The 56,885-nt window shown below is 62.0% G+C and carries 54 protein-coding genes (2 of these 54 cut by a window edge); 19 read left to right on the top strand and 35 right to left on the bottom strand.

Annotated elements, in window-relative coordinates:
* From ACIQUB_RS00745 to ACIQUB_RS00725, 5 genes are all read left to right on the top strand, one after another.
* Positions 1-335, top strand: the end of a protein-coding gene (locus tag ACIQUB_RS00745; RefSeq protein WP_113235299.1) for an ABC transporter permease. Its footprint begins 787 nt before the window's first position; the window shows 335 of its 1,122 coding nt (coding positions 788-1,122); its start codon lies off the left edge, out of view; it ends in the stop codon at positions 333-335.
* A gap of 58 nt (positions 336-393) precedes the next feature.
* Entirely contained in the window at positions 394-1,365 is a 972-nt protein-coding gene (locus tag ACIQUB_RS00740; protein WP_113235298.1) for an ABC transporter substrate-binding protein, read from the top strand.
* Between the two features lie 416 nt (positions 1,366-1,781).
* Positions 1,782-2,975, top strand: a complete 1,194-nt coding sequence (locus tag ACIQUB_RS00735) for an efflux RND transporter periplasmic adaptor subunit (protein ID WP_113235297.1) — start codon at positions 1,782-1,784, stop codon at positions 2,973-2,975.
* A 13-nt stretch (positions 2,976-2,988) separates the two neighbouring features.
* The gene (locus ACIQUB_RS00730) at positions 2,989-6,285 is read left to right on the top strand and encodes an efflux RND transporter permease subunit (RefSeq protein WP_113235296.1); all 3,297 of its coding nucleotides are present in this window, start codon (positions 2,989-2,991) and stop codon (positions 6,283-6,285) included.
* A gap of 142 nt (positions 6,286-6,427) precedes the next feature.
* A complete protein-coding gene (locus ACIQUB_RS00725; RefSeq protein WP_113235295.1) occupies positions 6,428-7,138 on the top strand; it encodes a Crp/Fnr family transcriptional regulator in 711 nt (236 codons plus the stop codon).
* On the opposite strand, the gene ureG is transcribed toward ACIQUB_RS00725, so the two are convergent.
* From ureG to urtA, 16 genes are all read right to left on the bottom strand, one after another.
* A complete protein-coding gene (gene ureG / locus ACIQUB_RS00720) occupies positions 7,116-7,727 on the bottom strand; it encodes an urease accessory protein UreG (protein ID WP_018897109.1) in 612 nt (203 codons plus the stop codon). The two genes, ACIQUB_RS00725 and ureG, sit on opposite strands and share 23 nt — an antisense overlap.
* Positions 7,728-7,818: 91 nt before the next feature.
* On the bottom strand, positions 7,819-8,490 hold the full coding sequence (locus ACIQUB_RS00715; RefSeq protein ID WP_402928289.1) for an urease accessory protein UreF: 672 nt from the start codon (positions 8,488-8,490) through the stop codon (positions 7,819-7,821).
* 3 nt (positions 8,491-8,493) lie between these two features.
* Positions 8,494-9,012: an urease accessory protein UreE gene (gene ureE / locus ACIQUB_RS00710; protein WP_113235293.1), complete on the bottom strand. Its 519-nt coding sequence runs from the start codon at positions 9,010-9,012 to the stop codon at positions 8,494-8,496.
* A 103-nt stretch (positions 9,013-9,115) separates the two neighbouring features.
* Positions 9,116-9,946 (bottom strand): GGDEF domain-containing protein, encoded by an 831-nt coding sequence (locus tag ACIQUB_RS00705; protein ID WP_113235292.1) that lies wholly within the window; start codon positions 9,944-9,946, stop codon positions 9,116-9,118.
* 341 nt (positions 9,947-10,287) lie between these two features.
* Complete coding sequence (ureC, locus tag ACIQUB_RS00700) at positions 10,288-11,997, bottom strand: urease subunit alpha (protein ID WP_018897105.1); 1,710 nt, start codon at positions 11,995-11,997, stop codon at positions 10,288-10,290.
* 3 nt (positions 11,998-12,000) lie between these two features.
* The gene (locus ACIQUB_RS00695; RefSeq protein WP_113235312.1) at positions 12,001-12,624 is read right to left on the bottom strand and encodes a Urease operon accessory protein; all 624 of its coding nucleotides are present in this window, start codon (positions 12,622-12,624) and stop codon (positions 12,001-12,003) included.
* Positions 12,625-12,640: 16 nt separating this feature from the next.
* Positions 12,641-13,051: a lysozyme inhibitor LprI family protein gene (locus ACIQUB_RS00690; protein WP_402928284.1), complete on the bottom strand. Its 411-nt coding sequence runs from the start codon at positions 13,049-13,051 to the stop codon at positions 12,641-12,643.
* A gap of 20 nt (positions 13,052-13,071) precedes the next feature.
* On the bottom strand, positions 13,072-13,377 hold the full coding sequence (locus ACIQUB_RS00685) for an urease subunit beta (RefSeq protein WP_047514525.1): 306 nt from the start codon (positions 13,375-13,377) through the stop codon (positions 13,072-13,074).
* 10 nt (positions 13,378-13,387) lie between these two features.
* On the bottom strand, positions 13,388-13,642 hold the full coding sequence (locus ACIQUB_RS00680; protein ID WP_402928279.1) for a DUF1272 domain-containing protein: 255 nt from the start codon (positions 13,640-13,642) through the stop codon (positions 13,388-13,390).
* Between the two features lie 7 nt (positions 13,643-13,649).
* On the bottom strand, positions 13,650-13,952 hold the full coding sequence (locus ACIQUB_RS00675) for an urease subunit gamma (RefSeq protein WP_018897100.1): 303 nt from the start codon (positions 13,950-13,952) through the stop codon (positions 13,650-13,652).
* A gap of 20 nt (positions 13,953-13,972) precedes the next feature.
* Positions 13,973-14,794, bottom strand: coding sequence for an urease accessory protein UreD (locus tag ACIQUB_RS00670; protein ID WP_113235289.1), 822 nt, complete (start codon positions 14,792-14,794; stop codon positions 13,973-13,975).
* A gap of 161 nt (positions 14,795-14,955) precedes the next feature.
* Entirely contained in the window at positions 14,956-15,651 is a 696-nt protein-coding gene (gene urtE / locus ACIQUB_RS00665) for an urea ABC transporter ATP-binding subunit UrtE (RefSeq protein WP_113235288.1), read from the bottom strand.
* A gap of 202 nt (positions 15,652-15,853) precedes the next feature.
* Positions 15,854-16,609, bottom strand: coding sequence for an urea ABC transporter ATP-binding protein UrtD (gene urtD / locus ACIQUB_RS00660; protein WP_113235286.1), 756 nt, complete (start codon positions 16,607-16,609; stop codon positions 15,854-15,856).
* A gap of 5 nt (positions 16,610-16,614) precedes the next feature.
* Entirely contained in the window at positions 16,615-17,778 is a 1,164-nt protein-coding gene (gene urtC, locus ACIQUB_RS00655) for an urea ABC transporter permease subunit UrtC (protein ID WP_113235285.1), read from the bottom strand.
* On the bottom strand, positions 17,775-19,394 hold the full coding sequence (urtB, locus tag ACIQUB_RS00650; RefSeq protein ID WP_112536737.1) for an urea ABC transporter permease subunit UrtB: 1,620 nt from the start codon (positions 19,392-19,394) through the stop codon (positions 17,775-17,777). The genes urtC and urtB overlap by 4 nt, the downstream gene beginning before the upstream one ends.
* A 195-nt stretch (positions 19,395-19,589) precedes the next feature.
* On the bottom strand, positions 19,590-20,882 hold the full coding sequence (gene urtA, locus ACIQUB_RS00645) for an urea ABC transporter substrate-binding protein (RefSeq protein ID WP_037186085.1): 1,293 nt from the start codon (positions 20,880-20,882) through the stop codon (positions 19,590-19,592).
* A gap of 217 nt (positions 20,883-21,099) precedes the next feature.
* Between urtA and ACIQUB_RS00640 the strand changes: the two genes are divergently transcribed.
* The 3 genes from ACIQUB_RS00640 to ACIQUB_RS00630 all read left to right on the top strand — a co-directional run bounded on the left by ACIQUB_RS00640 (position 21,100) and on the right by ACIQUB_RS00630 (position 26,655).
* Entirely contained in the window at positions 21,100-24,486 is a 3,387-nt protein-coding gene (locus tag ACIQUB_RS00640; RefSeq protein WP_113235284.1) for an ATP-binding protein, read from the top strand.
* Entirely contained in the window at positions 24,479-25,375 is an 897-nt protein-coding gene (locus ACIQUB_RS00635) for a response regulator transcription factor (RefSeq protein WP_113235283.1), read from the top strand. Before ACIQUB_RS00640 ends, ACIQUB_RS00635 begins: the two co-directional genes overlap by 8 nt.
* Before the next feature lie 95 nt (positions 25,376-25,470).
* On the top strand, positions 25,471-26,655 hold the full coding sequence (locus ACIQUB_RS00630; RefSeq protein ID WP_113235282.1) for an acyltransferase: 1,185 nt from the start codon (positions 25,471-25,473) through the stop codon (positions 26,653-26,655).
* Positions 26,656-26,662: 7 nt separating this feature from the next.
* Here ACIQUB_RS00630 and ACIQUB_RS00625 read toward each other — a convergent pair whose 3' ends face one another.
* From ACIQUB_RS00625 to ACIQUB_RS00595, 7 genes are all read right to left on the bottom strand, one after another.
* A complete protein-coding gene (locus ACIQUB_RS00625; RefSeq protein WP_113235281.1) occupies positions 26,663-27,631 on the bottom strand; it encodes a D-glycerate dehydrogenase in 969 nt (322 codons plus the stop codon).
* Between the two features lie 179 nt (positions 27,632-27,810).
* On the bottom strand, positions 27,811-28,935 hold the full coding sequence (locus tag ACIQUB_RS00620; RefSeq protein ID WP_112536731.1) for a branched-chain amino acid ABC transporter substrate-binding protein: 1,125 nt from the start codon (positions 28,933-28,935) through the stop codon (positions 27,811-27,813).
* A gap of 119 nt (positions 28,936-29,054) precedes the next feature.
* A complete protein-coding gene (locus tag ACIQUB_RS00615; RefSeq protein WP_018897088.1) occupies positions 29,055-29,408 on the bottom strand; it encodes a DUF6867 family protein in 354 nt (117 codons plus the stop codon).
* A gap of 24 nt (positions 29,409-29,432) precedes the next feature.
* On the bottom strand, positions 29,433-30,161 hold the full coding sequence (locus ACIQUB_RS00610) for an ABC transporter ATP-binding protein (RefSeq protein WP_018897087.1): 729 nt from the start codon (positions 30,159-30,161) through the stop codon (positions 29,433-29,435).
* The gene (locus tag ACIQUB_RS00605) at positions 30,161-31,033 is read right to left on the bottom strand and encodes an ABC transporter ATP-binding protein (protein WP_026282746.1); all 873 of its coding nucleotides are present in this window, start codon (positions 31,031-31,033) and stop codon (positions 30,161-30,163) included. The genes ACIQUB_RS00610 and ACIQUB_RS00605 overlap by 1 nt, the downstream gene beginning before the upstream one ends.
* Positions 31,033-32,424: a high-affinity branched-chain amino acid ABC transporter permease LivM gene (gene livM, locus ACIQUB_RS00600; protein ID WP_113235280.1), complete on the bottom strand. Its 1,392-nt coding sequence runs from the start codon at positions 32,422-32,424 to the stop codon at positions 31,033-31,035. Before livM ends, ACIQUB_RS00605 begins: the two co-directional genes overlap by 1 nt.
* 4 nt (positions 32,425-32,428) lie before the next feature.
* Positions 32,429-33,331, bottom strand: a complete 903-nt coding sequence (locus tag ACIQUB_RS00595; protein ID WP_018897084.1) for a branched-chain amino acid ABC transporter permease — start codon at positions 33,329-33,331, stop codon at positions 32,429-32,431.
* 379 nt (positions 33,332-33,710) lie between these two features.
* Here ACIQUB_RS00595 and cysQ point away from each other — a divergent pair, with 379 nt between their 5' ends.
* Positions 33,711-34,493 carry a 3'(2'),5'-bisphosphate nucleotidase CysQ gene (gene cysQ / locus ACIQUB_RS00590; RefSeq protein ID WP_402928723.1) on the top strand — a complete coding sequence of 261 codons (783 nt, stop codon included), beginning with the start codon at positions 33,711-33,713 and terminating at the stop codon, positions 34,491-34,493.
* A 126-nt stretch (positions 34,494-34,619) separates the two neighbouring features.
* Positions 34,620-35,657 (top strand): DUF2793 domain-containing protein, encoded by a 1,038-nt coding sequence (locus ACIQUB_RS00585; protein ID WP_113235279.1) that lies wholly within the window; start codon positions 34,620-34,622, stop codon positions 35,655-35,657.
* Positions 35,658-35,662: 5 nt separating this feature from the next.
* Here the strand turns inward: ACIQUB_RS00585 and ACIQUB_RS00580 are convergent, their stop codons facing one another.
* Positions 35,663-36,400: a LuxR C-terminal-related transcriptional regulator gene (locus tag ACIQUB_RS00580; RefSeq protein ID WP_113235278.1), complete on the bottom strand. Its 738-nt coding sequence runs from the start codon at positions 36,398-36,400 to the stop codon at positions 35,663-35,665.
* Between the two features lie 397 nt (positions 36,401-36,797).
* Between ACIQUB_RS00580 and ACIQUB_RS00575 the strand changes: the two genes are divergently transcribed.
* Together ACIQUB_RS00575 and ACIQUB_RS00570 are read left to right on the top strand one after the other, a co-directional pair.
* The gene (locus ACIQUB_RS00575) at positions 36,798-37,073 is read left to right on the top strand and encodes a DUF1153 domain-containing protein (protein ID WP_007533628.1); all 276 of its coding nucleotides are present in this window, start codon (positions 36,798-36,800) and stop codon (positions 37,071-37,073) included.
* A gap of 313 nt (positions 37,074-37,386) precedes the next feature.
* The gene (locus ACIQUB_RS00570) at positions 37,387-37,665 is read left to right on the top strand and encodes a GNAT family N-acetyltransferase (RefSeq protein ID WP_113008332.1); all 279 of its coding nucleotides are present in this window, start codon (positions 37,387-37,389) and stop codon (positions 37,663-37,665) included.
* A gap of 111 nt (positions 37,666-37,776) precedes the next feature.
* Here the strand turns inward: ACIQUB_RS00570 and ACIQUB_RS00565 are convergent, their stop codons facing one another.
* Positions 37,777-38,127, bottom strand: a complete 351-nt coding sequence (locus ACIQUB_RS00565; RefSeq protein ID WP_018897078.1) for a hypothetical protein — start codon at positions 38,125-38,127, stop codon at positions 37,777-37,779.
* Positions 38,128-38,567: 440 nt separating this feature from the next.
* Between ACIQUB_RS00565 and ctrA the strand changes: the two genes are divergently transcribed.
* Entirely contained in the window at positions 38,568-39,269 is a 702-nt protein-coding gene (ctrA, locus tag ACIQUB_RS00560; RefSeq protein ID WP_003542362.1) for a response regulator transcription factor CtrA, read from the top strand.
* A 135-nt stretch (positions 39,270-39,404) separates the two neighbouring features.
* Here ctrA and ACIQUB_RS00555 read toward each other — a convergent pair whose 3' ends face one another.
* Both ACIQUB_RS00555 and chpT read right to left on the bottom strand, forming a co-directional pair.
* Positions 39,405-39,767 carry a PleD family two-component system response regulator gene (locus ACIQUB_RS00555; protein ID WP_018897077.1) on the bottom strand — a complete coding sequence of 121 codons (363 nt, stop codon included), beginning with the start codon at positions 39,765-39,767 and terminating at the stop codon, positions 39,405-39,407.
* 127 nt (positions 39,768-39,894) lie between these two features.
* On the bottom strand, positions 39,895-40,545 hold the full coding sequence (gene chpT, locus ACIQUB_RS00550; RefSeq protein WP_026282744.1) for a histidine phosphotransferase ChpT: 651 nt from the start codon (positions 40,543-40,545) through the stop codon (positions 39,895-39,897).
* A 185-nt stretch (positions 40,546-40,730) separates the two neighbouring features.
* Here chpT and ACIQUB_RS00545 point away from each other — a divergent pair, with 185 nt between their 5' ends.
* Positions 40,731-41,327 carry an EipA family protein gene (locus ACIQUB_RS00545; protein ID WP_113235277.1) on the top strand — a complete coding sequence of 199 codons (597 nt, stop codon included), beginning with the start codon at positions 40,731-40,733 and terminating at the stop codon, positions 41,325-41,327.
* A 116-nt stretch (positions 41,328-41,443) separates the two neighbouring features.
* Entirely contained in the window at positions 41,444-42,604 is a 1,161-nt protein-coding gene (locus tag ACIQUB_RS00540) for a hypothetical protein (protein WP_112945351.1), read from the top strand.
* A 20-nt stretch (positions 42,605-42,624) separates the two neighbouring features.
* Here the strand turns inward: ACIQUB_RS00540 and ACIQUB_RS00535 are convergent, their stop codons facing one another.
* Both ACIQUB_RS00535 and ACIQUB_RS00530 read right to left on the bottom strand, forming a co-directional pair.
* Positions 42,625-43,446 carry an RNA methyltransferase gene (locus ACIQUB_RS00535; RefSeq protein ID WP_113235276.1) on the bottom strand — a complete coding sequence of 274 codons (822 nt, stop codon included), beginning with the start codon at positions 43,444-43,446 and terminating at the stop codon, positions 42,625-42,627.
* A gap of 5 nt (positions 43,447-43,451) precedes the next feature.
* The gene (locus tag ACIQUB_RS00530; RefSeq protein WP_018897072.1) at positions 43,452-43,838 is read right to left on the bottom strand and encodes a hypothetical protein; all 387 of its coding nucleotides are present in this window, start codon (positions 43,836-43,838) and stop codon (positions 43,452-43,454) included.
* Positions 43,839-43,881: 43 nt separating this feature from the next.
* Between ACIQUB_RS00530 and ACIQUB_RS00525 the strand changes: the two genes are divergently transcribed.
* Entirely contained in the window at positions 43,882-44,916 is a 1,035-nt protein-coding gene (locus tag ACIQUB_RS00525; RefSeq protein WP_113235274.1) for an RluA family pseudouridine synthase, read from the top strand.
* A 162-nt stretch (positions 44,917-45,078) separates the two neighbouring features.
* Entirely contained in the window at positions 45,079-45,987 is a 909-nt protein-coding gene (gene rpoH / locus ACIQUB_RS00520) for an RNA polymerase sigma factor RpoH (RefSeq protein ID WP_018897070.1), read from the top strand.
* 53 nt (positions 45,988-46,040) lie between these two features.
* Here the strand turns inward: rpoH and ubiA are convergent, their stop codons facing one another.
* The 3 genes from ubiA to ACIQUB_RS00505 form a co-directional block, all read right to left on the bottom strand.
* A complete protein-coding gene (gene ubiA / locus ACIQUB_RS00515) occupies positions 46,041-46,955 on the bottom strand; it encodes a 4-hydroxybenzoate octaprenyltransferase (protein WP_113235273.1) in 915 nt (304 codons plus the stop codon).
* 108 nt (positions 46,956-47,063) lie between these two features.
* Positions 47,064-49,544 (bottom strand): hypothetical protein, encoded by a 2,481-nt coding sequence (locus tag ACIQUB_RS00510; RefSeq protein ID WP_113235271.1) that lies wholly within the window; start codon positions 49,542-49,544, stop codon positions 47,064-47,066.
* A gap of 60 nt (positions 49,545-49,604) precedes the next feature.
* A complete protein-coding gene (locus ACIQUB_RS00505) occupies positions 49,605-50,900 on the bottom strand; it encodes an adenylosuccinate synthase (protein WP_113235269.1) in 1,296 nt (431 codons plus the stop codon).
* 199 nt (positions 50,901-51,099) lie between these two features.
* On the opposite strand from ACIQUB_RS00505, the gene ACIQUB_RS00500 reads away from it, so the two are divergent.
* Positions 51,100-52,011 carry a DMT family transporter gene (locus ACIQUB_RS00500; protein ID WP_113235267.1) on the top strand — a complete coding sequence of 304 codons (912 nt, stop codon included), beginning with the start codon at positions 51,100-51,102 and terminating at the stop codon, positions 52,009-52,011.
* Here the strand turns inward: ACIQUB_RS00500 and ACIQUB_RS00495 are convergent, their stop codons facing one another.
* Entirely contained in the window at positions 52,012-52,857 is an 846-nt protein-coding gene (locus tag ACIQUB_RS00495) for a GNAT family N-acetyltransferase (protein ID WP_113235265.1), read from the bottom strand.
* 333 nt (positions 52,858-53,190) lie between these two features.
* Here ACIQUB_RS00495 and ACIQUB_RS00490 point away from each other — a divergent pair, with 333 nt between their 5' ends.
* Positions 53,191-55,035: an SGNH/GDSL hydrolase family protein gene (locus ACIQUB_RS00490; protein ID WP_113235263.1), complete on the top strand. Its 1,845-nt coding sequence runs from the start codon at positions 53,191-53,193 to the stop codon at positions 55,033-55,035.
* Positions 55,036-55,046: 11 nt separating this feature from the next.
* Here the strand turns inward: ACIQUB_RS00490 and ACIQUB_RS00485 are convergent, their stop codons facing one another.
* Positions 55,047-55,637 carry a putative colanic acid biosynthesis acetyltransferase gene (locus ACIQUB_RS00485; protein WP_402928246.1) on the bottom strand — a complete coding sequence of 197 codons (591 nt, stop codon included), beginning with the start codon at positions 55,635-55,637 and terminating at the stop codon, positions 55,047-55,049.
* On the bottom strand, positions 55,634-56,885 hold the 3' portion of the coding sequence (locus ACIQUB_RS00480; protein WP_113235261.1) for a hypothetical protein. 74 nt of this gene lie beyond the right edge of the window; the window shows 1,252 of its 1,326 coding nt (coding positions 75-1,326); its start codon lies beyond the right edge, outside the window; the stop codon is at positions 55,634-55,636. The genes ACIQUB_RS00485 and ACIQUB_RS00480 overlap by 4 nt, the downstream gene beginning before the upstream one ends.

Below are 56,885 nucleotides of genomic sequence, written 5' to 3'. Positions count from 1 at the left end.
CCGGTCCGATGGAGCGCGACCTGATGCAGACCTACGCCTCCAGCTACTGGCAGACGCTGCTCAAGCTCCGTCTTCCGGCGGCCATGCCTTTCATTTTCAATGCATTGAAGATCAACTCGACGCTGGCGCTGATCGGTGCCATCGTCGCGGAGTTCTTCGGTACGCCGATCGTCGGCATGGGCTTCCGCATCTCCACCGAGATCGGCCGCATGAATGTCGACATGGTCTGGGCCGAAATCGCCGTCGCGGCGCTGGCAGGCTCGATCTTTTATGGCGTCGTCGCCCTCGCTGAGCGGGCGGTGACGTTCTGGCATCCGTCTATCCGTGGTGGCTAGGCGTCGCTTATTCCCGACACTGGGGTCGGGCGTAAAGAAAGAAAAAGGGAACAAGAAAATGAAAAAACTGGTTCTTGCAATGATGGCGAGCGCGATGGCGATGGCGGCAAGTCACGCGATCGCCGCCGACAAGGTGACGCTTCAGCTGAAGTGGGTCACCCAGTCGCAGTTCGCCGGCTACTACGTCGCCAAGGAGAAGGGCTACTACGAGGAAGAAGGCCTCGACGTCGACATCAAGCCCGGCGGTCCTGATATCGCGCCCGAGCAGGTGATCGCCGGCGGCGGCGCCGACGTGATCGTCGACTGGATGGGCGGCGCGCTGGTTGCCCGCGAAAAGGGCGTTCCGCTCGTCAACATCGCCCAACCTTTCCAGAAGTCGGGCATGGAACTCATCTGCCGCAAGGACGGCCCGATCAAGACCGAAGCCGACTTCAAGGGCCACACGCTCGGCGTCTGGTTCTTCGGTAACGAGTATCCGTTCTTCGCCTGGATGAACAAGATCGGCCTGAAGACCGATGGCGGCAAGGACGGTGTGACCGTTCTCAAGCAGAGCTTCGACGTTCAGCCGCTCCTGCAGAAGCAGGCCGATTGCATCTCCGTCATGACCTATAACGAATACTGGCAGGCGATCGATGCCGGCTTCAAGCCTGAGGAACTGACGGTCTTCAACTACACCGCCATGGGCAACGACCTGCTCGAGGACGGCCTCTACGCCAACGAGGAAAAGCTGAAAGACCCGGCCTTCAAGGAAAAGATGGCCAAGTTCGTCAAGGCTTCGATGAAGGGCTGGAAATACGCCGTCGAGAACCCCGATGATGCGGCAGGCATCGTCGTCGATGCCGGCGGTCAGGACGAAAACCACCAGAAGCGGATGATGAGCGAAGTGGCCAAGCTGATCGGCGACGGCACCGGCAAACTCGACACCACGCTCTACGACCGCACCGCCAAGGCTCTGCTGGACCAGAAGATCATCAGCAAGGAACCGACGGGCGCCTGGACGCACGACATCACCGACGCGGCCGCCAAGTAACGGGCGGCGACCAAGTCGTATCGAATAAACAAGAAACGCGCGGGCTGGCACCGCGCGTTTCTCATTTAAGTCATAAAAAATTCTTGGCGTTGTCGGATCAGCGTCGGCTGGCGCGTCATAGGAATGACGGAATTGCGGATCAACAAACCGAATGCCGGCATCACGGAATGGTGATTGATCTCGGCCGTCGAGATTACTAATGTGCGCCGCGAGGAATTATTTTCTGCCGGGCTTGTGCGTGGGGCAAAACGATACCACGTACATGTCGGATTTGCCGGACGAGGGTCATCTTACGAAGTAAGATACGGCAATGATGCGGGAATATTTCTGAGCTTGCACTTACGGGAGAAGGCCTTCGCGAGCTGAGGATAAGGCGCGAGTTTGGCCAACCTTTTTCAAAGACTGGACAAAGACGCATGGTACGCATGACGCCTAAAACTCTACGCGCCTCCACCCTGATCGCGGCTGCCTTTGCCGCATCGGTCGCGTTCGCTGAGGAAAACCAGCCGCCAAAGGCACAGCAGAACCTGCCCGTGATCGTGGTCACGACCGCCGCCAAGCGCGCGCTGGTCGATCGCGTCATCGGCACCGGCACGATCCGCCCGATCGAGGAAGTCTATATCCAGCCACAGGTCGAGGGTCTCTCCATCCGCGCGCTCAACGTCGATGTCGGCGACAAGGTTACGGCCGACAGCACGATTGCGACGCTGAACGATGATGCGCTGGTGCTGCAGAAGGCGCAGATGCTGGCGACCAAGGCCAAGGGCGAGGCAAGTCTCGCCCAGCTCCGCGCCCAGCTGGTCGAGGCCAAGGCCAATGCCGAGCAGGCCCGCCTGCAGCAGTCGCGCGCCGACGAGATGGGCAAGAAGGGCACCGTGTCCACCGCCCAGGTCGAGCAGGCCGACGCGACCGCGGCGACCGCCAATGCGCGCGTCTCCTCGGCGGAACAGGCAATCGAGGTTGCAATCGCCGACCTGAAGGTGATCGACAGCCAGATCGCCGATGCCGACCTGAAGCTGGCGCGCACGGACGTGAAGACGCCTGTCTCAGGCGTGATTTCGGCCAAGAACGCCCGCATCGGCGCGATTGCCGCCGGCACCGGCGAGCCGATGTTCACTGTCATCAAGGATAGCGCCATCGAGCTCGTCGCCGAGCTGTCGGAAACCGATATCCAGAAGATCAAGGTCGGCCAGCGCGCCATCGTGACGCTGTCGGGCAACCGCACGAAGATCGAAGGCAAGGTCCGGATCGTCTCGCCTACCGTCGACCAGTCCACCCGCCTCGGCCTCGTGCACATCTATATCGACGACGAGAGTGCTGCCCGCTCCGGCATGTATGCCAGCGCCGACATCATCGTCGCCGAAAAGAACGACATCGCCCTTCCCCTGTCGGCCGTCACGTCAGGTCGTAACGGCTCCACCGCCCGCAAGGTCGAGGGCGGCGTCGTCAAGCAGGTGAAGGTGACGACAGGTATCCAGGATGGTGGCTTCGTCGAGATCTCGGAAGGCCTGAAGGAAGGCGACACCGTCGTCGCCAAGGCCGGCGCCTTCGTTCGCGATGGCGACAAGATCACCCCTGTCACCGAAGCCGTATCGGCACAATCGAACTGACCGAGGCCAATCCATGAATTTCTCCGCATGGTCGATCCGAAATCCGATTGCGCCGCTGCTCGCCTTCGCGCTGCTGGTGTTCGTGGGCATCCAGGCCTTCTACAAGCTGCCGATCACCCGCTTCCCGAATATCGACGTTCCCGTCGTCTCCATCAGCGTCACGCAGAGCGGCGCCTCGCCGGCCGAGCTCGAAATGCAGGTGACAAAGGAGGTCGAGGACGCGGTCGCCTCCATCAGCGGCATCGATGAAATCCAGTCGACGGTCACCGACGGCCTGTCGCAGACGGTCGTCGTCTTCCGCATCGAGAAGCCGACCGCCGAAGCCGTCCAGGACACCAAGGACGCCGTCGACAAGATCCGCAGCGACCTGCCTGCTGGCATCGAGGAACCGATCGTCAGCAAGGTCGATGTCGAAGGACAGGCGATCCAGACCTTTGCCGTCTCCTCCCCCAACATGACGCTTGAGGAGCTGTCCTGGTTCGTCGACGACACCGTCAAGCGCGCCCTTCAGGGCCAGCCCGGCATCGGCCGTATCGACCGCTACGGCGGCGCCGACCGCGAAGTGCGTGTCTCGCTCGATCCCGGCAAGCTCGACGCCTACGGCATCACCGCCGCCGACGTGAACCAGCAACTGCGCGGCACCAACGTCAACCTCGGCTCCGGCCGTGGCCAGGTTGCCGGCAACGAACAGACCATCCGCACGCTCGGCGATACGCGCGACGTCTCGCAGCTCAACACGACCACGATCAGCCTGCCGAACGGTCGCTTCGTGAAGCTCTCCGAGCTCGGCACGATCGACGACACCTATGAGGAGCAGAAGTCCTTCTCGCGCTTCAACGGCACGCCGTCGGTCACCTTCGCCGTGTTCCGCGCCAAGGGCGCCAGCGAAGTCTCGGTGGCCGAGACTGTGTCGGAAAGCCTGACGGAAATCCGCAAGGCCAATCCGAACGTCAAGATCGAGATGGTGGATGACAGCGTCTACTTCACCTACGGCAACTACGAGGCAGCCCTTCACACGCTGATCGAAGGCTCGATCCTCGCCGTCATCGTCGTCTTCCTGTTCCTGCGCAACTGGCGCGCGACGCTGATCGCAGCCGTGGCGCTGCCCTTGTCTGCCATCCCGACCTTCTGGATCATGGATATCATGGGGTTCTCGCTGAACCTCGTGAGCTTCCTGGCGCTGACGCTCGCAACCGGTATTCTCGTCGACGACGCGATCGTCGAGATCGAGAACATCGCCCGCCATATCAAGATGGGCAAGACGCCCTACAGGGCAGCGCTGGAAGCGGCAGACGAAATTGGCCTCGCCGTTATCGCCACCAGCTTCACCATCATCGCCGTCTTCGTGCCGGTGTCGTTCATGCCAGGCATCGCTGGCCAGTACTTCATCCAGTTCGGCCTGACGGTCGCCTTCTCCGTCTTCTTCTCGCTCGTCGTGGCGCGCCTCATCACACCCTTGATGGCCGCCTATCTGATGCGTGCCGAAGACGGCATGGAAGACCATCACGACAATGACGGCACGATCATGCGCGGCTATACGCGCCTGGTGACCGGCACCACGCGCAAATGGTACTGGCGCTATACGACACTGCTCTGCGCCATCGCCTTCCTGATCGGCTCGATGATGTTGCTCAGCCGCGTGCCCGGCAGTTTCATGCCGCCGGACGATTCCTCGCGCGTCGTGCTCTCCGTCGAACTCCCGCCGAACGCAACGCTTGAGGATACGGCTGCCGCATCGACCAAGGTCTACGACGCCGTGCGTGGGATCGACGGCGTGGAAAGCGTCTTCGTTCTCGGCGGCGCATCGCCGAAGGGCGATCTCGAGCTGCGCCGCGCAACCGTCCGCGTCATCCTCGGCAATATCGACCATTCGCTGCTGAAGACCCTCGTCAACAAGGGTCTCGGCGGGCTGCCTGTTATCGGCAACCTGATCCCGAAGATGGAAGAACACGGGCGCACGCGTCCGCAGTGGGATGTCGAGAAGGATATCTTCGCCGCTGTCCGCGGTATTCCTGACGTGCGCATCTCCAAGGTCAACGACCGCGCCGAGCGCGACCTCACCTTCAACTTCCTCTCCTCCAACGAGGACGATCTTAACGAGGCCGTCAGTCTGCTGGAATCGAAGCTGCGCGCGTCGCCGATCCTGGCCAACGTCTCCTCCGAGGGCGCCCTGCCCCGGCCGGAACTGCAGATCCGCCCGCGCATGGCCGAAGCCTCCCGCCTCGGCATCACGCCGCAGCAGATCTCCGAGACGATCCGCGTCGCCACCATCGGCGATATCGACGCCAACCTCGCCAAGATCTCGCTCGACGACCGGCAGATCCCGATCCGCGTGCAGGCATCGCTCGATGTCCGCCGCGATCTGGCCGCCATCCGCGCCATCAAGATCAAGACCGCGAGCGGCGCCAGCGTACCGCTCTACAGCGTCGCCGATGTCGACTATTCGGAAGGCCCGAGCTCGATCAAGCGCAACAACCGTAACCGCGTCGTCGCCATCGGCTCCGACGTGCCCTTCGGCACGGCGCTCGATACCTCGACCGCCGAGTTCAAGCGCATCGTCTCTGAGACGCAGCTGCCGAAGAGCGTGCATCTGGCCGAAAGCGGTGACGCCAAGGTTCAGGGCGAAATGGTCCAGAGCTTCGGCAATGCCATGCTGATGGGCCTGATGCTGGTTCTGGTCGTGCTGATCCTGCTCTTCAAGGACGTGATCCAACCCTTCACCATCCTGTTCTCGCTGCCGCTTGCGATCGGCGGCGTGGCACTGGCGCTGATCGTCACCCAAAACGCGCTCTCCATGCCTGTTCTGATCGGCATCCTGATGCTGATGGGTATCGTCACCAAGAACGCCATCCTGCTCGTCGATTTCGCGATCGAGATGAAGCGGCACGGGATGGAGCGTGTCGAAGCCATGGTGGAAGCCGGCCGCAAGCGCGCGCGCCCGATCATCATGACCTCGATCGCCATGTCGGCGGGCATGCTTCCCTCGGCGCTCGGTGTCGGCGAAGGCGGCTCGTTCCGCTCGCCGATGGCAATCGCCGTGATCGGCGGTATCATAGTATCGACGGTGCTCTCGCTCGTAGTCGTCCCCTCCTTCTTCCTGATCATGGACGACCTTTCCCGCCTGCTCGGTTGGCTGTTCGGCCGCCTTGTCGGCAAGAAGGACGAAGAGCAGCTGCCGCTCTCGCCCGAGGAACTCACGACCGCCGTCACTAACCTCGACGGCCGCGTCACCGCGATCGAGAAACCCGACGACAAGAAGGGCAAAACCGGCGGCAACGTCGTCCGCCTGCCGCCCTTCGCGGCGGAATAATCGGATCATAGGGAAAGCCGGGGTCGCCCCGGCTTTCTTGTTTCTTGCGCCCACTTGATGCAGATCAACTTTCCCCATGGCCATTCGGCTATTTTAGCCGAATGGCAGGCGCGGCCTGCGACCGACGAATGTGGAGAAAGAGATGACGACGGGCTTGAAACTGAGCAATGTCCACAAGGCCATGCTTGGCGAAACCATTCTTCTTTCCGGCCTCAACCGGGATGAGCGCAACGCGCTTCTCGCCTGCGCGACCATCGTGCGCTACCAGATGCATGACATCCTGTTCCATCAGGGCGAGCGCGGTGAGTATTTCTACTGCGTGCTGACGGGCTTTGCCCGGCTCTACCGGCTTGGCGGCGACAATCAGGAAGGCGACATCCGCATTTGCGAGCCCGGCGACAGCTTCGCCGAATGCCTGGTCACGGATGGCGGCGATTATCGCTATGGCGCCCAGGCCATGGAGCACTCGATCTTGGCGCGCTTCAACCTCGAACAGGTCCGGGCTCTGGTCGAACACCGGCCGCATATCGGCATCGCCATCATGCGCAGCCTCTCGCAGCACCTGCTATCGACGATCGATTGCCTGGCAAGCGACCGCATGCAGACCGCACCCCAGCGCGTCGCGACCTATCTGCTCACCCATTGCAAACAGGAAGGTCTCGAGGCGAAGATGCGGCTCCCCTTCCAGAAGAGCCTCCTGGCGCGCAAGCTCGGACTGGCGCCCGAGGCGCTCTCCCGCGCCTTCTCGTCGCTGCGCGCCGCCGGCGTTACCGTCAGCGGCCGCTCGATCGAGATCAGCAATCTCAACGTCTTGAAGACGATCCCGGCGATTACAAGCCGCCATGCACCTTGAGGAAATCGACGATGGCGCCGATGCCGTCGCCGCGCTTCATGTCTGAGAACACGAAGGGGCGTGTGGCGCGCATGCGCGTCGCGTCGCGATCCATCACGTCGAGATCGGCGCCGACATAGGGCGCGAGATCCTTCTTGTTGATGACGAGAAGGTCCGACTTGGTGATCCCGGGCCCGCCCTTGCGCGGGATTTCCTCGCCCTGGCAGACCGAGATCACATAGATGGTGATGTCGGCAAGATCGGGCGAGAAAGTCGCCGCCAGATTGTCGCCGCCCGATTCGATGAAGACCACGTCGAGATCGGGAATGCGCTCGTTGAGGCCGGCAATGGCCTGCAGGTTGATCGTGGCGTCTTCACGAATGGCGGTGTGCGGGCAGCCGCCCGTTTCCACGCCGACAATGCGCTCCGACGGCAGCGCCTGCATGCGCATCAGTGCCTCGGCATCCTCGGTCGTGTAGATGTCATTGGTGACGACGGCGACCGAATATTGGTCGCGCATCGCCTTGCAGAGCTTTTCCGTCAGCGCCGTCTTGCCCGAGCCGACCGGTCCACCGATGCCGACCCGCAGAGGTCCGTTTCCTGATTTCATATCGTGCACTCCAATCGAGAATAATCATAGCGCGTCAACCGCAAGGCGGCCACCGGCAAATGGCGCAGATCGTTAGCGACAAGCGCCGTTGTCACGATCGAAAAAGCCGCGTCGATTGCGTCTCGTGCCGTAGCGAGACGATATCGGCCTGCACCGTTGCCGAGCCCAGTTCATCGAGCGTCGAGCCCGCCGCCCGCCGCCCAAGCAGAGCGATATCCCCTTCCCGCGCCGCCATGATCGCAACGCCATCCTTCTGGCCGGCAACGCCGAGCCGGATACCGGCGGAGACGGCCTGCGAGACATAAGCATGCAGAAAGGCGGCGACCGCCTTTTCAGCGCCGATCCCATGCGCACCGGACACGGCGCCGACGGCAACAGGATAAGCCACATGTTTCGGCAGCCGTGTGAACACCTCATCAGGCCATGCGCCGGCCGCCGACAGGAACGCGTCGCCGAGCAGCATCGTCTCCTGGTGCCGTTCGCGCGATCCCGCCAATGCCTCGGCAAGCTCGGCCACCTCAGACAGCGCCGAGGCGTCGCCATGCACCCTGTTGCTCTCGGCGAGCAGCACGACGTCGTTCCAGACGGCGCCATGATCCATCATGGCGCCCAGCCAATCACTGAGCGAGGCGGCATCGTGCACGAGCCCATCATGCACCGCCCGCTCCAGCCCGCCCGAATAGGCAAACGAGCCCACCGGAAAGGCCGGCGAAAGCCATGCCATCAACCGCAGCAGCGCCTGAAGATCACCGTTCTCGGTCATGGCTCAGTCGTGCGAATGGTTGTGCCCATGATCATGTCCATGGTCGTGTCCGTGGCCATGATCGTGTCCATGGCCATGCGAATGGCTGCCATGGGAATGATAGGCACCACGAGCCGGCTGGAACGGCTCGGTGACATCTGACACCGTCGCGCCCAGCCCCTCAAGCATGGCGCGAATGACATGGTCGCGCAGGATCAGGATACGCTCTTCCTCGATCTGCGCACCCAGATGCCGGTTGCCCAGATGCCAGGCGAGCTCGATCAGATGCAGGCGATCGCGGGCCTTGATCTCGAAAAGCTTCTCGTCGGCCGCAACGATCTCCACCAGCTCGCCATCGCCGAGAACCAGCATGTCGCCATTGGCGAACAGCACCGGCTCCTTGAGGTCGAGCATGACCATCTCGCCATTGTCGAGATGCAGCAGCTTGCGCCTGAGGTGCCTCAGATCATGCGGCAGCACGACCTTGTGGGTGGGGTGGGAAGACGGCGTGCCGGCCGGCAGATAGGAGGTGATGTACTGCATGATGTGTCCATTCCGGTTCAGGCGAGGAGCATGCAAAATCGGCTGGAACCGCGCAAGGGTCAAAACGCCGTATTGCGCACTATACGCGTGTCGTTGCAACGCTTTAGTGAATAGCGGACGACCTGCCGTCGACATTGGTTTCATCCTGGCTGAGCCGCATGCGGCGTTGCAGGCCCTCATCCTCGTGGACGACCCGATTGCGGCCGAGCGTCTTCGCCAGATAGAGCGCCTTGTCGGCGGCGGTGTAGGCGGCCTGCCTGCTTCGCCCATCGAAGAGCTCCGCGATGCCGGCCGACATCGTGACATTGAAGCTGCAGCCATCGAGCGCGATCGTCCGTTCGGCAAGCCGGTTGCAGGCCGCCCGGATCTGCGCCACCCGCTCCTCCTTGAGCGGCGCGATAACGACAACCCCGAACTCCTCGCCACCAAGCCGCGCGACGGTCGATTCTTCGCTGAAGGCCGCAGACAGCTCCGCCGCGACGGCAACGATGACAGCATCGCCGCAGGCATGCCCATAGCGATCGTTGACAGCCTTGAACCGGTCCACATCGAAGATCGCGAGACAGGCAGGCTCATCGACATCATCGAGCGCCTCGGTGAACGCCCGCCGGTTCAACAGGCCGGACAGCATGTCGGTGCGGCTCAGCTGTTCGAACTCGGCGCGCGAGACGCTGAGCTGATGCATCGCATAGCCTGCGACCAAGGCCAGCGCTCCCGATACAATCCCGCCGATCACCCAGGATAACGCCACGCCATAGATCACCGCATGCTCCAGCGAAACCGGCAGCATGCCAGCCCAATCGAGCGGCAACAGCAGCACCGCGATGACAAGCGAGGAGAGCATCACCGCGGCGAAACTCATCTTCAGCGCATAGGTATAAATCGTCAGGCGATTCCTGAAATCGCCGAGCTCCGCCTCGAGTAAAATGTGCATCCGAATCGACCTTCTAGCCCCGCGCCAAGTCTATTGATGAGACACGAACCGCTGCCGGGGTCTTAAGGGAATCACTAGGATTTTAGCGAGTTTTGTAAATTGTTCGTGCGCTGCACAATGGATCGAAACGCGACGAAAATGGCTCTGGAAATGTCCGTGCGGCTGCGCATCTAATGAATTGATAAATCACACTTTTCAGGATTTCGTCGGCCGTCGCGTCCCATTTCGGACGCAACGCCCCATGGTGGAACAACACGCAATCACGACACAACTTTAAGAATGCATTGCTAAACGTGTAGTCAGAAGTTGGCCGGCACTGAAGCGCCGGCCATTAAAGCTGATCAGTACATGAAGTAACGCTGCGCCATCGGCAGCGAGGTCGCCGGTTCGCAGGTGAGCAGCTCGCCGTCGGCGCGCACCTCGTAGGTCTCTGGATCGACCTCGATATGCGGCGTCAGGCTGTTGTGGATCATCGACGCCTTGGAGATGCCGCCGCGCGTGTTCTTGATGGCGACGAGGTCCTTGGCGACGCCGAGGCGGCCCTTCAGGCCGGCATCGAGCGACGCCTGGCTGACGAAGGTGACCGACGAGTTGGTGCGCAGCTTGCCATAGGCGGCGAACATTGGGCGATAGTGCATCGGCTGCGGCGTCGGGATCGAGGCGTTCGGATCGCCCATGGGGGCTGCCGCGATCGAGCCGGCGAGCAGCACCATCTCCGGCTTCACGCCGAAGAAGGCCGGGTTCCAGAGCACGAGGTCGGCGCGCTTGCCGACTTCGATCGAGCCGATCTCGTGGCTAACCCCTTGAGCAATCGCCGGGTTGATCGTGTACTTGGCGATATAGCGGCGGACGCGGAAGTTGTCATTATCCCCCGTCTCCTCCTTCAGCGGACCGCGCTGGCGCTTCATCTTGTCGGCCGTCTGCCAGGTGCGGATCGCGACTTCGCCGACGCGGCCCATGGCCTGGCTGTCGGACGAGATGATCGAGAAGGCGCCGATATCGTGGAGGATGTCTTCGGCCGCGATCGTTTCCTTGCGGATGCGACTTTCGGCGAACGCGATATCCTCGGGAATCGACGGCGACAGGTGGTGGCAGACCATCAGCATGTCGAGATGCTCGGAAATCGTGTTGACCGTGTAGGGCCGCGTCGGGTTGGTCGACGACGGGATGACGTTCGACTGACCGCAGATCTTGATGATATCGGGCGCGTGGCCGCCGCCCGCCCCTTCCGTGTGGAAGGCGTGGATGGTGCGGCCCTTGAGCGCCCCAATCGTATCCTCGACGAAGCCGCTTTCGTTCAGCGTGTCGGTGTGGATCATCACCTGGATATCGTATTCGTCGGCAACCGAGAGGCAGCAATCGATCGCGGCCGGCGTCGTACCCCAGTCCTCGTGCAGCTTCAGCGACGACGCGCCGGCGAGCACCATTTCCTCAAGTGCGGCCGGCAGCGAGGCATTGCCCTTGCCCGCCAGCGCCAGATTCATCGGGAAGCCGTCGAAGCTCTCGATCATCCGCTCGATATGCCAGGCGCCGGTGCAGGTGGTGGCGAGCGTGCCGTGCGCCGGGCCAGAGCCGCCGCCGAGCATGCAGGTGATGCCGGACATCAGCGCTTCCTCGATCTGCTGCGGGCAGATGTAATGAATATGCGCGTCCATGCCGCCGGCCGTGATGATCTTTCCCTCGCCGGCAATCGCCTCGGTCGACGGGCCGACGATGATGTTGACACCAGGCTGCGTATCCGGATTGCCGGCCTTGCCGATGGCGTGGATGCGGCCGTTCTTGAGCCCGATATCAGCCTTGACGATACCGGTATGGTCGATGATCACGACATTGGTGATGACGGTATCGACCGCGCCCTGCGCGCGCGTTGCCTGGCTCTGCCCCATGCCGTCGCGAATGACCTTGCCGCCGCCGAACTTCACCTCTTCGCCATAGGTGGTGAAATCCTTCTCGATCTCGATGAAGAGTTCGGTATCGGCAAGCCGGACCTTGTCGCCGGTGGTCGGGCCGAACATGCCGGCATAGGCGGCGCGGGAAATCTTGTAGGGCATGGGTCAGGCTCCTTGGGAGGACGAACGGGATGCGGACGGATAAAACCGCGTGACGCGGCCGGCGGCGACGTAAGCGTCGACGAGCTGCCTTTCGGCGGCGAAGGGATGCCACTCCCAGCCTTGATGGCCGAAGCCGGCAAGCGCGATCGGGGCATCGGGAAATCGGTTCATGACCTCAGCGATCACGATCATGCCGCTGCTCGGCACGACGTAAGGCGCGGGATCAAATGTGGCCAGTGCCTGGTCGACGCCATCATGAATCACTTTGTCAACGACCACATGCGCCTTGCCAGCGTCCTTGCAGAAGCTGCTGAATTGACTCGTATAGTCGTCGCAGAAATCGTCGAGCTCGGGATGCGAGACGGCCAGCGGGCCTTTCAGCGCCGCGAACTTCTCCGGATCGCGCACGCTCCAGATCTCCGAAGCCTCGACGATAGCGGGATGCGCGCGCCACGCCTTAGAAGACAGCATCGCCTTGGCGGGACGGCCGGTGTTGCAGACGGCGACGACATCGGTGCGGCCGGGGCTCGCCTCATAGGATCGGCATTCGTTGAACCGGATGACGAAGCCGGCTGCGGCAACAGCCGCAGCCCCTTCCGCACCGATCTCACCATTGCCGACGATCATCATGCTCTCTGCCACCTCAGTTGCTCATCGCATCTTCGAGCGTCTTGAGCTCCTTGGTCCTGGCATCGGTCACGTTGGCGATGCAGCCGGCCACCAGCATCGGCTCCATCGTACCGCCACGCGCCTGAAAGCCGGCCGCCTCGCATTGCGCATCACGGTAGGTAATCCAGGCGCGCTGGGCGGTTACCAGAGCTTTCTCAGCCCCCTTCATGTCGCCATCCTGATCGCTATCGATGGCGACCATGGCGGCGCGGGTCTTCTTGTATTGAACGTTGAGCGCCTTGTCGGCCTCGTCCTGCCGCGCCCGCTCGCAGAGCGTCATGTCCGTCTGTGTCGTCGGGCTCTTGCAGTCGATCTCCTCGGCACCGGCGCTGCCGGCAGCCATCAGCGCCATCAGACCAAAACCCACAGACATAGCGAAACGCATCATCTCCTCCCGAGACATGATCACAGCTTGCCCATCACCAGCTGGCGGAAGCCGTAGACTTCGCGCTTGCCGGATAGCGGGATCAACGTCACAGAACGCGTCTGCCCCGGCTCGAAGCGCACGGCGGTGCCGGCCGGAATATCGAGCCGCATCCCATGTGCCTTCTCGCGATCGAAGGAGAGCCCGGCATTGGTCTCGCCGAAATGATAATGGCTGCCGACCTGCACCGGGCGGTCGCCGGTGTTCGACACCTCGATGGTCACGGTCGGCGCGCCGGCGTTGAGTTCGATTTCGCCGGGTGCGGCAATGATTTCGCCTGGGATCATGATTTTCTCCTCACGCAGCCTTCACGGGCGCGCAGCCCTCGGCCTTCAGCACGCGTTTCGTCGATGCCGGGTTGTTGATGAGCTTGGCCGCCGGACGCACCGGCCTGCGCACCAGTTCGCCGCCGCAATTCGGGCAGACGCCTGAAAGCACGTTGTCGGCGCAGGCAGCGCAATAGGTGCACTCGAAGCTGCACATCATGGCCTCGCGGCTTTCGGGCGGCAGGTCCTTGTCGCAGCATTCGCAATTGGGTCGAAGCTCGAGCATGATGGCCTCAGCGGATCGGTTCGTGAACGGTCACCAGCTTCGTCCCGTCAGGGAACGTCGCTTCCACCTGCACGTCGTGGATCATCTCGGCGATGCCGTCCATTACCTGGTCGCGACCGATGACATGGGCGCCGGCTTCCATGAGTTCGGCCACCGGCCGGCCGTCACGCGCGCCTTCGACGACGTAGTCGGTGATGAGCGCGATCGCCTCGGGATAGTTGAGCTTGACGCCCCGCTCCAGCCGTCGCCGCGCGACCATCGCCGCCATCGAAATCAACAGCTTGTCTTTTTCTCTTGGTGTGAGGTTCATCGTGCATCCATCTGCTTGAACTAGAGATTCCAGACTTTCGGCACAGGCGCGCCGTTGCGCAAGGCTGAAATGATCGGGATCAGGATTTTTCGAAGTGCGAAGCCATCCGACGCCGCCAGCCGAACGACGAGCTTGCCCGCCCAGCAACTGGCGCCGCCCATATGACCGTCGAGCAAAGGCCTGACCGCATTGAGATAGCTCTCCGCCTGCGGCCCGACATAGAGCAGCGTCGCGAAGGCGACCTGGCCGGACAGCACCGCCCGCTCGCGCGTCAGCGACTGGACCTCGCCCGCGAGCCTCAGATCTTCGGCATGGCAGAGCCGGCCTTCCCTGCGGATACGCCAGCGATCGCGGAACAGCCCGGAGACAACCGCCTCGCCCATCGCCTTGCGCCCGAGCAGGATCGCCTCGACCGCCAGAAACTCCGCCCCCGCGTCGAGATCGACATCGAGCCGGCGATAGAGCGAGGAGCGATCGAAGAGGATGGTTTCCTGCGGCAACCAGTCGACCCGCGCATTGGCGCCGACGTGAATTTTGGTGGTGATCTCGGCGGTGCCGGCGGACGCCTTGTAGATCTTCTCGCAGGCTTGCGTGGTCACGTCGATGCGCGTACAGGGACCGGCAACGACGCTCCAGTCCATGCGGTCGCCACCGGTGAGCCCACCTGCCGTATTGATGATGACGGCTTCCATCGAGGCATCGAAGGTATCTGGCAGCCGGATCTTCGCGGCACCCTCCTGATAGAGCTCGCGGATGCGCGTGCGCCCGCCCAGCGACTTCGCGGCCAGATGCCCGCGGCCTTCGGCCCTTTGCGGTCTGGTGGCTGCCGCGGCGTTCGTCATTCCATGCCCTTTTCATGCCGCCGGTTTGCCCGGCCGTTCTCATTCAATCCTGTAACTGATTGAAAGCAAGCAATTTCCATGCCGCGCGAAGGACACTGAAATCTCGGCGCCGGCCAACAGGGCGCATGTCGTCGAATGCCTTTAAAAGCGGCGAATGCCGATCAGACGGTCAGATGCCGGCGCGCCTCCGGCGTATCCAGCGTCTCCGCCAGACCCTCGTGCACGATCTCGCCGCGATCCATGATGTAGACGTAATCGGCAAGCTCCCGGCAGAAATCGAGATACTGCTCGACCAGCAGGATCGCCATGCCGGTGCTATCACGCAGATAGCGGATCGCCCGGCCGATATCCTTGATGATCGACGGCTGGATGCCTTCGGTCGGCTCGTCGAGCACGAGGATCTTCGGCCGCGTCACCATCGCCCGCCCGATCGCCAACTGCTGCTGCTGCCCACCCGAGAGATCGCCGCCGCGCCGCCCGAGCATGGTCTGCAGCACGGGAAACAGGCTGAAGATATCGTCGGGGATGTTCTTGTCGCGGCGCGTAAGCGGCGCAAAGCCGGTCTCGAGATTTTCCTTCACCGTCAGCAACGGAAAGATCTCGCGCCCCTGCGGGACATAGCCGATGCCCTGCTTGGCGCGCGCATAGGGCGCTAGGCCGTTGAGTTTTGTGTCGTTGAAGGTCACCGTGCCTGAAGACAGCGGATGCTGGCCGGTAACGGCGCGCAGCAGCGAGCTCTTTCCCACACCGTTGCGCCCGAGCACGCAGGTAATCTTGCCCATCTCTGCCTTCAGCGAGATGCCGCGCAGCGCCTGCGCCGCGCCATAGTGGAGGTTTGCGTTTTCGATGGTCAGCATGGTTTTCCCCTATGATCGCTTACGGTTGTGGCACCCCCCTCTGCCCTGCTGGGCATCTCCCCCACAGGTGGGGAGACTGGCTGGGTGCACCCGCTCGCTCCAACGGCTATTGATTGACGAGACGCCCGCCACGGGTCGATCTCCCCCCTTGTGGGGGAGATGCCCAGCAGGGCAGAGGGGGGTATCACACACTCAACGCCCATCACCGCCCCAGATAATTCTCGATCACCTTCGGATCGGAACTCACAAAATCAATCGACCCCTCGGCCAAAACCGAGCCTTCAGCCAAGCACGTCACCTTCACCCCAAGATCGCGGATAAAGCCCATGTCGTGCTCGACGACCACAACCGACCGCGTCTTGGCGATCTCCTTGAGCAGAATCGCCGTCTCCGCCGTCTCCGCATCCGTCATCCCGGCCACCGGCTCGTCGACCAGCAACAGTTTCGGCTCCTGTGCCAAGAGCATGCCGATCTCCAGCCACTGCTTCTGCCCATGGCTGAGATTGGCGGCGAGGTCGTCGCGGCGGTGCGTCAGGCGAACGGTCGCCAGGATCTCCTCGATACGCGACCGGTCCTCGTTCGACAGCCGGTAGAACAGCGTCGAGAACACGCCACGCCGGCGGTTCAGCGCCAGCTCGATATTGTCCCAGACCGTGTGGCTCTCGAACACCGTCGGCTTCTGGAACTTGCGGCCGATGCCGAGCTGGGCGATGTCGGCTTCGTCGAGCTTGGTGAGGTCGGTCTGGCCGTTGAAGAACACCTGGCCAGTGTCCGGCCGCGTCTTGCCGGTAATGATGTCCATCATCGTCGTCTTGCCGGCGCCGTTCGGGCCGATGATAGCGCGAAGTTCGCCTGGTTCGATGACGATCGACAGCGAATTCAGCGCCTTGAAGCCATCGAAGGAGACGGAGACGTTGTCGAGATAGAGAACGCTGTTGGGTTTGACGTCAGGGATCATGGCGCTCACTCCGCGGGCTGGATTTCGGCGTCGACACCGTCTTCGCGTTTCGCGGGCGGCGTGTCGCTGGAGGATGGCTTGCGCTTGCCGAGATACTGGCCGATCGTGCCGACGATGCCCTTGGGCAGGAACAGCGTCACCGCGACGAACAGCCCGCCGAGCGCAAAGAGCCAGAATTCCGGGAAGAGGCCGGTAAAGATCGTCTTGCCGCCATTGACCATGATCGCGCCGATGATCGGCCCGATCAGCGTCGAGCGCCCGCCCACCGCCGTCCAGATGACGACTTCGATCGAGTTGGCCGGGGCAAATTCGCCGGGGTTGATGATGCCCACCTGCGGCACGTAGAGCGCGCCGGCGATCCCCGCCATCATCGCCGAAACGACGAAGGTGAAGAGCTTGAAGTGCTCGACGCGGTAGCCGAGGAAGCGCGTGCGGCTTTCCGCGTCGCGCACGCCGACCAGCACCTTGCCGAACTTCGAGCGCACGATGCCCGACGCGATCAGCAGCGACAGTGCGAGCAGGATCGCGGTGGCCGAGAAGAGTGCCGCACGCGTGCCGTCGGCCTGGATGTTGTAGCCGATGATGTCCTTGAAATCGGTCAGGCCGTTATTGCCGCCGAAGCCCATGTCGTTGCGGAAGAAGGCGAGCAGCAGCGCGTAGGTCATCGCCTGGGTGATGATCGAGAGATAGACGCCGTTGACGCGCGAGCGGAAGGCGAACCAGCCGAAGACGAAGGCGAGCAGCCCGGGCACGACGAGCACCATCAGCGCCGCGAACCAGAAATGGTCGAACCCATGCCAGAACCACGGCAGTTCCTTGTAGTTCAGGAACACCATGAAATCGGGAAGGATGGGGTCGCCGTAGCTGCCGCGCGTGCCGATCTGGCGCATCAGATACATGCCCATCGCATAACCGCCGAGCGCGAAGAAAGCGCCGTGGCCGAGCGAGAGAATGCCGCAGAAACCCCAGACGAGATCGAGCGCCAGCGCCAGCAGCGCATAGGTCAGATACTTGCCGAACAGCGACATGATGTAGGTCGGGATATGCACAGGGCTCGTTGCCGGCGTCATCAGGTTCAGAACTGGCACCAGCACGGCAAGCGCCAGCAGGATGATGAGCGCAACGATGATCTTGCGATCGAGAGACCGGAGAAGGAAGGCCGTAATCATGCTTCCACCGCCCTTCCTTTGAGTGCGAAGAGCCCACGCGGCCGCTTCTGGATGAAGAGAATGATGAGGACGAGCACCAGGATCTTGCCGAGCACGGCGCCGGCGAAAGGCTCGAGGAACTTGTTGACGACGCCGAGCGACAGCGCGCCCACCAGCGTGCCCCACAGATTGCCGACGCCGCCGAACACCACGACCATGAAGCTGTCGATGATGTAGCTCTGGCCGAGATTGGGCGAGACGTTGTCGATCTGGCTGAGCGCCACGCCCGCCATGCCGGCGATGCCGGAGCCGAGCGCGAAGGTGAAGGCATCGACCCAGCCGGTGCGGATACCCATCGACGACGCCATGCGCCGGTTCTGCGTGACGGCGCGCATCTGCAGGCCGAAGGCGGAACGCTTGAGAAGCATGAGCAGCGTCACGAACACGGCCATCGAGAAGACGATGATCCACAGGCGGTTCCAGGTGATCGACAGGCCGCCGAGTTCGAACGCGCCCGACATCCAGCTCGGATTGCGCACTTCGCGGTTGGTCGGCCCAAAGATCGAGCGCACGGCCTGCTGCAGGATGAGCGACACGCCCCAGGTTGCAAGCAGCGTTTCCAGCGGACGTCCATAGAGATAGCGGATCACGGTGCGCTCGATGACGAGGCCGACGAAGCCGGTGAAGAGGAAGGCGGCGGGTACGGCGAAGGCCAGCGAATAGACTTCGAGGCCGGGGAAGGTCGAGGCGATATACTGCTGCACGACATAGGTCGTGTAGGCGCCGATCATCACCATCTCGCCATGCGCCATGTTGATGACGCCCATGACGCCGAAGGTGATGGCAAGGCCGATGGCGGCAAGCAGCAGCACCGAGCCTAGCGACAGGCCGTACCAGACGTTCTGCACCACGTCCCACAGCGCCAGGCTGCGGTTGATCGTGTTGATATGCGTCTGGATCTCGCCCTTCAACTCGTCGGGCGCGGTCGCCATCGCGGTCGTAAGAATAGTCAGCGCGTTGCGACCGCCACGGGCGGCGATCGTATCGATGGCGGCCTTCTTGTCCTCGGCGCCGACATCGCTCTTCAGCACCATGACGGCGCGGGCGGCTTCCATCGTCTCCTTGACCTCGCCGTCCTTCTCGGCGGCAAGTGCGGAGTTCAGAAGTTCGAGATTGGCGGGATCGGCATCGCGCAGCAGCCCCTGGGCAGCCGCAAGGCGGGCGCCGCGATCAGGCGACAGCAGCGTCAGCTGGCTCATGGCCGAAGCAATGACGCCACGCAGCGAATTGTTGATCCGGACCTTGGACATATAGTCCGCGTCGATATCGGCGACGGCTTCGCCGCTGATCGGATCGGAAAATGTCGGCTCGTCCTCCGTGCCGCCCTGAAGCAGAACCGGGCCACCGCTTTCCGAATTCACGTAAAGCTGGCCGTCGCTGAGCTGCTGCAGGATCTGGCTGACATGGGCATCGCCGGATGCGACCAGCGCCTTGATGGCGACCTCGCGCTCCGGGAAATCGCCGACGCCGAGCGCGTCGACCAGCGCATGGATGTCTTCCTGCGCCTTCAGCGCCGTGGCGAATGCCGGCAGGGCCAGGCACAAGGTCAAAAGCAAAATCTTGATGGCGCGATACATCGGCTTTCTGCCTCGGTTATCGTTGGCCTTCCGGCGCAATCGGGGAAATTCAGGGGCCCTTAGGTCGGCTGCTTCCACTGAGTGGATCGGTGCCGTCCGAAGCCTCAGGGCCGCGCTTCGGAGATGGACCTTCCGCCCGGACAGGAGAGACCGGGCGGAAGTCTTCAGGCGTCAGAGTGACGGGGTGGTCAGCACTCAGGAGCCCTTGCCGCCGCACTTGCCCGTGGCAACGTTGAAGTTTCCGCAGTTCATGGGCTTGCGCCAATCGGAGATCAGGTCCTTGGAGTCAGGCAGGAAGTCGGACCATTCGTCGCCGACGACAGCAGGGGTCTGCTGGACGATTTCGAACTGGCCGTTCGCCTGGATTTCACCGATCAGCACCGGCTTGGTGATGTGGTGGTTCGGCATGACGGTGGCGTAGCCGCCCGACAGGTTCGGAACAGTGGTGCCGATGATCGTGTCGAGAACCTTGTCCGTGTCGGTCGTGCCGGCAGCCTGGACCGCCTTAACCCATGCGTTGAAGCCGATATAGGCAGCTTCCATCGGGTCGTTGGTCACGCGCTTGTCGTTCTTGGTGTAGGCATGCCATTCCTTGATGAACTTCTTGTTGGCCGGGCTTTCGACCGACTCGAAGTAGTTCCAGGCAGCGAGGTGGCCGACCAGCGGCTTGGTGTCGAGACCGGCAAGCTCTTCTTCGCCGACCGAGAAGGCGACAACAGGGATATCGGTTGCCTTGACGCCCTGGTTGCCGAGTTCCTTGTAGAACGGAACGTTGGCGTCACCGTTGATCGTGGAGACGACGGCGGTCTTCTTGCCCGCGCCACCGAATTCCTTGATCTTGGAGACTTCCGTCTGCCAGTCGGAGAAGCCGAACGGCGTGTAGTTGACGATGATGTCTTCCTTCGGAATGCCCTTCGAGATCAGGTAGGCTTCCAGGATTTTGTTGGTCGTGCGCGGATAGACGTAGTCGGTACCTTCCAGAACGAAGCGCTTAACGCCTTCCTTTTCCATCAGGTAATCGACAGCCGGGATTGCCTGCTGGTTCGGAGCAGCACCCGTGTAGAAGATGTTGCGCGAGGATTCTTCGCCTTCATACTGAACCGGGTAGAACAGGATGGAGTTGAGCTCTTCGAAAACCGGCAGGACCGACTTGCGCGACGAGGACGTCCAGCAACCGAAGACGGCCGCGACCTTGTCCTTTTCGATCAGCTCGCGTGCCTTTTCGGCAAACAGCGGCCAGTCGGAAGCCGGATCGACGACGACGGCCTCGAGCTTCTTGCCGAGAAGGCCGCCCTTCTTGTTCTGCTCGTCGATGAGCATCAGCATGGCGTCTTTCAGCGTCGTTTCGGAGATCGCCATCGTGCCGGACAGCGAATGCAGAACGCCGACCTTGATGGTGTCGTCAGCCGCAACGGCTCCATGGAATGCGGCCGTGGCCGACATGACGGCGCCGAGCACGGCACCGGAAACATATGATCGCAGATTCATCTGGTTGATCCCCTCTTCTTGTTCCGACAACAGGCCTGAAACGGCGATTAACTGTTGCTTAAGGGACTATCCGGTGCTGCACTGCGAAAGCGTATACGCGAAATGACGTAGGTGACGGGGCGAAATGTGCAGTTTTGCGTTGCACCGCACTCTTAAGCCCCGCACTGTTCCATGTTACGAACGCATGACAAGGGGAACGAAAGGGCCGATTACGGGCATGGCAGCGCGGCAACGCATTATTCCGGTCAGGCGCGAATACAATCGCTGGGTCGCCAACCAGACGCTGGAAGACTATGCGCTGCGCTTCACCGCCAAGAGCGCCCGGCAATTCTCCTCGCAGCGCATCTCGCAAACCGCGATCGGCGCCATCTCCTTTCTGGCGCTGGAGGCGATCGGCGGCGCCATCACGCTCTCCTACGGCACCACCAACGCCTTCTACGCCATCATCGTCGCCTCGATCGCCATGCTCGCTATCGGCCTGCCGATCAGCCGCTATGCCATCCGCCACGGCGTCGATATCGACCTTCTGACCCGTGGCGCCAGCTTCGGCTATATCGGCTCGACCATCACCTCGCTGATCTACGCCAGCTTCACCTTCATGCTGTTTGCGATCGAGGCGTCGATCATGTCCGGCGCGCTGGAGCTGACCTTGGGCATTCCGCTCTGGATCGGCTACATCATCAGCGCCGTCATGGTCATCCCGCTCGTCACCCACGGCGTCCGGCTGATCAGCCGCTTCCAGCTTCTGACGCAGCCCTTCTGGATCGTCCTCAACATCCTGCCCTTCCTCTTCATCGCCGTGATGGATTGGGAAAAGTTCGACCTCTGGCGTGCTTTCTCCGGCATCCGCCATGCCTCTGGCCCACCCGGCACCGTCGCCCCCTTCGATCTCGTCGAATTCGGCGCGGCCTCCGCCGTCATCCTGGCGCTGATGTCCCAGATCGGCGAACAGGCCGACTTTCTGCGCTTCCTCCCTCCGGAAAAGCAGACCAAGTGGCGCCACCGCCTCGCCGTCTTCCTCGCCGGTCCCGGCTGGGTCATCATCGGCGCGCCGAAGCTGCTGGCCGGCTCCTTCCTCGTCGTGCTCACTTTTGCTTCAGGTGTTCCCGCAGACCGCGCCGCCGATCCGGCGCAGATGTATCTGACCGCCTTCGGCTACATGATTCCCTGGCACAACGCCGCGCTGCTCTTGATGGCCGCCTTCGTTATGGTCTCGCAGCTTAAGATCAACGTGATGAACGCCTATGCCGGGTCGCTCGCCTGGTCGAATTTCTTCTCCCGCTTGACCCACAGCCACCCCGGCCGCGTCATCTGGCTGGTGTTCAACGTGGCGATCGCGCTGCTGCTGATGGAGCTAGGCATCTACCGGCTGCTTGAGGAAACGCTCGGCATCTTCTCGATCATCGCCATGGCCTGGCTCTGCACCATTTCGGCCGATCTCTTCATCAACAAGCCGCTCGGTCTTGCCCCTCCAGGCATCGAATTCAAGCGCGCCCATCTCTACGACATCAACCCCGTCGGCCTCGGCGCCATGACGCTGTCGGCGACCATCGCGCTCATCGCCCATTTCGGCGCCTTCGGCACGATCGCCGCATCGCTCGCGCCCTACATCACCCTCATTGTCGCCCTGATCGCCTCGCCCGCGATCGCCTGGGCCACGAAGGGCAAGTTCTACCTCGCCCGCAAGCCGCGCCAGAGCTGGAAGAACCTGACGAACATCACCTGTTCGGTCTGCGAACATCCCTTCGAGCCGGAGGACATGGCCTGGTGTCCCGCCTATGCCGCGCCGATCTGCTCGCTCTGCTGTTCGCTCGACAGCCGCTGCCACGACATGTGCAAGCCCAATGCGCATCTGAACGCGCAGGTCGGCTATGTCGCCAAAGCGGTGCTGCCCGAAACCATCGTCCAGAAGCTGACCACGCGCCTTGGCCGCTACGGCATCGCCGTCATTCTGGCGCTGACCGCCGTCGGCGCCATCCTGGCGATGATCGCGCATCAGGTCTCCTCGGCCTCGCCGGCAACCGCCGAGGTCGTCAACGGCACGATCCTTATCGTCTTCTTCGTCTTCGCCGTTATCGCCGGCGTCGTCTGCTGGTTCTATGTGCTCGCCCATGACAGCCGCGTCGTCGCCGAGGAGGAATCCTCGCGCCAGAACACGCTGCTCCTCAAGGAAATCGCCGCTCACAAGAAGACGGATGCCGCACTCCAGGCCGCCAAGGAGACCGCCGAGGCCGCCAACCGCGCCAAGAGCCGCTATGTCGTCGGCCTCAGCCACGAGCTGCGCACGCCGCTCAACGCCGTGCTCGGCTACGCCCAGATCCTGGAGCGCGACGAGACCATCCCGACGCCACGCCAGTCGTCGATCAAGGTCATCCGCCGCTCGGCCGAACATCTCTCCGGCCTCATCGACGGCCTGCTCGATATCTCGAAGATCGAGGCGGGCCGCCTGCAGGTCTATTCCAACGAGATCAACATCCAGGATTTCCTCGACCAGATCGTCGACATGTTCCGCCCGCAGGCGCTCGCCAAGGGTTTGACCTTCAACCACCAGCGCGCGCCTGCCCTGCCCCAGTTCGTGCGGACCGACGAAAAACGCCTGCGCCAGATCCTCGTCAATCTCCTTTCCAACGCCATCAAGTTCACCGACGAGGGCACCGTCACTTTCGATGTCGCCTATCGCAGCCAGGTCGCGACCTTCACCGTGACGGACACCGGTCGCGGCATCGCCGAGAAGGACCTGAGCCGCATCTACGAGCCATTCCAGCGCGGCGAGGCCGACAGCATCCGCCCCATGCCCGGCCTCGGCCTCGGCCTGACGATCACCCAGCTTCTGACCAACACGCTCGGCGGCGAAATCTCCGTGACCAGCGAAAAGGACAAGGGCTCGACCTTCCGCGTGCGCCTGATGCTCTCGGCCGTGCTGCGCGAGATGGCCGCGCCGCCGCAGGAAAAGAAGATCGTCAGCTATGACGGCCCGCGCCGCACCATCGTCGTCGTCGACGACAACGAGGACCACCGCGAGATGATGCGCGAGATCCTGGTGCCGCTGGATTTCGTCGTGCTGACGGCGGCAAGCGGCACGGATTGCCTGACGCTGATCGAAGGCATCCAGCCCGATCTCTTTCTCGTCGACATCCTGATGCCGGGCATGAACGGCTGGCAGCTCGTCTCGCGCCTGCGCGAAGCCGGCCAGACCGCGCCCATCGTCATGCTGTCTGCCAATATCGGCGACGCCGCCGCCCATGGCGACAGCGACGACAGCCACAATGACGCGATCGGCAAGCCGGTCGACATCCGCCGCCTGCGCGACAAGCTCGCGCTGCACCTCGGCCTGAAATGGCTCTACGCCGAAGCCGCCCCCGCGACGCCAAAGAAGACTGAGCAGATCTTGCAGAGCCCCGGCGATGCGCATGTGCAGGAACTGCTGCGTCTCGGCGAGATCGGCTATATCAGGGGCATCGAGGCAAAGCTCGCCGACCTTGCCAAGGTGGAGGCAAATCAGCCATTTACCGAGGACCTTCGATCCTATGTCGCCGCCTTCGACCTGAACGGCTTCATGGCCTTCCTGCACCGCTTCGACGAAAAGGTGGAACACATTGGCTGAGCTCCCGCGCGACATCGTTCTGTTGGTCGACGACTCGCCGGAAGCGCTCGGCTTCTTGACCGATGCGCTGGAGCAATCCGGCTTCTCCGTCCTGATCGCCACCTCGGGCTCAGCAGCGCTCAACATCGTCGAGCGCATCACCCCCGACCTCATCCTGCTCGACGCTGTCATGCCCACCATGGACGGTTTCGAGACCTGCCGGCGGCTGAAGGCCAACCCGGCGATCAGCCAGATCCCCGTCATCTTCATGACCGGGCTGACCGAGACCGAACACGTCGTCCACGCGCTCGGCTCCGGCGGCGTCGATTATCTGACCAAGCCGATCAACATCGACGAACTCCGCGCCCGCATCGGCGTCCACCTCAAAAACGCCCGCTCCGCCCAGAGCGCCCGCGTGGCGCTCGACGCCGCCGGCCGCCACCTGCTGGCGGTCAAGGGAGACGGCAACATCCACTGGTCGACGCCCCAGGCGACCCGCCTCGTCAACGCCGCCATGGGCAGCGACGACGGCATGGACACGGTGATCTCAACCATCGCCGCCTGGATGAAAGACCGCACCGCCTCCACCATATCTGTCGCCCATGGCGGCCAGGACGTGCTGCAGCTCGCCTTTCTTGGCACGATCGGCCCCGACGAATATCTCTTCCGCCTCACCGCCAGCCAGCGCGCCGACGACCAGGTATTGCGCCAGCGCTTCGCGCTCACCCACCGCGAATCCGAGGTGCTGCTCTGGATCGCCAAGGGCAAAGCCAACCGCGACATCGGCGAAATTCTCGGCCTATCCGCCCGCACGGTGAACAAGCACCTCGAGCAGATCTACGTCAAACTCGGCGTCGAAAACCGGGCTTCGGCTGCCGTCAAGGCGGCTCATGTGTTGCATGAGACGTAGGTGAGCGAGCCGCTCACACTTTAGAAAGCACACACGGATATCCTTGAGCGACGCCCGCAACCCGGGCATGGCATCAAGATGATATCCGGCAGGTCATGAAGGACAGGCTTTACTATGTGGATCGGCTGCGGATTTCCGCCTTCGCGATCCTGATCCTCTATCACTCCTCGGCGGCCTTCTTCACCGACATGGGTTGGCTGATCCATAGCGATCGCACCAGCCCCGCGCTCTCGCTGATCATGGAATTCCCGCGCGCCTGGCGGCTGGCGCTGCTGTTCTTCGTCTCGGGCATGGGCGCTGCCTTCTCCTTTCGCTCCGATTCCAGCCTCGCCTTCCTGCGCAAGCGCACCATCCGCCTGCTTGTCCCCCTGCTCTTCGCCATGGCCGTCCTCGTCGTGCCGCAGGTCTGGTACGAGCGCATGTATGAGACCGGCTATGACGGCTCGCTCATCAATTTTTGGCTGACGCGCTATTTCACCGAGGGGCGCTACCCGACCGGCAATTTCACCTGGGCGCACATGTGGTTCGTCGCCTATCTGCTTGTGATGTCGGTGATCTGCTACCCGATCTTTCTCTATCTCAGCCGACCGGGCAACGCGATCATGGCCTGGTTCGAGCGCATCGCGAAATCAGGCGCCATCTATCTCTTCTTCCTGCTGCCGCTGGTGTTGAACCTTGTTCTGACGCCGTTCTACCCCAAGGAAACCAATGCGCTTTACAATGACGGCGCCTGGTTCGCGGTCTGGGCAAGCTGGTTCGGCCTCGGATTCCTCGTCGCCCGCAATCATCGCAGCCTAATCGAGCCGATCATCGCCAAGCGCTATGTGAGTGCCGCGGTCGCGCTCGCCGTGACGATGTTTCTATATGCCTTCGCCTGGCTCGCCCCCGCCGAACAGGCGATCGGCAGCTACGGCGATGAAACCCCGCTCTTCAAGGCCGCGATCTTCCTGCTTGCCTGGTCGATGATCCTGACCCTGATCGGCTTCGCCGCCCGTCATTTCAACCAGCCGGACGCGCGGCTGGTCACGGTCAACCGCCTAGTGTTCCCGCTCTACATCATCCATCAGACGGTGATTGTCGGCGCGCTCTATTACGTCCTGCCGCTCGGCCTGCCCGCCGTGCCGAGCTTCATCATCATCGCCGCCGCGACCTTCGTGCTGTCGAGCCTCTTCGCCATCGCGGTGGACTTCATCCCCGGCCGCGCGCGGCTGCTCTTCGGCCTCGAAGCCAAACCGCGTGGTCCCTCGGGCGAGCGAAAGACCGTCGGCGCGCAGCGATAGAAAGGCGTCAGGCCACCCGGTCCGGCGGCTCGCGTCCCTCGAAGAAGGCAGTGATATTGTCCACCACCTTCATCCCCATCGCATTGCGCGTCTCCTCAGTCGCGCTGCCGAGATGCGGCAGCAAAACCACATTCTCCATCGCGCGCATCTTCTCCGGCACCTGCGGCTCAGCCTCATAGACGTCGAGGCCGGCGCCACGGATCACGCCATTCTCAAGCGCCGCGATCAATGCCGCCTCGTCGACCACATCGCCGCGCGCCGTGTTGATCAGATAAGCCCCAGGCTTCATCGCCGCGAAACGGGAGGCATTCATCAGGTGCCGGTTCTCCGCACCTCCCGGGCAATGCAGCGACACGAAATCACTGGCCGCGAGCACCTCTTCCACGGTCGCCAACTGCCGCGCGCCATATCGCGCCGCCTCAGTGGGATCGACCGTCGAGCGGTTGTAGAACACCACGTCCATGCCGAAACCAAAATGGCAGCGCTGGGCGAAGGCCTTGCCGATGCGCCCGAAGCCGATGATCCCCACCGTCTTGCCCGTAACCTTGCTGCCGATCATATGCGTCGGGCACCAGCCGTTCCATTCGCCGGCCCGGATCTGCCGCTCGCCCTCCCCGCCACGGCGCGCGACCGAAAGCAGGAGCAGCATGGCGATATCGGCGGTGCAATCGGTAAGCACACCAGGCGTGTTGGTCACCACGATCCCCTTGGCCTTCGCCGCCGCGATGTCGATGTGGTTATAGCCGACCCCGAAATTGCCGAGGACTTTGGCCCGGATCTCGCCTTCGAAAACCGACGCCGGAAGCTTGTCCGACACGGTCGGCAGCACGGCGTCGTGGGTGCGCAGCGCCTCGGCGATGGCTTCGGGCGACATCGGCAGGTCGTCGGTGTTGAAGGCCGGGTCGAAGCGCTCGGCGAGCACAGCCTCGACGGCGGAGGGCCAACGGCGCGTGAGGAGAATCTTGGGGCGGGACATGGCGTATCCGTATCGTCTGCGGCTGCGCGCCGATAGGCGGCAACCTGTTGAATTCGCGGGCGATCCTAACCGGATCGTCCTCGATCGCAAGACCGGCAAGCGGCCGGGCGGTTCGCATTGTGGCCAAAACGAAAGAAGCCCGGTGCGAGACCGGGCTTCCAAGGTGAGAACGAAAGTTCTTACTTCGCGTCCTGCGGGAAGTAGGAGAACTTGCCGTCTGGGCCCTTCTTCCATTCGTACATGACGTAGCCTGGAATCTTCGGGTCGCCCTTTTCGTCGAACGAGATGTCGCCGAGAACGGTCTTGAACGGACCCTTGGCCTTCATCGCTGCGGCAACGGCTTCAGCGTCGGTCGAAGCAGCTGCCTTGGCAGCTTCAGCGATCGTCTGCATCGCGGCGTAGGAGTAAAGCGTGTAGGCTTCCGGGTTGAAGCCGGCAGCCTTGAACTTCTCGACGAGTGCCTTGTTGTCGGGGTTCAGCGTTGCGTCCGGACCGAACGTGTTCAGCGTACCGGCGACTGCGTCACCAGCGATCGATGCCAGTTCGTTCGAAACGATACCGTCACCCGATACGAGCGTTGCCTTCAGGCCCTGGTCGGCGGCCTGGCGGATGATCAGACCAGCTTCGGTGTGGAGACCACCCCAGTAGATGATCGAAACGCCGGCTTCCTTCATCTTGGCGATGAGGGCCGAGAAGTCCTTGTCGCCGACGTTGATGCCTTCGTACATGACTTCGGTGAGACCAGCGGCATTCATGGCCTTCTTGGTTTCGTCAGCGAGGCCCTGGCCGTATGGGGTCTTGTCGTGAACGACGGCGATCTTGGCGTCCTTGAAGTGGTCGGCGAGATACTTGCCGGCGATGCCGCCCTGCTGGTCGTCGCGACCGCAAGTACGGAACGTGTTCCAAAGACCACGCTCGGTGAACTGCGGGTTGGTCGCAGCCGGGGTGATTTCGAGGATGCCGTTTTCAGCGTAAACTTCGGAAGCCGGGATCGAAACGCCCGAGTTGAAGTGGCCGATAACGAACTTGACGCCGTCAGCTGCGAACTTGTTGGCAACCGAGATACCCTGCTTCGGGTCGGACACGTCGTCGCCGAGCACGATCTTGATCTGCTCGCCATTGATGCCGCCAGCAGCGTTGATGTCGGCAGCTGCCTGCTCGGCACCCTTCTGGAGCTGTGCGCCGAACGCAGCGTTCGGGCCGGTCAGCGGACCAGCAACGGCAACCGTGATGTCGGCCCAAGCGTTGCTGCTGAAGGCGACCATCGCCGTCAGAGCCACTGCCGACAGAAGAGACTTCTTCATTATGTTACTCCCAGTTTTTTAGCGGGTTCCGTTCCATTACCCAGCGCATCACCCACTTTACTGCGCTGGGAAACCTGTTCCACTCGGAGAGGTAATTTGTCCCTAGATTCAACCGGCTGTCAATGTTTTGCCTTCCAGGAGAAGGGTGACGTCTTTTCGTAGAGCCAGTAGTAATTATTGACCATCTGATTGGTCCGGCGATAGCGGTATCCCGCCGTCGCGAAGATCAGGAGAAGGACGAAGTCGATGGCGTAATAGAACACGCTCAGCACCGGTCCGTCGAACAGCGCATGATGCAGAAACTGCATCGCAGCCGCCAGAAGCACGCTGTAGCCGATGACAATAGGATAGTCGCTCCAGCCATCGGCAGCAGCCTTGCCCGAACGCCACGCGGTCCAGAAGCCGATCAACACGACGATCAGGCGGATGACGCTGCGAACGCCGGTATCGCCTTCAAAGAAAAGTCCCTGCATATCAAAGTCTCCCCTTCGTCATGCTCAATGCCGTCCGCCTTCGAGATAGGCGGCGCGAACTTCAGGATTGGCGAGCAGCTCCTGGCCGGAGCCCGACATCGTCACCTTGCCGTTGACCATGACATAGGCCCGGTCCGACAGCTTCAGCGCCGCGAAGGCGTTCTGCTCGACGAGGAACACGGTGAGCCCCTCATCCTTGTTCAGCTTCTTGATCGCCTCGAAGATGCCCTTGACGATCAGTGGCGCGAGACCGAGCGACGGCTCGTCGAGAAGCAAAAGCTTCGGGCGGGCCATCAGCGCGCGGCCGATCGACAGCATCTGCTGCTCGCCGCCCGAAAGCGTGCCGCCGCGCTGCGTCTGGCGCTCCTTGAGACGCGGGAACATCGCGAAGATCTTCTCGACGTCTTCCTTGAAGTATTTCAGGTTATCGAGGCCGGCGCCCATTTGCAGGTTTTCCATCACACTCATGCGCGGGAAAATGCGGCGACCTTCCGGCGACTGCGCGATGCGCAGGCGGGCGATCTCGTGAGTCGGCATCTTGGTGATGTCGCGGCCCTCGAAGATGACCTTGCCGGCGCGCGCCTGCGGGCTGCCGCAGATCGTCATCATCAGTGTCGACTTGCCGGCGCCGTTGGCGCCGATCAGGCTGACGATTTCGCCCTGGTTGACGTGGACATCGATGCCGGCGAGCGCGCGAATGTTGCCGTAATAGGTTTCAACACCCTCGACCTTGAGAAGTGGCTGACCGGTCATCAGTGCGTACCTCCTTCGAGGTTTTCGACGTCTGCGATCACCTGTTCCACTTCCTCGTCTTCGACACCGAGATAGGCCGCGATGACCTTCGGATCGTTCTTCACATGATCGGGCGTGCCGTCGGAAATCTTCTGGCCGTATTCGAGCACGACGACGTGGTCGGAAATTTCCATGACCACGGACATGTCATGCTCGATCAGGAGCAGCGACGTGCCCTCGTCGCGGATACCGCGCAGAAGCGTGTTCAGCGTCAGCGATTCCTTCGGGTTGAGACCGGCGGCCGGCTCGTCCAGGCAGAGCAGTTCCGGTCCCGTGCACATGGCTCGCGCGATTTCCAGACGACGCTGAGCGCCATATGGTAGATCGCCGGCGGGATCGTCGGCGCGATCGATCAGATCGGCCTTCTCCAGCCAGTAGCGGGCAAGCTCGATCGCGTTCTTCGCTTCCGCGCTGTAGCGACCAATCCCGAGCAGGCCGAGAATGGTGTAGCCCGATGCCAGCATCAGCTTGTTGTGCTGCGCGACCAGAAGGTTTTCGAGAACCGTCAGGCCGGAGAACAACCGGATGTTCTGGAAGGTACGGGCGACCTTGGCTTCGCGGGTGATGCGAAAGTCCGGCAGACGCTCAAGTAGATGTTCCCTGCCGTCCTTGTGGCGCATGGTGATCATGCCCATGGTCGGCTTGTAGAAGCCGGTGATGCAATTGAACACGGTGGTCTTGCCGGCGCCGTTCGGGCCGATCAGCGCGGTGATCTCGCCGCGCTTGGCCTCGAACGAGAAGTCGTTGATCGCCATCAGGCCGCCGAACTTCATCGACAGGTGCTCGACCTTGAGCAGGGTATCGCTGGACATGTTGGTTTCCTGAGGGCTCATCAGCCGTGGCCCTCCTTGGTGAAGCTTCCCGATACCGATTTCCGTTCTTTCAGGAACGCCGTCGGCTCACGCGATCCGACGAAGCCGCGCGGCTTGATCAGCATGACGACAACCATCGCCAGACCGAAGAGCAGCATGCGGTAGAGTTCCGGCGTGAAGTCGGGTCCGAAGATGAGCTTCAGGAACTCCATTTCGCGCAGCATCTCGGTACCGCCGATCATGACGATCGCGGCAATCGCGATGCCGGTCAGCGAGCCCATGCCGCCGAGAACGACGATGGCGAGGATGACCGCAGATTCCAGGAACACGAAGGATTCAGGCGATACGAAGCCCTGGCGAGCGGCGAAGAAGGAGCCGGCGAAGCCGCCGAACATCGCACCCGTGGCGAAAGCCGTGAGCTTGGTCGTCACCGTGTTGATGCCGAGCGAACGGCAGGCGATTTCGTCTTCGCGAAGCGCTTCCCACGCACGGCCGATCGGCATGCGGCGCAGGCGGATCGTCACGTATGCCGTCAGAAGGCACAGCGCCAGAATCAGATAGAAGAGGAAGATCTTGTAGTAGGCCGAAGAGATCGGCAGGTGGAACAGCTTGGCGAAACCATGCGGGCTGGCATCGAAGGGAATGCCGAACAGCGTTGCCTTCGGAATGCTGGCGATACCGAACGTGCCCTTGGTCAGATCCGTCCAGTTGATGATGACGAGGCGGATGATTTCACCGAAGGCCAGCGTCACGATCGCCAGGTAGTCGCCGCGCAGACGCAGCACCGGGAAGCCGAGGATGATGCCCCAGAGACCGGCAAGAATGCCCGACAGCGGCAGAAGAACCCAGAAGGACAGGCCGAAATAGCTGGAGAGCAGCGCGTAGGAATAGGCGCCGACCGCGTAGAACGCGACGTAACCAAGGTCGAGCAGACCGGCGAGACCGACGACGATGTTCAGGCCCCAGGCCAGCATCACGTAGATCAGGATCTGGATACCGAAGTTGTCGACCCACTTCAGCGAGCCCTGCGCACCGACCAGCGCCACGATGACGACCGGATAAAGAACCAGCGCCAGAAGCGCGATCTTCAGGAAGTGGGCGTGGAAGAAGCCCTTCTTCTCGGAGATGTCGAGTTCGCCGCTGCGCGCCTTGGCAAGCTTGCGGGCATCGAGATGCGGACGCAGGAAGACCACGATCGCAAACCGGCCGACCGCCGCGATGGCGACGAAGATCGCGAGCAGGCCCCAGCGCTGAACCACGACGAGTTCGTTGCTGATGTTCTGCTGCGTGCCGAGACCGACATAGAGAACGAACATGCCGAAGGATATGATGCCGGCGAAAATAGCTTCTTTAATACCCTTCTGGACAAGTCCGGATGCGGGCTTGCCAGGGGCGTTTTCAACATTTGCCATGACGTTAAACCTTCTCGACTTCCGGCCGGCCCAGGATACCTGTCGGCTTGAAGATCAGCACGAAAGCGAGGATGGCGAAGGTCGCCACATCCTTGTAGGCGATGGTGAAGTAGGCCGACCACAGGCTTTCGATCAGGCCGATCATCAGACCACCGAGAACGGCGCCCGGAAGCGAACCGATACCGCCGAGAACGGCCGCCGTGAACGCCTTCACGCCAGGCACGAAGCCGTCGTTGAAGTTCACCACGCCGTAGTACATCAGGTACATCGTGCCGGCGACGGCAGCGAGTGCGGCGCCCATGATGAAGGTCACCGAGATTGTCTGGTCGACATTGACGCCAAGCAGCGCCGCCATCTTGCGGTCCTGCTCGGTGGCGCGCTGCGCGCGGCCAAGCGCCGTATGATTGACGAGATACCAGAAGACGGTGAGCAGCACGGCCGTGATGATGATGATCACGATCTGCTTCAGCGAGATGGTGACGCCACCGATGTTATAGACGCTGCTGATCAGCGGCGGGATCGGCTTGTTGCGCGGACCCTGCGTCACCTGGATGAAGTTCGACAGCGTGATCGACATGCCGATCGCTGTGATCAGCGGCGCCAGGCGGAACGAACCGCGCAGCGGGCGATAAGCGACGCGCTCGATCGTCCAATTCCACAAACTCGTCATCAGCATCGCGATAAGCAGCATCAGCAGCAGCAGAACCGCGACCGGCAAACCAGCAAAAATCGATGTGAGGACGAGAAAGACGATAAGGGCGGCGAAGCCACCGATCATGAAAATATCGCCGTGAGCGAAGTTGATCATGCCGATGATGCCGTAAACCATCGTATAGCCGATAGCCACGAGGCCATAGATGGATCCAAGAGTCAGCCCATTAATGAGCTGCTGGACAAAATATTCCATATGTCTTTCCCCTGGACACAGAACCGTGAAAAGCCTGCGTCTCTTGTTATTAGAGCCCTTGTTGAGCCCTTGATTAAAGATTTCATACTGCTTTCAAGGCAAAAGGGAAGCGCAAAATTACAAAGCTCCAAAGTTCTTTACCGTTTTGGTGAAAATGACTTTTTGGCATCCATAAAGTTGATTTTTTCAACACAATCCGGCCTCTGACGCCACTTTTCACCGCAAATTCACTTTTCCCTGGGTTCTTTAGCCTTCGCCGATGGATGGAAAATCGTCAAAGCACACCTGCGTCCTTTTGCGACGGCGGACGAGCCGTGCAATGAAGCGTGAAAACGACTATATGAGAAGCATGATGGAGAAGGGATCGAACCGACCCGCGATGCTCGAAACGTTTGAACGCGCCGCCCTTGAGGCTGGCAAGGCGATCATGGATGTGTACCGCGCCGGCTGCACGGCGGCCAGCAAGGCCGACAACAGCCCTGTCACGATCGCCGACGAGCAGGCCGAGCGGATCATTCTGGCGCATCTCTATCGCGATTTCCCCGACATTCCCGTCATCGCCGAAGAATCGGTTGCGGCCGGCATCGTGCCGGCGGTCGGCTCGTCTTTCTTCTTAGTCGATCCCCTGGATGGCACGCGCGAATTCGTCGACAAGCGGCCGGAATTCACCGTCAACATCGCCTTCATCGTCGATGGTCACCCGGCTGCCGGCATCGTCTTCGCGCCCGCGCTGGGCGTCGCCTTTCTCGGCGAGAACGGCACGGCCGAGAAGCTGCATATCGGCCCGGACTTCCGCGTGGAAAAACGTCTGCCGATCAATGTGCGCCTCGCCAAGGCCGAGCGCACCGCACTCGCCAGCCGTTCGCATAACAGCCCGCAGACGGCGCGGTTTTTGGCCGAGCAGGCCATCTCGGAGTGCAAGAATATCGGCTCGTCGCTGAAATTCTGTCTGCTCGCGGAAGGAGAAGCGGACGTCTATCCGCGCTTCACCCGCACGATGGAGTGGGACACCGCGGCCGGCGATGCAATCCTGCGCGCGGCCGGCGGCTGTACCGTGACCCTCGACGGCCGCCCCCTCACCTACGGTAAGACCCGGCAGGCCCACGACGCGGATTTCGCCAACCCCGATTTCATCTCCTGGGGCCACGCCCTCCGGCTTTGAACATGGGGATATTTCTCGCAAATATCCATGTGAAATCAGCGCCCGACCCCGCGCGCTGTCCCCGCTTCCCGACGCGCCTCTACGATTTGCGGCAGTGAAACCTGCCGCAAACACCGGAGCTCGATCGTGTCGGACCAGACCAACAACCTCGCCTTGCCCTACATCCTGCCCTCCCAGGCACAGAAGCACGTGCCGCATAACGAAGCGCTACAGCGCCTCGACGCCGTGGTCCAGCTGACGATCATCGCCGAACGCCAGGCACCGCCCGAAACACCGGGTGAAGGCGACCGCTATCTCGTCGCCGCCGATCCCGAGGGCGCGTGGCTCGGCCGGCAGGGGCTCATTTCCGTCTGGCAGGATGGCGCATGGGCCTATCTCTCGCCAAACCCCGGCTGGCGCGCATTTTTCCTCGAAACCCGTCAGCTCCGCGCATTCGACGGCGCGAACTGGAAGGTGATCTCGCTCGATGCGGATGGCGGGCTACCGATGATCGGCATCAACGCGACGGCCGACGCGATCAACCGGCTGGCGGTCGCCTCTGAAGCAAGTCTCTTTACCCATTCAGGCCAAGGTCATCAGTTGAAGATCAACAAGGCCGACCCGTCTCAAACAGGCACGCTGCTCTTTCAGACAAATTGGTCGGGCCGCGCCGAGATGGGCCTTGCGGGAAGCGATGCCTTTTCGATCAAGGTCAGCGGCGATGGCAATGATTGGTCGACGGCGCTCGTCGTGGCACCGGACGGCGTGGTGCGCATGCCCGCGCGGCCGATCGTGCGGGCATCGCTTGCTGCCGGCACAGCGTCTCCACCAGCGGGAAGCCGCACCGGCTTCACGGATATCAACGCGGGACAAGGCGGCTTCGAGCTCGGCACCGCCGTGCCGTCTGGCTCCGGCGCGCGGCTGATCGTCCCGGCCGACGGCTTCTATCTTCTGTCGCTCTCCGTGAGCACCCTCACCTCGTCGGGCCACGGTGTCGCGATCGAGGTCAACGGTACCACCGTCGTCGCGAACGCGAGCGGCCCGGCCTCGACATCACCGACTCGGCAGAGCGTTACGACCATCGTTGAACTGCATGAAGGCGATTGGCTTGCATTGCTTCACAGCGGCACGGCGCAATACGAATTTGGACCGGCGAAGACCGAACTCTGCGCCGTCATGCTCTGAACAAGTTACAGCAGGCGGTAGCGGAAGGCCCGGGCAACCGCCTGCATCCGGTTGACGGAATCGAGCTTGCGCATCGCGCTCTTCAGATATCCGACCACGGTGTGCGGCGAAAGCTCGAGTATGATGGCGATCTCGTCGCTGCTCTTGCCCGCCGCCGACCAGCGCAGGCATTCGATCTCGCGGCTGCTCAAATTCTCCAGAGGCTGTTCGGTCACCTGCAGGCGCGCGTAGACGTCGAGGAATTCCATGGCGCTGAACACATGCGCCATCGCCTCCTCGCGCGAAAGATCCGCCCGTGCGCCCGAAAACGCGAAAATATAGGGCTGACGATCGGCATCATGCAGCACGAAAGCAAATGTCCGGCGAAATCCGAGCTCGCGAAACAGACCGGTAATCCGCTCGTTCTTCGGGTTCGTCACGCTGCTTTCGAACGCCCCGCCGCCAAACGATACCGGCAGGCTCGATTTTCTGAGTTCCGAGACAAGCGCACTATTGTGAAACAGGTCGTCTTCGTCATAGGCGGTAACCAGACTGTCAGGCCAGTTGCTGAAGATATGGTTTCCCGCAAAGCCGCCATTGTCGCCATGGGGAAAGCCCGCGAACAAATAGTGGTTGAAACCCGCCGCCTTCGCCAGACGCGCGAGGCGTTCCTTGGGATCGGCTGGCGATGGACTGGTTTTTTCTGGCGATAAAAAAGCAATATTGGCCGCGCCGTCTTGAACGGCACGTTCTTCATTCCGCATCGATTTCGTCCTTCAAAGGCTAAACTTGCCTGAAAACGCTCTTCTGGCAGCAACAATCAAAGTATAGGAAAAGAAAAAAGATCACTTCGACGCTAGGCAAAGCCTGTAATTCTATTCCCAAGGCACACAGAAACAACAATCGCGACGACACGCAACGTTCTATCTGCCGTTGGGGAGGCTTATAGTTTGATGGGGATCAGACAACTATTATTCATTGTGCATGGCTCCCATGCACTTATGACAAATTTACGCAAGGGAAGCCGCACGCGAGGCGCGGGCAAGCGCCATCATGCGACGCGGTTAAATTTATTATCAAAGTCTTACGACGCGTTTAGGCAATTTTTAAATGTGACAAGCTAGAGTGGCTCTCGTGGTCTTGAGTTGTGTAGAGAGTCCAATGACCGAAATGATACGTCCCCGAGTGAAATATGTCATCGGCCCCGATGGCAGCCCGCTGACGATTGCGGATTTGCCGCCGCCGAATACTCGGCGCTGGGTAATTCGCCGTAAGGCAGAGGTTGTCGCAGCTGTGCGCGGTGGCCTGTTGAGCTTGGAAGAAGCTTGCGAACGCTATACTTTGACCGTCGAGGAGTTTCTCTCCTGGCAGTCATCAATCAACAGCCATGGTCTTGCCGGCCTGCGCACCACGCGCATCCAGCAGTATCGCCATTGATTAGTTATTGAAGTTGATTCCATTTCAGTTCGGGCCGACCGCACATCGCAGGATGTGAAGCCGGCCCGAAGCTTTTGCTGCTATCCGGCGTTTATCTCATTGCCGAACTGAACCGACGCTCTGAAGCGCGGCCACCGTCCCCAAAGACCACTCGGACAGCGGCTGCGCGAGCAAGGCTCGAGATATTCTTTTCTCAAACGCCAAACCACCTGCCTCCCCTTTCATCGAACAATGCGTCACCTTGAGCGGCCTTTGCTTTGCGCCGGCGCCATGGCACGTTTGCTTCAACGCAATCGAAAGGAAGGCAGTCGGGATGAAGATCACCAACGAAGAAAACGCATCGGGCGGCCGCTACGTCGCCGAACTCGAAGGCCATCAGGCCGAAATGACCTATTCCCGCACATCGCCGACGCTGATCATCATCGATCACACCGGCGTGCCGGATGCGCTGCGCGGCAAGGGCGTCGGCCAGGCGCTGGCGCTGCACGCGGTGGAAGCCGCCAGAACCGGTGGCTGGAAGATCATTCCGCTCTGCCCTTTCTTCAAGGCGCAGGCGCTTCGCCATGAAGAATGGCGCGACGTCATCAACTGATCTTCTGAAGTCGAGAAACGCCAAAAGCCATGTATGACGGACAGCACGCCCGTCATGCATGGCTTTTATGAGATGACACCCCAGATGCCCGAAGGCATCGATCATCTTGGCTTAGGCTCTTGCCCGAACCGCCCCGTCGCGCTCTTCGAGCGCGGCAGCGCGTGCATATTCCGCCTGCATCTCTTCGAGCGTCTGCTCCAAGGCCTCTTCCTGCATCCTCAGTTCCTTGATCGAAACCTGAAGATTGTCCGCGCGCTGGCGTGCTGCCTTCGCGAAGGTGGGATAGGCGAAGTGATTCGGGTCGGAAATGCCGGACTTCTTTTCCTCGACGACGATCTGGCTCTCCAGATCCTTCGTCATACGGTCAAATTCAGACATCATCATCTGCAACTGCTGCAGTTGACGACGCTTTTCGTTCACCTGAAACTCTTTCAGACGAACTAGGCTCTCACGCGACTTCATACGCATTACTCCAGTGATGCGAGACCCCGGCTTCACTTGAAACCGCCCATTAGCTGCCGCTGTCATGCGACTTGCCCAAAAAATTTCCCTCGGCGTTAACAAAAACCTACCGCTGGTAACCTTTCGTTTACGGGCATCGTTAATGATAGTGCCGATGATTTAAGGGTCGGTAAACACAACTACGCGATTTCCGGTCCGTTTCATTGGTGAGTCGAATGAATCGCTTGCCGGCCTTTCTTAATGTAACAGTTGAGAAGAGGGCCTTGCGGATTCTCGTTGGAAAACAGCGGAATGGACAAAATATTTAATAAATTGATTACCTCTTGCCAGAGTGAATCAGAATTTGTTAACCATTTCGTGGCAGCTTCCAAATCACGCAGTGACATTTCTGTATCGCGTAGGGGCCAGACCACCTTTCGGCGGCGGTAAAGGGGATAAGAATGCGGGTACTACTCATCGAAGATGACAGCGCGACAGCGCAGAGCATCGAACTGATGCTCAAGTCAGAAAGTTTCAACGTCTACACCACCGATCTTGGTGAAGAAGGCGTCGATCTCGGCAAGTTGTATGATTATGATATCATCCTTCTTGATCTCAACCTTCCAGACATGTCCGGATATGAAGTGCTCCGCACTCTCCGTCTGTCCAAGGTTAAAACACCGATCCTGATCCTCTCCGGCATGGCCGGTATCGAGGACAAGGTTCGCGGTCTCGGCTTCGGCGCCGACGACTACATGACCAAGCCTTTCCACAAGGACGAACTGGTTGCTCGCATCCATGCGATCGTCCGTCGTTCGAAGGGTCACGCTCAGTCCGTCATCATGACCGGCGAACTGATCGTCAACCTCGACGCCAAGACCGTCGAAGTCGGTGGCCAGCGCGTTCACCTGACGGGCAAGGAATACCAGATGCTGGAGCTGCTTTCGCTCCGCAAGGGTACCACGCTCACCAAGGAAATGTTCCTGAACCACCTTTATGGCGGCATGGACGAGCCGGAACTCAAGATCATCGACGTCTTCATCTGCAAGCTGCGCAAGAAGCTTGCGAACGCTGCCGGCGGCGCAAACTACATCGAAACCGTCTGGGGCCGCGGCTACGTTCTGCGCGAGCCGGATGGCGCCGAATACGCCGAAACAGCCTGATATCCGATTTCGGTCCCTACGCCGATCATCCTTAAGATCCCGCCTTCACGGCGGGATTTTTTGTGTCCATGAACACGTCTGAAACAACAAAAGCCGCCCTGAAGGCGGCTTTTGCATGTTAATCGAATGGGAATATCAGGCGGCGATGGCGCGATTGCCGAAGACCGCGGTCAGGATCTTGCGGTCGAAGGGCTTGAGCAGGAAGTCCGTGGCCCCTGCCCGCTTGCCCATCATCAGCTTCTTCAGGTCGGCCTCGATCACGCAATAGTAGATCTTGACCTCCTTGCCGCCTTCCATGGCGCGAACCGCCACGATCAGATCAAGCGCGCCATCCATGGATGAATCGACGATCAGGTAATCGGGCAGTTCCACCTGGCAATGGGACAATGCTTCGCTGGCGCTGGAGGCTTCACTGACCATGAAGTCGAGTTCCGAGAGAATCCGCTTCCCGACTTTACGAACGACGTCCGACGAATCGGTGATCATGAACCTTTGCATCGCTGCTCCATTGCCCAGCTTCTGTCCCGGCGGGCATCTTCACGGGCAAGGATAGAAACATTCGGCTAAGGAAGTATTACTTCGATACAAGCAATGTGCCGGGAATCTATCCCGGCGCTGTTTTAGATCAGGCCGGAATGACTTCGGCGGTGAAGACGATCTCTTCGGCACTGGCGCTATGGCCAAGCTTCATCCCGCACTCTTCCGCGAGCAGCACTGCGTAATAGGGCTGGATCGTATGGGCGTCGATCGCTTCTTCGATCTCACCGGTCGAAATCTCCACGAACTTCGGCGGCAGGCGCATCAGCTTGCCCTTGGCGACGAGCGTGAACTTCGCGTCGAATTCCGGGTTCTCAAGCGTGATATCGATCTGGCCACCGCGCGGAATGGAGGAATAAGCGACGAGGAACAGGTTGAGCAGCAGCTTGACGCGGTTCTTCGCGATGATCGCGCGCGGTCCGTTCCAGACCACTTCGGTCTTCTTCTCGGCGGCGGCGAAGTCCTTGGCGGCGCGTTCTGCTTCGCCAGTGTCAATCGAAGCGCCAACGGAGCCGGAAGCGCCGAAGGCAAGGCGTGCGAATTTGAGACGAACCGACGCGTTCAGCGCGCTGGTGCGGATAAGATCCATGGCGTCTGCATCGGCGCCGCCCTCGTCGAGCAGTTCAAGACCGTTGTTGATCGCGCCGACGGGCGAGATGACGTCATGGCAAACACGGCTGCAGAGAAGCGCGGCCAGATCAGGGCCGGTCAGGGTAAGGTTTGGATTCTTCGACATCATTGTCTCCAAGAAGGCGGTGATTCATTCCGCCACACATATTGCTTCATCATTGCACGAAGTTTGCGAGCGTACTCAGCGCCATAATGACACCATATTTGGTAAACCGATTGTTAAGACCATCCGCGCAAAATGATAGAAACGCCGGAAACGGCACCATGTATCGACCATGATGAACGGATGACACCATGCGCCCCTCAATCCTAGGAAGATTCCTGGCCGACTGCCGGCGGGTCTCAGTGCTCGCGATCTCGTGCCTGATGCTCGTCGCGACGGAGGCCGCGGCTCAGCAGGCCAGGAACGATCAATATTCGATTCAGGAAATCGTCGACGCCGGCCATTCCTTCTTCGGCTCCACCAGCGGCGGACTTGCCAAGGCGGTCGAGGCCGCCTTCCAGAAGTACGGCTTGCCGAACGGCTATATTCTCGGCCAGGAAGGCTCCGGCGCCTTCATCGCCGGCCTGACCTATGGCGAAGGCCAGCTCAACACCAAGAACGCCGGCGAGCATCCGCTCTACTGGCAGGGCCCCTCACTCGGCATCGACTACGGTGGCCAGGGCACGCGCGTGATGATGCTGGTCTACGACCTGCCGTCGACAGACGCCATCTACGCCCGCTTTGGCGGCGTCAGCGGCCAGGCCTTCGTGATCGCAGGCTTCGGCATGACGCTGCTCAAGAACAACAACGTTCTCGTCGTGCCGATCCGCACGGGCGTCGGCGCCCGCCTCGGCCTCAACGTCGGCTATATCAAGATTACCCCAAATCCGACCTGGAACCCCTTCTGATATCATGGTCACGGCGAACTCTGTCTCGCCGTGACCCATCCGCCACTTGCCCTAACGGCGTTGGCCGCTTAATCATTGGCTGACGCAAATCAACTTCTGGAAGCAGTGGCCTCGCCGTGATCGAATACGCGCTCTTGTTCGGATTGGGCTTTCTGGCCGCGGCGTTCCTGGTTTTCCTCGTATCGCCGGCCGTCCATCGCCGTATCGTCTGGTACACGGAAAACCGCATGCGCGCGACGATGCCGTTGAGCCCTCAGGAAGTGCGCGCGCAAAAGGACATGGTCCGCGCGCTTTATGCCGCCGAAAACGCCCGCACCACGCAGGATCTGATTCGCGAACGCGAAAAGTCGATGTCGCTGCAATTGAAGCACGACCAGATCGCCCGCGACGCCGGCCACTTCGCCTCCGAGATCAGCGCGCTTCAGGCCCAGATCGCCGACATGAGCGTCGAGGCCGCCGAGCTGCGCTCTCACCTGCGCAAGGACGAGAACTATATCAGCCAGCTGAAGACGAGCCTGCACATCGCCGAACAGGCCAGTGCCGCCAAGGAAGGCGAGCTCGACGCGCTGCGTATCCGCCTGAACAAGATCGTCGAGCAGACCGACAATCTGAAGATCGACATGGCCGCGCGCGAGACCGAGCTCGAGAACCTCAATTTCAAGCACAGCGGATTGCGCACCGAGCGCGATGAGCTTCGCCAGGACGTGGGCCTGCTGCAGAAGCGCGCCAAGGATGCCGAACAGAAGCTGACGCAGCAGGAACACGCGGTTCTCCGCCTCGAAGACCGCGCCGAGCGCGACAAGGCGACCCTTGCCGACAAGGAAGCGCTTCTCACGCGCCGGCAGCAGGACCTGACCAAGCTCAAGGATCAGGTGAAGGCCGCCAATGCCGACATGCGCAAGGCAAACCGCGCGCTGCGCTCGGCAGGCCTCGCCCCTCTCGTCCTCATCCCGCCGCAGGAAAAGCCCGTGCCGGAAGAAGCCCCGATCTCAGAACTCGACACCGCCGCGGTCGCAGCGCGCCTCGCCGAAGAAGTGCGCGCCCGCAGCGCCGCCGTATCCGAGGAAATCCTCGCCGCCAGGCTGAACACCTCCAACGACGGCGCTATCCGCGAAGAGATCGCGACTATCGCCGCCGACATGGTGGCCTTGACCGCCATCAACGAAGGCAAGGCCTCGCCGATCCGCGAGCTGCTGCCTGAGACGGCGGAGACGAAGGAAGGCGAGCGCATCGACCTCGCCCAGCGCGCCGCCACGATCCTGTCGCAGCCCGGCTAAGACTAAGTCGCCAAAAGTTTTCAGATACGCTTGGCCGTGGAAGACATGGCAAACAGCGCGATGCCGGTCGCGGTCGCGACGTTGAGGCTGTCGAGCCCCGGCGATTGCGGAATGCGCGCGCTGCGGAAGCGCGACAGCACCGCCTGCGGCAACCCCTCGCCTTCCGTGCCGACGACGAGCGCCATGCGCTCCGAGGCCGGAATGGAGCGGATATCGACCTCGCCGCGCGGCGACAGCGTCCAGATGGCGAAATCCCGCTCGGCCAGTTGCGTGAGCAGGTCCACCGCGTCACCGCCGCGCTGGTAGGGAACGCTCAACACCGATCCGACCGAAACGCGCATCGCCTTCCGATAAAGCGGGTCGCACGAGGTCTCGTCCAGGAAGATCGCATCGGCATCGAAGGCGGCCGCATTGCGGAACATCGAGCCGGCGTTGTCGTGATTGGAAATGCCGCAACCGACCAGCACCAGCGAACGCTCGGGCAACCGATCGATCAACGCGCCGCCCTGTGGCTGCCGCCGCCCCAGCGCAAGCACGCCGCGATGAAGATGGAAGCCGACGATACGGTCGAGCACATCCGCTTCCGCGACGTAGACGGGAACGTCATCCGGCAGCCGCTCGAGAATATCGGCAACGCCCTCGACACGGTTGCGCAGCAAAAGCACCTTCTCGGCAGCGAAATCGCCGCCCGACCGGTGGGCCTCGGCCAACATGCGCAGCACGACGGTGCCCTCGGCGATAAACCGGTTATGCCGCCCGGTCAGATCGCGTTCGCGAATGTCGCGAAACTCGGCGATCTCAGGGTCGTCGGCATTGTCGATCGCAATCAGCCGAGGGGCCATCGTTCTCAGCCGCCGTTGACCGTCACGTCAGCGATGATGCTTCCGGCCTTGATGTCGAACACCAGCGCCTTGGCCACGCCCTCGGCGGTCTTGCCGAAGAACATGATCTGGCCGCCCGAAAGCGAAGAGGACTGAAGAACGAAGCCGGCGGGCAGGTTTGCGGTCACGGAAACCGGCGCATCCGACGGAATTCCGGCTGATGTAATCGCGACCGGCTCCTTCGCTGGCGCCCGCATCGTCTTGTAGACAACCGCGCCGAAGACCGCCATAAGGCTCACGAACATGATGAAGCCGGAGACGATCTGCAGGCGGATCATCTTGCGTCGGACATTTTCCATTGCCGGATCGAGGGGCTTTTCTTCCTGATCGTCTTCTGGCTGGACATTCGTCATATATGGCGTTCCATTCTATAAAATACTTCGGAGAAGAAGCGTCTTGAGCGACCCCTTTAAACAAGCAGCCGGCAATATGAAAGTCCTGACGGCGGATGAACATGCCGAAGGCCGGCTTGATGCGTGGATGACGGCTCAGCTTGGCGAGGAATTCTCCCGCAGCCGCATCAAGGTGCTGATCAAGGAAGGCCAGGTCACGTCGAAGGGATCAGTCGTTGTCGATCCGCAGAAGAAGGTCCGCCCCGGCGACGTCTTCGAGATCAACCTGCCCGAGCCCGAGGACCCGACGCCGAAGGGCGAGAATATCCCGCTCGACATTCTCTACGAGGACGACGACCTGATCGTCATCTCCAAGCCATCGGGCATGGTCGTGCATCCGGCCGCCGGCAACTGGACGGGAACGCTGGTCAACGCGCTGATCTATCACTGCGGCGACAGCCTGTCGGGTATCGGCGGCGTGCGCCGTCCTGGCATCGTGCACCGCCTCGACAAGGACACGACCGGTGTCATGGTCGTCGCCAAGAACGACGTCGCGCACCGCCACCTCTCGGCCCAGTTCGCCGACCACGGCCGCACCATGCCGATCGAGCGCGCCTACCAGGCCGTCGTCTGGGGCCGCCCGCGCACATTGACCGGCAGCATCGACGCGCCGCTCGGCCGCGACACCGGCGACCGCACGCGCCGCGCCGTCAAGCGTCCGGGCACGGCGGATGCCGACGAGGCCATCACGCATTATGAAGTGATCGAGCGTTTCCACGAGACGCCGGATGCGCTGTCGCTCGCCTCGCTGGTCGAATGCCATCTGGAAACCGGCCGCACCCACCAGATCCGCGTCCACATGGCCCATATCGGCCATCCGCTCCTCGGCGACACCGTCTATGGCGCAGGTTTCAAGACCAAGGCCAACCTCCTGCCGGATGCCGCCAAGAAGGCGGTCAATAGCTTCGGCCGCCAGGCGCTGCATGCCTACATGCTGCAGTTCGAGCACCCGCGCAGCGGCGAACTCATGCGCTTCGAGGTTCCCCTGCCCGATGATATGGTGGCGCTGGTCGACGCCTTGCGCAATGCCGAACTGTAACGGCATCGTGAACCGAGCCTGAGCCTTGAACTACGGTTTCGCCACACTTATCTCTACACTGACTTCGTGCGGGCTTTGACAAAGCCGCACGTTCCCGGTTCGCCTTCAAGACGCAGGGACGCGTCCAAGCGGGGATCGGAATTCAGATAGGAGGGTGCAAGAATGGCCCGAAGCAGTTTGCCGTCCATTACCGCCGGCGAAGCCGGTCTCAACCGTTATCTCGACGAAATCCGCAAGTTCCCGATGTTGGAGCCGCAGGAAGAATACATGCTGGCAAAGCGGTATTCCGAACACGGCGACCGCGAGGCTGCGCATCGTCTCGTCACCAGCCACCTGCGTCTTGTTGCGAAGATCGCCATGGGTTATCGCGGCTACGGCCTGCCGATCGGCGAAGTCGTGTCGGAAGGCAATGTCGGCCTGATGCAGGCCGTCAAGAAGTTCGACCCGGAACGCGGTTTCCGGCTGGCAACCTATGCCATGTGGTGGATCAAGGCCTCGATCCAGGAATATATCCTGCGGTCCTGGTCGCTCGTGAAGATGGGCACCACCGCCAACCAGAAGCGTCTGTTCTTCAATCTGCGTCGCCTGAAGGGCCGTATCCAGGCCATCGACGAAGGTGACCTGAAGCCGGAACACGTGGCCGAGATCGCAACCAAGCTGCGCGTCTCCGAGGAAGAAGTGATCTCGATGAACCGCCGCCTGTCCGGCGACGCTTCGCTCAACGCGCCGATCAAGGCGTCGGAAGGCGACAGCGGCCAGTGGCAGGATTGGCTCGTCGACGATCATGACAGCCAGGAAGACGTGCTGATCGAGCAGGACGAACTCGACACCCGCCGGCGCATGCTGGCCAAGGCGATGAGCGTTCTGAACGACCGCGAACGCCGCATCTTCGAGGCACGCCGCCTCTCCGAAGATCCGGTGACGCTGGAAGATCTGTCGAGCGAATTCGACATCAGCCGCGAGCGCGTGCGCCAGATCGAGGTCCGCGCCTTCGAAAAGGTCCAGGACGCCGTCCGCAAGGACGCGCTCGACCGCGCCAAGGCCGTCCGCGTCGTCGAAGCCACGGCGTAAGCGAACCAATCCCCAAAAGACAAAGGGCGGGTCTCACGACCCGCCCTTTTCGTTTACAGGGTTCCGAGCACTGTCGCGCCCGCCAGCAGCAAGCCCGTCAGGATATTCGCCAGGAACAGCCGATAGTTCACCTCCGGGCGAACAAGGTCGATCCGCCCGGTCTGCCACGCAAGGTGGGCGGCAATCACCAGAATTCCGAGCATATAAGGCAGCGACATCCCAAGCAGCCATCCGCCAAGTGCCCATGCGCCAACGGCCAGGCCGTAGAAGACGCCAATGATTGCCTTGCCATGCCGGCCAAACAGGATCGCCGTTGATTTCAGCCCAAGCCGGGTGTCATCCTTGACGTCGACATAGGCATAGACCGTGTCGTAGCCGATCTGCCATGCAATCGCCCCGCCCCACATCAGGATGGCCCCAAGCGGGATGTGCCCGGCGACCTCGGCCCAAGCCATCAGCATGCCCCAGTTGAATGCCGCGCCGAGAACGGCTTGTGGCCAGTGCGTGAAGCGCTTGCAGAGTGGATAGATGATGACGAGTGGAACGACACAGATCGCGACCAGCTTTGTGTAGGGCGAAAGGAAGAACAGCAGCGAGGCCGCCAGTGCAAACTGAACCGCCAGAAAGCTCAGTGCCTGCGGGATACCAATCTGGCCATTCGCCAAGGGCCGGAAGCGCGTTCGCTCGACATGGCCGTCAAACTTGCGATCGGCGATATCATTGACGGTGGACCCGGCGCTTCTCATCAGCAGGGCGCCGAGAGAGAATATCACGAGCTCCCGAATATCGGGGAAACCGTGCGACGCCTGAATGAGTGCCGCCCAGCACGGGAAAAGCGTGAGCCATATCCCGACGGGACGATCCAGCCGCGCCAGGCGCGTGTAGGGTCTCCATGCTCTGGGAAGCCTGCGCTCCACCCAGTCGTCGAGGTTGATATCGCTCAAATCCGGGTGGCTTGCAGCGGTCATCTTTTCCAAACTCCAAATCCGGAAAGCCCGGCAACGAAGGGGCCGATCTCGTCAAAAAGGGCAAGTCTCGCGACCTGCCCTTTGTCTGTTCAGTCCGAACGACTAGCCTTACTGGCTGGTCGAGACGTCGCCGGCTGCGTTCCATTCGCGGATCGCGGCGTTGAAGGCTTCGACGCCGGTCTGGCCTTTCTGCATGGTCAGAAGCGCGCGGCGGCCGTTGCGATAGGTGATCGGGATATCGATCCAGTCGCGCGTCGACAGAAGGTCGAGGTTGGCCTTGCGGGCATCCGGGTAGTCGTTGAGCGCGATCATGTGGAAGTCATCGGTGATCTTCGCCGGCACCGCGACAAGCGGATCGCCACGATCCTGCTCGGTCCGCTTCATCGAAATGCGCTGAACGCTGTCGATCGCGCCACCTTCGAAATTCGCCGGCAGCGAGAACACCATCTCGACGATGTGGCTGGCCGGAAGCGAAGGATCGGAATTGCGCTTGAAGTTGATCTGCGCCGTGAGGTTCCGCTCGGGCACCGTCAGCGTGCCCTGCACGGAAGCTTCCTGCTTGCCATCGGCGCCGGCCTCATGGTGCAGGCTCCAAACGATCGAACCCTGGATCGCCGTCGGCGAGCTCTGGCCGATGCGCTCCTCATAGAGGAACATCTTCTCGCTGGAACCGGCAGGCGCAGTCTGGCCGGCAGCGGGCGGCGTCGCGGACGCTGCGGCAGCAGGTGTGGCTGTGCCGGAAGCGGCGGCCGGCGGTGTCGTGCCTGCGGCAGCCGGTGCGACCGGGTCGGCGGAAGCGACATTCTGCTCGGCGACGGACTTGCCTTCGGCGACCTGCGTGCTTGGTGCGGCGGCCGGGCCGCTATCGACCTCGGTGCCATCGGCCATCAGCCGCTGCGTGAACTTGTTGCCGGCGGCCGAACCGTCGGCGGAAGCCGCACCGCTCTGCGTAGCATCAGGCGTAGCAGCAGCCGGCTTGGCATCGCTCGTCTGGTCCGCAGGCGCTGTCGTGCCTGCAACAGGCGGCGTCTGCGCGGTCTGCGACGGTGCTGCACTGACCAGGCCCTTGACCATTTCGGTTAGGGCAGCCTGGTGCGTATAGGCGGCATAACCGCCGCCGCCGACAACGCCCAAGGCGATCAGAAGCGCGATGATGGAACCGATGCCGAAACGGCGGCGCTTCGGCTCCATGCGGAAATTCTTGCCCTGGAACTTCGAGGCGATGTCGTCGTCGCTGTTTCCAAGCGACAGGCCATCGTCATCCTCGGCAACCACGCCGCGATTGTCGTAACCGCGAAGCCGGGTCGCTTCCTGCCAGTCGTCGCCGGCGAGAGGCTCGTTTTTCGGCGTCGGCCCACCGTGAATTTCGGAGAAGAGATCGACATCCTCGTAGGATGTGGCAGCCGGTGTCTTCTTGTCGTTGTCGATCGGCGGCAGATCGTCGAAGGCAGCGGCTTCCCAAGAGAAGCTCTCATTGGCAGCCGGCATCTTGGCCGGTGCAGCCGGCACCGGCACCGGCACCGGCGCCGCAGCGTAGTCGATGCTCGAAACCACCTCGTCGAAGGCGCGCGCCGCATCGTTGGCGGCAGGTGCTGCATGCGAGGTCTCGGAGAACTGGCGCAGCTCTTCGAGCGCCCAATCCGTCGGCTCAACCGTCTTCGTGGACGGTTCCGGCACTTCCTCAGCCGGCTCGTTCCAAACCGGATCGAAATGACCGGCAGCGTCGGCATGAATGGGATCGTCCTGCGTCTGCTCGACGAACTGATGCGGCGGCTCGAAAACAGGAACCGGCTCGACGAGACGGTTGCTCAGGTCGAAATCGCGCGCGACCGGCTGCGCCCGCGGCGCGTCGTCGATGACAGGCTCGGCATAGGGCTCAACGTCGGGCGCTGCCGCGAAATCATGGCCATGCGTCTCGCGCGCGGCCTCATACTGGTCCTCGACCGGCATCTGCCAAGGCTCAACCGGCTCCGGCTCGGAGGCGGCGGACACATGCGGCGCTTCCTCGAACACGGGCTCACCATGCGAGTGCGTGGGCTCGTGATAGACTTCCGGCTCGGGCTGAACTTCGGGCTCTTCGTGAACCTCGGCGGCATGCACCGGCGCCGGCTCTTCGTAAACCGGTTCCTCATGCGCGACAGGCTCGTCAGCAACCGGAGCCTCGGGCTCGACGGGCGCTTCGTAAGCCGGTTCCTCGTAAGCGGGCTCCTGCGCGGGCGCCTCGTAGGCCGGGTGCTCGTAAGCTGGTTCGGCTTCCGGTGCCTCTTCGGCCTGTTCGGCGACTGACTCGGGTACTGCGGCAACCTCGGGCGCGGCTTCGGGCTCCGGCGGCGCTTCCGTCACCGGCTCGACAGCGGCCTGATCCTCGGCCGGCAGCGCATCGGCATGCTCGGCTTCGACTTCACGAATGGCGGCTTCGAGCTTTTCCAGCTGGCGCTGCAGCATGGCCTCGGGCGGACGCGGCTTCATGTTCTCGAGCTGCCGCTGTACGGCACCGCGAGCACGCTCGTAAACCTTCACCCGCATATCGGGAGTGTTGTCGGTCAGGCCGTCAACCGCCCGCCGGATAACTGCGATAAAATCCGCCATACGTACTTTCTCTAAGAGTGTGGTTCGCCGCGCGAACCACACAAATAATCATATAAAACCTTAATCCTCAAAAGGATCGGTCACAAGTATGGTGTCATCGCGCTCAGGACTTGTAGACAGGAGAGCGACGGGGGCGCCGATCAGCTCCTCAACCTGGCGGACATACTTGATCGCCTGGGCAGGAAGATCGGCCCAGCTGCGCGCGCCGACGGTCGATTCCTTCCAGCCCTCGAGCGTGATGTAGACAGGCTCGACGCGTGCCTGCGCAGCCTGGCTGGCCGGAAGATAATCGATCTCCTTGCCGTCGAGCTTGTAGGCGACGCAGATCTTCAGCTCGTCGAGGCCGTCGAGAACGTCGAGCTTGGTGAGCGCGATGCCCGTGATGCCCGAGGTCTTCACCGTCTGGCGAACCAGAACGGAATCGAACCAGCCGCAACGGCGCGGACGGCCGGTATTGACGCCGACTTCGCGGCCGACGGTCGAAAGATGCTTGCCGACATCGTCGTTCAGCTCGCACGGGAACGGACCTTCACCGACGCGGGTCGTGTAGGCCTTGGTGATGCCGAGAACATAACCGATCGCTGTCGGGCCGAGACCGGAGCCTGCGGCAGCCTGACCGGCAACCGTGTTTGACGAGGTGACGAAGGGATAGGTGCCGTGGTCGTTGTCGAGCAGCGCGCCCTGCGCACCTTCGAACAGGATGCGGGCGCCGGCCTTGCGCTGGTCGTCGAGGATACGCCAGACCTGGTCGACATAGGGCAGAACCTGGTCGGCCACGTCGTTCAGTTCCTTCTCCAGCGATTCCACCGAAATCTCCGGCAGGCCGAGGCCGCGGCGCAGCGCATTGTGGTGCGTCAGAAGACGGTCGATCTTGGCCGGCAGCGCTTCCTTGTCGGCGAGGTCGATGGCGCGGATCGCGCGGCGTCCGACCTTGTCTTCGTAGGCGGGGCCGATGCCGCGGCGGGTGGTGCCGATCTTGGTGCCGCTGTTGGAGGCAGCATCTTCACGGAAGCCGTCGAGATCGCGATGCAGGGACAGGATCAGCGGCGCGTTGTCGGCGATGCGCAGAATCTCGGGCGATACGTTGACGCCCTGGGCACGCAGCTTCTCGACTTCGGCGACGAAATGATGCGGATCGACGACGACGCCGTTGCCGATGACGCTGAGCTTGCCGCGCACGAGGCCCGACGGCAGCAGCGCCAGCTTGTAGCTGACACCATCGATGACCAGCGTATGGCCCGCATTGTGTCCGCCCTGATAGCGCACGATCACATCGGCACGTTCCGAAAGCCAGTCGACAATCTTGCCCTTGCCTTCGTCACCCCATTGCGAACCGACCACAACTACGTTCGTCATTCACGTCTTCCTGTTAAAGGCGGATTTAACCGCTCCCTGCTCAAACCCGCGCATCTATAAGGCTTTGTTTTTGGGAAAGCGACCCTGTATTGCCGTCTGAATTGGCTTTTTACGTGACAAATCAGCTATTGGCAGGCTATTTGCCGCCATCGTCGGAGGAAGTTCTGCGCCCGCGCAGCCGACCGGGAGAGAATCGGCCGTGCAGTTTGCCGCCTACATATGCCTTGTCGTTGCCGCGATGTGCTGGGGTGGCAATACCGTTGCTGGAAAACTGGCGCTCGGTCACGTCAGCCCGATGATGCTGACATCGCTGCGCTGGTTCGTCGCAACGGCGATCATTGCCGCCATATCCGTGCCGCAGCTGAAGCGCGACTGGCCGGTCGTGCGCAAAAACCTCCCTCTGCTCTTCTTCTACGGCATCGTCGGCTACACGCTCTTCAATGCCATGCTCTATTCCGCGGTAAAATATACGACCGCCATCAATGTCGCAATCGAGCAGGCAGGCATCCCGATGCTGATATTCCTGCTCAACTTCCTATTCTTCCGCACCGGCGTGTCTCTGGCCCAGATCCTGGGTTTCGCGATGACCTTGATCGGCGTGGCACTCACGGCCGCCCACGGCAGCCTGACCACGCTTTTGGAGCTCGGCCTCAACACCGGCGACGGCCTGATGCTGGTCGCGGTCGCCGCCTACTCGGTCTACACCATCTTCCTGCGATGGAAGCCGCCGCTCGACTGGCGCACGCTGATGGCCGTGCCCGCGCTCGGCGCCATGCTGAGCGCGCTGCCGCTTCTCGCCTGGGAGGCATCGAAGGGTGCGGCACAGGCTCCCGACGCGACCGGATGGCTCATCACCATCTACACGGCAATCTTCGCCTCGCTGATGGCGCAGGTCTTTTATATCAAGGGCGTCGAGTGGATCGGCGCCAACCGCGCAGCGCTCTTCATCAATCTCGTGCCCGTCTTCGGCACCCTGTTTTCGGTCGCGCTACTCGGCGAAACGCTGCAGACGTTCCACATCGTGGCACTGGTCTTGACGCTCGGCGGCATCGCCATCGCCGAAAAGGGCCGTCCCAATCGAGTGGCCCCTGCGACGTCGGACGCGGGCTAGCTAGCCCAGTTCCAATGTGGTGACGCCGAAGACATTCTTCAGCGGAACCGTGGGAACGGCGCCGCGATACATGCGAGATGTCTCGAACACCGGCTCCAGCCCCATGCCGACGGCAAGCGCCACGGCTTCGCGATTGTCAGAGGGGATATCGATGAACACCCGTGCGCCCTTCGCCTCCTGCCCGAGCGTGGAAAGCAGTGCCGCGGCGCTATCCGCATCGGCGGCAAACAGCGGCCCGATCTTGTATCCGTCATAACAGCGGCGGATCGTGCCATAGCCACGGATCTTGCCGCTCTTGCGCACGACGGCCGTGCGCCGATGCTTGCGGTTGGTGCACCACGAGGTCACGAAGGCCGGGCGCTGCGCTGAAAACACGCTGGCATCATAGCGCACCAGCCCGTCCAGCTTGTCGGTCACGGGCGTGGCGGTCAGAGACGACGATGGCAAAGAGCCGATCACGCCGCCATAGCGAACCGTCTTGTAAGCCTCCTCGAAGCCAGCCTTGCGGTAATTCTCCTGCTGGGCGACGACGCCATCGAGCCCGATGCTGCGGCCATTCGCCGATGCGATGCCGGCATCCCAGATCGCCCTGCCGTAACCCTTGCCGCGAAATTCCGGGTGAACCATGTAGAGCCCGAGAAAGGCCAGGTCATCGCCATATTTGACGACGGATATCGAGCCGACGGGGACTTCGCCGACCGCGCCGACGAAAAACCCCGATGGATCCGCGTCATGAAATGGAAGCGAATCGTCGAGACCTGGATTCCACCCCTCCTGGCGCGCCCATTCGAGCACTAGCTCCAACTCACCGGGCCGCATGGGGCGAACGGCAAACTCCGAATTCATGCAATCTTCCCAATCAGGCCCACGGCGAGCGCACACAGGCGGCGTACTATTGTGAAATCAAGTCTAGCGGCCGCAAAACGCGATCGATGACCAGGAAACATGTTCTCTACGGAAGCGATCTGCATCGATCGACATGACGTCGGACACAGAAAACCTTCCGGCCGGAATCATCATGGAACAAGGAAACTGTAATCTCAAGATAATTACTTAAGACAACATGAAGGTAACCACGCTTTGCGCGGCTCGACCGCAAAAGAACTTGCGCCAACAGCTCGTCCCCGTCTCCCGAGACTGAACTAGGATATTTTTCCCAATTCCTACAGGAGACCCGCAATGCTTCTCGGTATCGGCCTTTCGACTACCCAATCCCCCGCCCGGCAAAGCCCTGCCTCCCGCACGATCATCGCGTTCGGCGACAGCCTGACCGAGGGCGCCGGCGCATCGTCCCGCGACCATACCTTCCCGTCCATTGCCGCCGGCCTCTTCCATCCGCCGAGGACGATCATCAATCGCGGCATCGGCGGCCAGACCTCGACCGAGATCGCGGCCAGACAGGGCGGCGTGCCGCTGCTGCTTGCGGTCGCCGTCGGCGATATCAGGAACCTCTATCCGCATACGCGCGACTGGATGGACCGGTTCGAGACCGGTATCGTCAGCGGGCTCACGCATGAATTCATCAACAAGGGCACCGACGAAAACGGCCTGCCCTATGGCGATGTCAGGATCCACGGGACGGCGACAGCCGGCTTCACCGACATCGGCCGGCAGATCTACGGCACTATTGCCGCCAACTACGCGGCGGAACCGGGCAGCCCCTGGACGATCTCGAGCACGATCCAGATGATCGCAGGCTCCACGTCAGGCGTAGCGGGCATGCGCCTGCTGCTGATCGAGGCCGACGAACTCGGCGGCTACCTCGCCGAAATCGCCGCGCCCGCTTTCGTCCTGGATGGCACGCGGAGCCAGGTCTCGGCGACGGCGACCAACACCCATGGCTTCATCCGCTCCACGCATCTGCTCGATATCATCCCTGGCAGCGCGATCGACATCACCCTGCGCATCTTCCCCGGCCAGCTCGAACAAGGCGCGGCCGCAACAACGCTGCAACTGACACCCGGCGATGGCGAAATCCCCGCCTATCACCCGGAGTTCTCGCGGCTCTATCGTTTCGATCAGAACAACGAGGGCTGGCTGCCGCGAATCCAGGACGGTCGCGCAGCACCGGTCTCGACGCGCGACGGCAGGCTGATCGTCGAAAACGACGACGCCGGCGTGCTGCGCGGCTGCGAACTCAACGTTGCCGAAATCCCAGGCGGCAAGCTCATCCACATCGCCTTCGACATCGAGATCATCGACGGCAGCGGCCAGATCCATGTCGGCGGGCTCGCCGCACCGGGCGGCAGCTGGGCGACGACGACATCGGGCGGCGACCCCACATCGGCGATCTCGGCCAGCGGCCATTACGAACTGATCTTCTCAGCCGGCAATCTCGCCAGCGCAAACCCATCCTGCGGGGCAATCGCCTTCCTCAGCAGCGGCAGCCTTCTCCGCTGGTCGCTCGACAACATCGTCATCGAATGGGGCGACGAGACCCCTCAAGTTGAGGTCCTCTATCGATCGGTAGAGGCGCTGCACGGCGCCAATGGCGCCATCGGCCTCAGCGGCACGCTGCCCGGCGTGGAGGGCACGCTGACGACCGATAGCGGCACGCGCTACCTGTTCACGCGTAGCCATGCGGGCGATACCGTGGCCGTCGCATACGCCACGCCCTTCCACCCCAGCGATGTGACCACCGGCCAGATCCAATGGCTGTGGGCCGGCCGCAACAATGCGGTCACACCAGAAGCCGTTCTCTCCGACATCGCGGCCATGGCCGCCCATGTGCCCGGCGGCCGCTACCTGATCGGCTCGATCCTGCCTTCCGCCGCCGACACCCCCGAAACCCGCCAGACGATCGCCGCCCTAAACGCCACACTGGCCAACATGCACACGACACGCTTCGTCGATCTGCACGCCGCGCTCGCCGCCGCCGCCAATCAGACGACCGAGGACCAACAGGACGTCGCCGCCGGCCTAATTCCAAGGTCCTTACGCTCCGATGCGCTGCATCTGAACGACCAGGGCTATGCGATCGCCGCCGCAGCCTGGGTATCGGCGACCACGGCTATGGGCTGGTGACGCGCGCGCGGCTATGGGCTGGTAACTCGAGCCCGGATCGGCCGCGCCGGATTGCCGGCATAAACGGTCCATGCGGCAAGATCGCTGAAGGCAACGCCCCGCGCGCCAAGAACCGCCCCCTCCCCGATAAAAACGCCGGGACCGACAAAGGCCTCGGCGGCGACCCAGGCCTCCGCGCCAATGGTAATTGGCCGAGCCGTAAGCTGGAACGACGCATCATCGATATCATGCGAGCCGGTACACAGATGCGCGCCCTGCGAGATCACCACGCCACGCCCGAGGCGAACAGGCGCAACGCAGTAGATGATCGCCCCGCGACCGACCAGCGTGTTCTCCTCCATAATCAGATGCGGCGGATACCAGATCCGCGCCGCTCCATGCACCCGCACATTGCGCGCCAACCGCGCCCCAAACAGCCGCAACAGAAACGTTCGCCACCAATGCAACGGCGCCGGCGTCCACGCCGCCAGCAGCGCCCAGGCGATCCCCCAGGCGAGCCGTAGCGCGCGGTGCCTAACGCTAAAACTCGGCCCGCCCTCACGCGATCCGGACGTCGAGGCGTCGAGTATGCCGAAATTCTCTGACCCGCCTTCCGTCATCATCGCAACCGCTCGCGATAGAACGGCGCCGGATAGACTTGGTCCCGGACCGGCCACGACAACGCCAAAACAACCGCGATCTGGCAAACGAACAACGGCAGCACGGCGCCGACGGGACCTCGCAAAAGGATCGGCATCGACGAGGCGATGAGAATACGCAACACGCTGACGCCGCCGACCACGCCCCATTTCGCCATCAGCACCGACCGCAGCAGCATGGCGGTGACAGCCCCGCCCAGCGCGACGCCGGCGAAGCCGAAATCCATGTAGAGATCGCAGCCGGCGAGGAAGGACAGGTTCGGCGTCCCGTACATGCCCGCCGCGAACAGCTCGTTGCCGACATCGAGCCCGCCCACCACAGGCTTTCCGGCCCAGACCGCGCGCGGCACGAAGAACAACAGGATGGCGACGAGCTTCTCTCCCCACATCTGATCATGCGCCGACATGAACCGCACCGCATGCACCGCCATGTCGAAAACGTCGACCGAGGGAATATCGAAGAAATTGCCGAAGACGGATATCTCGGAGAGATCGCCCACGCCATCAAGTCCAAGCCGCGTGGTTATGTTCAGGATCGGAAACAGGATCGTCAACGCCAACAGGCCAGCGACATAAAACCATGCAGCCGCAACCCGGCCGCCGCAAAGCGCCAGCATGACCGGACCCCAGACCGCCAGCAGCATGAAGCGCGGCGCGTTGAACGGATTTCGCGCGACCGCCAGCAAGGCGATGACGAAAAGCAGCGGCACGAAAGAAATTAGTCGCGATCGGGCAGCATGAAACCGCACCGCGACAAGGCAAGCCGTCACGGACTGCAGGCCAAGAAAGAACAGGCTGCCGATGAAGGCCTGCGCCGGATCCTGCTCCAGCCGCGACGACAACAGCCGCTCCATTCCGCCCTCGGATGCGACGAAGGATGCAAAGGCGAGACTGTTCAAGGCCAGCAGAACCGGCATCGGAAATATCGAACCACCCGCTTCGGCGGGTGGCTGGTCTCGCTCCATCGAGACAAACAGGAACGGCAGACAAAACAGGACGACGATCAGCATCGCTGCAATGAACTCCTGCGGTTCATAGGCATAGGCAGTGATCGCGGTCGCGCCGCCGATCCGGTCCCCATGCATGCGCTGCAGGGGCGAGATCACGAAGTAGACGAAGAGGCAGAACCAGAAGACATCGCCGACCTGGAACCGGCGCGACCGAATGCGATACAGCCCGACCAAAACCATGAGGAACATCGGCAGCGTCAGC

Source organism: Rhizobium sp. NPDC090275 (genome assembly GCF_044772225.1).
GTDB lineage: Bacteria > Pseudomonadota > Alphaproteobacteria > Rhizobiales > Rhizobiaceae > Rhizobium.
This window is presented reverse-complemented; position numbering and strand designations above follow the sequence as displayed.

Coding starts and splice junctions, on each gene's coding strand:
- ACIQUB_RS00630 (WP_113235282.1), top strand. CDS start 25,471: ATGAAGGACAGGCTTTACTATGTGGATCGGCTGCGGATTTCCGCCTTC.
- ACIQUB_RS00695 (WP_113235312.1), bottom strand. CDS start 12,624: ATGATCGTCGGCAATGGTGAGATCGGTGCGGAAGGGGCTGCGGCTGTT.
- ACIQUB_RS00615 (WP_018897088.1), bottom strand. CDS start 29,408: ATGCAGGGACTTTTCTTTGAAGGCGATACCGGCGTTCGCAGCGTCATC.
- ACIQUB_RS00715 (WP_402928289.1), bottom strand. CDS start 8,490: ATGACCGAGAACGGTGATCTTCAGGCGCTGCTGCGGTTGATGGCATGG.
- ACIQUB_RS00530 (WP_018897072.1), bottom strand. CDS start 43,838: ATGACGAATGTCCAGCCAGAAGACGATCAGGAAGAAAAGCCCCTCGAT.
- ACIQUB_RS00680 (WP_402928279.1), bottom strand. CDS start 13,642: ATGCTCGAGCTTCGACCCAATTGCGAATGCTGCGACAAGGACCTGCCG.
- ACIQUB_RS00675 (WP_018897100.1), bottom strand. CDS start 13,952: ATGAACCTCACACCAAGAGAAAAAGACAAGCTGTTGATTTCGATGGCG.
- ACIQUB_RS00495 (WP_113235265.1), bottom strand. CDS start 52,857: ATGAATTCGGAGTTTGCCGTTCGCCCCATGCGGCCCGGTGAGTTGGAG.
- ACIQUB_RS00705 (WP_113235292.1), bottom strand. CDS start 9,946: ATGCACATTTTACTCGAGGCGGAGCTCGGCGATTTCAGGAATCGCCTG.
- ACIQUB_RS00575 (WP_007533628.1), top strand. CDS start 36,798: ATGACCGAAATGATACGTCCCCGAGTGAAATATGTCATCGGCCCCGAT.
- ACIQUB_RS00580 (WP_113235278.1), bottom strand. CDS start 36,400: ATGCGGAATGAAGAACGTGCCGTTCAAGACGGCGCGGCCAATATTGCT.
- rpoH (WP_018897070.1), top strand. CDS start 45,079: ATGGCCCGAAGCAGTTTGCCGTCCATTACCGCCGGCGAAGCCGGTCTC.
- urtE (WP_113235288.1), bottom strand. CDS start 15,651: ATGCTGACCATCGAAAACGCAAACCTCCACTATGGCGCGGCGCAGGCG.
- ureC (WP_018897105.1), bottom strand. CDS start 11,997: ATGCCCTACAAGATTTCCCGCGCCGCCTATGCCGGCATGTTCGGCCCG.
- ACIQUB_RS00625 (WP_113235281.1), bottom strand. CDS start 27,631: ATGTCCCGCCCCAAGATTCTCCTCACGCGCCGTTGGCCCTCCGCCGTC.
- urtB (WP_112536737.1), bottom strand. CDS start 19,394: ATGTATCGCGCCATCAAGATTTTGCTTTTGACCTTGTGCCTGGCCCTG.
- chpT (WP_026282744.1), bottom strand. CDS start 40,545: ATGATGTCGAAGAATCCAAACCTTACCCTGACCGGCCCTGATCTGGCC.
- ACIQUB_RS00735 (WP_113235297.1), top strand. CDS start 1,782: ATGGTACGCATGACGCCTAAAACTCTACGCGCCTCCACCCTGATCGCG.
- ACIQUB_RS00565 (WP_018897078.1), bottom strand. CDS start 38,127: ATGAAGTCGCGTGAGAGCCTAGTTCGTCTGAAAGAGTTTCAGGTGAAC.
- ACIQUB_RS00595 (WP_018897084.1), bottom strand. CDS start 33,331: ATGGAATATTTTGTCCAGCAGCTCATTAATGGGCTGACTCTTGGATCC.
- ACIQUB_RS00505 (WP_113235269.1), bottom strand. CDS start 50,900: ATGACGAACGTAGTTGTGGTCGGTTCGCAATGGGGTGACGAAGGCAAG.
- ubiA (WP_113235273.1), bottom strand. CDS start 46,955: ATGACCGCTGCAAGCCACCCGGATTTGAGCGATATCAACCTCGACGAC.
- ACIQUB_RS00555 (WP_018897077.1), bottom strand. CDS start 39,767: ATGCAAAGGTTCATGATCACCGATTCGTCGGACGTCGTTCGTAAAGTC.
- ACIQUB_RS00725 (WP_113235295.1), top strand. CDS start 6,428: ATGACGACGGGCTTGAAACTGAGCAATGTCCACAAGGCCATGCTTGGC.
- ACIQUB_RS00510 (WP_113235271.1), bottom strand. CDS start 49,544: ATGGCGGATTTTATCGCAGTTATCCGGCGGGCGGTTGACGGCCTGACC.
- ACIQUB_RS00620 (WP_112536731.1), bottom strand. CDS start 28,935: ATGAAGAAGTCTCTTCTGTCGGCAGTGGCTCTGACGGCGATGGTCGCC.
- ACIQUB_RS00640 (WP_113235284.1), top strand. CDS start 21,100: ATGGCAGCGCGGCAACGCATTATTCCGGTCAGGCGCGAATACAATCGC.
- ACIQUB_RS00490 (WP_113235263.1), top strand. CDS start 53,191: ATGCTTCTCGGTATCGGCCTTTCGACTACCCAATCCCCCGCCCGGCAA.
- urtC (WP_113235285.1), bottom strand. CDS start 17,778: ATGATTACGGCCTTCCTTCTCCGGTCTCTCGATCGCAAGATCATCGTT.
- ACIQUB_RS00670 (WP_113235289.1), bottom strand. CDS start 14,794: ATGACGAACGCCGCGGCAGCCACCAGACCGCAAAGGGCCGAAGGCCGC.
- ACIQUB_RS00685 (WP_047514525.1), bottom strand. CDS start 13,377: ATGATCCCAGGCGAAATCATTGCCGCACCCGGCGAAATCGAACTCAAC.
- ACIQUB_RS00535 (WP_113235276.1), bottom strand. CDS start 43,446: ATGGCCCCTCGGCTGATTGCGATCGACAATGCCGACGACCCTGAGATC.
- ACIQUB_RS00740 (WP_113235298.1), top strand. CDS start 394: ATGAAAAAACTGGTTCTTGCAATGATGGCGAGCGCGATGGCGATGGCG.
- ctrA (WP_003542362.1), top strand. CDS start 38,568: ATGCGGGTACTACTCATCGAAGATGACAGCGCGACAGCGCAGAGCATC.
- ureG (WP_018897109.1), bottom strand. CDS start 7,727: ATGAAATCAGGAAACGGACCTCTGCGGGTCGGCATCGGTGGACCGGTC.
- ACIQUB_RS00730 (WP_113235296.1), top strand. CDS start 2,989: ATGAATTTCTCCGCATGGTCGATCCGAAATCCGATTGCGCCGCTGCTC.
- ureE (WP_113235293.1), bottom strand. CDS start 9,012: ATGCAGTACATCACCTCCTATCTGCCGGCCGGCACGCCGTCTTCCCAC.
- ACIQUB_RS00545 (WP_113235277.1), top strand. CDS start 40,731: ATGCGCCCCTCAATCCTAGGAAGATTCCTGGCCGACTGCCGGCGGGTC.
- urtD (WP_113235286.1), bottom strand. CDS start 16,609: ATGATCCCTGACGTCAAACCCAACAGCGTTCTCTATCTCGACAACGTC.
- ACIQUB_RS00485 (WP_402928246.1), bottom strand. CDS start 55,637: ATGATGACGGAAGGCGGGTCAGAGAATTTCGGCATACTCGACGCCTCG.
- cysQ (WP_402928723.1), top strand. CDS start 33,711: ATGCTCGAAACGTTTGAACGCGCCGCCCTTGAGGCTGGCAAGGCGATC.
- ACIQUB_RS00570 (WP_113008332.1), top strand. CDS start 37,387: ATGAAGATCACCAACGAAGAAAACGCATCGGGCGGCCGCTACGTCGCC.
- livM (WP_113235280.1), bottom strand. CDS start 32,424: ATGGCAAATGTTGAAAACGCCCCTGGCAAGCCCGCATCCGGACTTGTC.
- urtA (WP_037186085.1), bottom strand. CDS start 20,882: ATGAATCTGCGATCATATGTTTCCGGTGCCGTGCTCGGCGCCGTCATG.
- ACIQUB_RS00605 (WP_026282746.1), bottom strand. CDS start 31,033: ATGAGCCCTCAGGAAACCAACATGTCCAGCGATACCCTGCTCAAGGTC.
- ACIQUB_RS00610 (WP_018897087.1), bottom strand. CDS start 30,161: ATGACCGGTCAGCCACTTCTCAAGGTCGAGGGTGTTGAAACCTATTAC.
- ACIQUB_RS00690 (WP_402928284.1), bottom strand. CDS start 13,051: ATGCGTTTCGCTATGTCTGTGGGTTTTGGTCTGATGGCGCTGATGGCT.